We start from the raw sequence: 57,671 nt of genomic DNA, 5'->3' as shown, positions 1-57,671 counted from the left end.
GTCATGGTGAGCTCCCCAGAGTTTTGGAACGCCGTTTTGAAACGATGTTATCAGCATGGGTAAACTGCTTCCCATGGGAAGGCCGAGAACGAACGACGCCGCCGTCAGAGAACGGCTTGTCGCATGCGCGACCGAGATGTTCGCCACCCGCCCCCAGGAGTCGGTCACAGTCCGCGCGCTGGCCACCGCCGCCGGAACGTCGACGGCGGCGGTGTACACCTTGTTCCAAGGCAAGGACGGACTGATCCGCGAGGTGCGCGACCAGGCGGTCGCCGGCCTGTTCCAGGACCTGACGGCCGTTACCGGCTCGGAGGCCGCCCTGGAGGATCTGTACGCGTTGGCCGTGGCGTATCGCCATTGGGGACGCGAACACCGCCACCTGTACGCGGTGTTGTTCGGTGGCGCACAGTCCTTCGTACCGTCGACCTGGGTCGGCGACCGAGACCCGGTGCGACCGCTTGTCGCGGCGATCGACCGTGCCGTGGCGGACCGGATCCTCGCGGGCGACACCACTCTGATCGCCGTCTCGTTGTGGGTCGCCCTGCACGGGCTCGTGACCCTCGAACTGGCCGGCGGCCTCGACGGCACCGCAGCCGAGACCGCGTTCCGGTCAACGATTGATGCCGTACTGCGCGGCTGGGCAACCCCCGCCGCCTTCCCTGGCCTTCGACGCCCAGACCCGGCGCCGTGAAGCGGTTGCTCCGTGACCACACGAACACGACCGGCAGAGGGCCGAGCCGATACACACGCGCCCCGGCTGGCACAGTGTGGTTCACGGCTATCGCTGCCAGCCATATCAACGGCCGCCGACTCACCAAGTGAAACGACGTCTATAAGACTGATCTTGGGTCCGGCACCGGAGGCTGGGTGGCGGAGTGGCGACCGAGGAAGTTGACGCCGTCGTCCGGGAGCAGGGAAGCCGGATGGCCGGGCCTGGAGAACTTCAGGCCGAGCCTGCCCAGCCACTCGCTGGCGGGGCTGTGGGCGCTCCCGGCGCGGTGCGGGGGCCGGGAAGCCTGGCCGTCGCCGCGGCTGCAACCAGATTGAGGTGGGAGTTCATGTCCAGCTCGAAGCGGCCGTACGGATTCACGTGCGTCCAGAACAGCGGCGACAGCGCCCGCCGGTCCGCATCGGTCAGCTTGTCCGCCCACTTCGGATCAGCCAGGACTTCCTGCATCAGTAGCGTGTTGACGTGGACCAGTGCGGACTGGAGCAGATGCAGCGCGAGCATGCTGACCTCCTGGGACTCCTTGTCCGCACCGGCCAGGTCGCCGTCCTTGCCGTAGAAGAGGTCCTTATTCGCACTGTTCCAGTTCTCCACCACCTGCAACCCCTCGTGGATCTCCTGCCGCATCTCGACGTCGGCCAGGTAGTCGCAGACGAACGAGGTCCTCACCGCCCGGCCCAGCTCCTCGATCGCCCGGTACGTCGGGTGCTTCGGCCCTCCCCGGGTGAACCGGCGCAGGACCTGCTCGGCCTCGGCGGTACCCAAGCGCAAGGCAGTGGTGTACTTCACGATCTGGTCGTACTGCTGGGCAATCAGGTCCCAGTCGATCGTCTTGGTGGAGAGCACCGGGCCCAGGTTCGGCCACTGGTCATCCTCCCCGGCCGCGGGCCGGTACAGCTTCGCCGAGCCGATGTTCTTCAGCCTCGGCATCAGCTTGAAGTCGAGCATGTACGCGAAGGCGAACCCAACGATGGAGGCGCCGTGCGTGTCGGTGTACTGCCGGTCAACGACCATGTCGGTGCAGTGCCGCAGCACGCCCTCGATCATCGAGGCGACCTCAGATGCCGAACAGGACTTCAGCTGTGAGTAGATGCAGACGGACTTCCGCTCGACATGCCAGTAGATCATCACGCCGGGGCCCCGGTAGCGCTGGTGCCACTCGGTCATCAGGTTGCTGGACCATGCGCCGAACTTGCGGCTGTCGGAGGCGCACGCGGTGCCCGTGCCCCACCACATCTCATCGCGGACGGCGAAGGTGGCGTTCACCAGCTTGCGCAAGGCCGCGCGCATGTTGGCGCGGTTGACGAAGAGGTGCCGCACCCGCCGCAGCGTCGCCTCCGACTCGCCGTGCTTGCCCGTCACCGCGACCCGCTTGATCCCCATGTTCGTGCCTAGCCCGAACAGGACCAGCAGCAGCCGGCGCCGCAGCACATCCTTCGACAGCATCTCTCTGGTGGCGACCGAGGTGAACTCGGCGATGAAGTCCGTGTCGAACTCGGCGTATTTCAGGATGTCCAGCAGGTCGATGGTGCCCCAGCGCCGCTCGATCTCGCCCTTGATGGCCACCAGGCTCTCAGGCTCCTCCTGCTTGCCGCGTGGGGAGACCCTGATCCACGGCTCGCCGTGCTTCTTGACGATCGCCACCCCGCCGGTCGTGCCCTCCGCCAGCGCCTGCTCGAAGCGGTCCAGCGAGGTGCGGAGCTTGCCTTGCAGGGCGGCGATGAACTCCCCGGCGTCCTGCGGCTGGCCCAGCGCGGCGTAGTGCACGTCCCGGTTGTCCTCGAAGTCCGCCGGCAGGTCGTCCTCCGGGTTACGCCACCGGTTCGCCCCCACGACCCAAATCTCCCGGCGCCGCACCGCGTCCCGCAAAGCGACCAGCACGCACAGCTCGTACGGGATGCGCTCGACACGGCCCTTGTCGTCCACCACCGCCGCCCGCCAGTGCTCGGGCACCACCCCCGCGAGCGGCACGCTCTCCGCCGGATCGAAGAACGCGCCCTCCTTCAGCGGCTGGTCCAGGTAGCGCTGGAGCAGATCGATGGCGTCCATCACCGGCCGGTAGGCAGTGTTGTTGCACTTCAGCTCCAGCGCGCCCAGCAGCGGCGAGAGCATCCGGCGCCAGTGCGCCGAGTACGACGACCGCAGCACCGTGCGGACCCTCGCCTTGTAGCGGGCCTCGTTCGCCGCGGCCTCCGCCGCCAGCGCCTTCAGCGTCTTCTCCCCGCCGACCACCGGATAGATCACCCGCCGCACGGTGCCGGACGGCTCGGACAGCGCCGCCTCCGCGACCCGCAGCAGCATCCCCTCCTTGCCCCGGACCTTCTTCAGCTCGGCGTTCAGCTCCTTGTCGACCTTCCGCTCCGCCCGGGTGTTGATCTTCAGCACGAGCTGGATGAACAGGTCCACCAGCGAGTCGGTGATCTCCGTCTGCCGCACATGACACAGCGCGGCCAGCAGGGTCAGGCGCCGCGGCGGCTTCATCCGCTCCAGGTTCGCCGGGTACTCCTTCGACGCCCGCGCACGCCACGCGTCCACCAGCTTCTCCGACACGTCCGCGAACAAGTCCGCGGGCAGCTCCAGCCGCCGCACCCGCTGAAGCTTGTTCACCTCCGCCAGCAGGCTCTCCAGGCCCGGCGCCCCCGGGTCGGCCTTCAGCTCGGCGAAGTGCGAACGCCCGCCGGCCGACACCGCATCGTGGGCGTCCGCTCCCTCGCCCGTCTCGTCCTGGCTGCCGGCGACCAGGTCCTCCAGGCGCGACCGCGTCGCGTGTGAGATCCGCTCCATCCTGCTGCGGCAGAACTGGGCCTCAAAGTCCTTGACCGCCTTGCCCACCAGCCGCCCGACCCGGCCTGGGGCCGGCGGCTCGATGTGGTCGTTACGGCACCGGGCCACCACCGCTGCCGCCAGCCGATCCCGCGACAACTCCACCGGACACAGCTCAGCGGCCAGCCACTCGGCCAGCCGCTCCTGGTCCTCCTCGGTGTTCGCCCGGAACCCATACGCCTCCCGGATCTCCTTGCGGTGCCGCTTGATCCGGTCGCCCTGCCAGTCGTAGGCGTCCCACGCCTCGGCGGGGACCTTCACCTGCTGGGCCACGTACTCCACCGCCGCCGCGGGCATCTCCTTGGCGGACTCCGGGAACCGGGCCTCCACCTCGAAGAACTTGAGCAACAGCGCAAATCCCAACCGGGTCGCCCCGGACTTGTTCCGCACCTTCTTCATGTCGTCTTCGAGCAGCGTCCAGACCTCGATCAGGTCTTCCGGCTCCCAGTCGTGCCGCATGCGCCCCATCCTTCGCCGTCACTCGTTCAGCTCAACGAGGCGACCCCGGCGGGGAAACGAGGGCTATGGAAGTTACTCAGTGCTACACGCCACCTGGCGGTAGCTATACGAGAACAGGGCCGACAGCGTGATGTTGACCGCGAGGTGGTGGCCGCCGTACTGGATCGTCCACTTGCCGGTGGCTGACGGTGTGCCGAGGATGCGGATCCAGTAGTGGTCCGCGCCGAAGTCGAGGTCGATGCCGCCTTGCGCCTTCAGGACGCCGTCGCCGTAGGTGATGCCGGTGACCTGCTCGAAGCCTGTGGGACTGAGCGCGGCCCGCAGGATGTTCAGGACCGCGGTCTGCTGGGAGGACGTCAACGCGTCCATCCGCAGGCCCGCGCGCTTGTACAGGGCGTCGGGCAGGTTGGACCACTTCGACAGGTTGGCCTGGGTTCGGGTCGCCTGGACCGTCGTCTTCTGCGACGAACTCAGTGTTCCCAGGAAGGCGTTGACCGCGGTGAGTACTTGCGGGGCCGCTGCGGCGGTCACCGTGCTGTGCGTGCCGGCCGGCGCGGTTTGCGCAGTGGCCGACGGTCCGGCGGCCGCACCGGAGACGCAGGTCGTCACCACGACGGCGGCGAGTGCGCTCGCAGTGAGGTACCGGCGCCGGGTGGACCGGCGCGGGGCAGGGCTGATCTGGCGCAGTGACAACGTGAACTCCGATGTGGGGGCGACGCGGGTGCGTGGGGCAGGACCGCGTCAGATTGAGTCGTGCATGTCAACGGCGGTTGGGAGTATGTCAGAGATTTCGTCAACGATTCTGTTGCCCAAAACAATGGCCGGGAGTGGTCGGCCGCGACCGGTGCATCGGCTCCTGGTGTCCGTGGACTGTCGCCGTGCCTGATGGGTACTCCTCGACACCTCCGGCCGAGCTGTTCGGCGCGGAGCTCCCAGGTGGGCCCTGCCCGGGACGGGGTGGGGCCTGCCGCCCGCCAGGCCGACGGCAGCCGCGCCGGACGCGGTCGGCCGACCGGGAGCTGTCCGAAGTCGACAGATGAGCGAGTGTCGGCAAAATTGTCCGATAGATCGCTAGGTATATTGTTAACGATCTTGTAGCGTTCGTCACGCCTTGGCCCAGGCGGTTCGTCACGCCTTGGCCCAGGCGTCAGCGGAGTACTCGGTGCCCAATGAGGGGAGCCCCGATGCGGCGGCTCTCTGTGTCCTTTGGACGCGATGCACGGCAACTACCACGTGCCCGAGGCCATGGCCTGGATCGCCGACGTCGTTGGCAATGCCGGCACCCCGCTTGCCGTCAGCCGTCACGGATAGACCGATTGCAGCAGCGGGCCGACGCGAGGCGCCGGGGTGCGCAGAAGCCCTGGCGCTCCGGGCTGCGCGGGTTCGGCGCCCGTCGGCTGCGCACGCACTTGCCGTCGGCGCCGACCGCGCCGGCGCCCGGAACCCTCTCCCGCGTCGAAGGCCGGCCGTGGTGGAGGGGCGACGCGGTCGACGTCGGTCGGCTGGGGCGGAGTATGACCTGCAGGCGGTGCTCGGCGGCAACCGGCCTCCGCCCGCCTGCTTCGCGCCGGCGCGGTGAACCCGGACGAGGCGCGATGCGTGCCTTTTGGTGCGGCAGACCCCCCTGAGCAGAGCTGACTTCGGCTCAACGCGGCTCGGATCACCGTCAAACCCCCGTCACTTCCGCAGCCTGCGGCGTGGGTCACGATGCACGCCGTGACCCACGCATGGCTGAAGAACGCATTCCCTTCCCCGGCGGCCCAGTTGGAATGTGCCTCTCGCTGCCGGGGAGGGGGGAAGCCCGGCGGTCAGGCCGTGTTGTCAAAGGAAGCTGGTGAGCCGGGTGCACCCCGGACTTCGGCGTCGAGCAGCGTCATTCCCCGCACGGGCCACGCCTCCCGCCTGCGACGGTGCAGCCGTGTGGAGTCCATCTCGCTGCGTAAACTGTTGGCTCGTATGCCCGTCTGTGATGGCTACGCGCACACTGACGGTTCCCGTTCGACCCGAAGGACTGAGCCGTGCCCGACCGACCTGAGATCGTCTGCATCTGCGGCTCTACCCGGTTCGTGGACGAGATGAGCGCGGCGAACCGTGATCTGACCTTCGCAGGTGTCATCGTCGTCGCGCCAGGCGTCTTCCTGCGCGCCGAGGATCACGAAGCGGACGAGTTGATCACCAACGAGCAGAAGACCGCGCTGGACGCCCTCCACCTGCGCAAGATCGACCTGGCTGACCGGGTTCTGGTCGTCAACCCGGGCGGATATGTCGGCGAGTCCACGAGCAGGGAGATCGCATACGCCCACGCCACCGGCAAGCCGATCTCGTTCACCGATCCCTTCTGACCAGTAGACGCTTCGTGGTGCGCGCGGGCAACGAGTCTCGGTCAGCCTTGGAGCGTGTTGCCAGAGGGTCTTCGAATTCGTCGGGCGCAGCCTTGTGCTTGTGTCGCGTGACGTGATCTCGGATGAGACGTGGGTCGTGCTCGGGCCGTTGTTCCCGGGCGTGAGGGCCACGGGCCGCCCGCCTGTCGATCGACGCACGGTCGTCGAGGCGGCGGCGTGGCGGTTCCGCACCGGGGCGCGAAGAAGACGGCCGAGTCTCCATAGCCGAGTGCGAGGTGGAACGGTCCTGCCCGCCGGCTCGCGAGCGCGAGGTAGGCGGGGCGCCCTCGCGTGCCCAGTTCTCGGCGTAGCCCATGAGTTCTCGGCCGACGTCGGACCTGCGGTGGCCCTCGTCGACCCGTCACTTCCTCGACCCATACGACCGGACCGTTGGTACGGAAGGTCAGGTGGCAGTTGGCCAGCAGGTAGCCCACGACTTGCGACCCGACCTGACCCGACTCGGCGACAGCGACATCGGCGCCTGGCTGCAACGTATGGGCCTTGCGGTCCGAATGGCCCTGTTCACTCGCAAACCAGCCTGGGAAAGGGGAGTTGGAGCACGGTCGAGCGTGTCGACGGGCACAGGGGGCGGGCGGCGGCGACCCGGCCGGTTCGCTCCGGGCTGACGGCTGATAGAAAGTTGCAGGTCACACCGGAAAACCTCGGGGCGTCCGGTTGCCCGGTCGGTCCGGATCGTTCACCAAAGGATCGAGCATCGTGTCTTCTCGTCGAGTCGTCGTCATCGGTGGCGGGGTCATGGGCTCGTCCGCCGCGTGGCGGCTTGCTGCCCAGGGTGACCGCGTCACCCTGCTGGAGCGCTTCCCGCCCGGCCACGACCGGGGCAGCTCGCACGGCACCTCGCGGATCTTCCGGCTGGCCTACACGGACCCCTTCTACGTCGGTCTCGCCGTGCGGTCGCTGCCGCTGTGGCGGCGGCTGGAGCAGGAGACGGGACGGCAGGTGCTCACCCTCACCGGAGCCGTCGACCACGGCCCGGCCGCCACGACCGAGGCACTGTACGAGGCGCTGACCGTCGCCGGACACCCTGCCGAGCGGCTGGACCCGGAGGAGGTCGCCGAGCGCTGGCCGGGGCTGCGCGCCGACACCGGCGCGGTCTTCCACCCGGAGGCCGGACGCCTGCACGCCGACGGGGCGGTCACCGCCTTCCAGCAGGCGGCGCGGGCGCACGGCGCGGAGGTCCGGCACGGCGTCCGGGTGACCGGGCTGTCGGTGCACGGCGACGCCGAGGTCAGGGTGGTCACGGACACGGAGGAGGAACTGCGCGCCGATGCGGTCGTGGTCGCGGTCGGCGGCTGGGCGCCCGGAATGCTGGGCGGCGGTACCGCTCCGCTGGTCGGCGGCGTACCGGTGCTGCGTGTTACCCAGGAGCAGCCCGCGCACTTCCCCGCGGCGGACGCGCTCACCTGGCCCAGCTACATTCACCACCCGGGCGCCGCGCTGCCCCTGGACGGCCTCACCGCGGACGGGGTGTACGGACTCGGCAGCACCGACGGCGTCAAGGCGGGCTTCCACGGCGTCGGCCCGGTCGTCGACCCCGACCGGCGCGACCGCACCCCGGACGCCGCGATCCTGCGGGAGCTGGCGGCGTACGCCGAGCGCTGGCTCCCCGGCGTGGACCACACCGCGCCCGAGGCCGTGACCTGCCTGTACACCACCACCCCCGACCATGACTTCGTCATCGACCGGCAGGGCCCGGTCACCGTGCTGGGAGGGTTCTCCGGGCACGGCTTCAAGTTCGCGTCGGTCATCGGCGAGATGGCGGCCGCGCTGGTACGCGGAGAGCCCGGACCGAGCCGGTTCGCGCTCGGACGCCCGCGTCCCACGAGTCACTGAGCTGTCCCCGAAGAAGGGGCACCCCCCCACCAATTTTCACCAGCGTAGGGCGGTGTACCAAAGTGCCGACTATCTTGCTGATTTCATGCGGCCAGCCGCTCAAGCTACTTGGCATCGGTGCAGGTCACGACCTTGACCTGGTTCCGACTATCGAGCCTGGTCACAGTGATCTGACCAGGCCGGACAGCGAAACGCTGCTGGAGTAACCTGGTCGAGCGGTGGCTCGCTGGCTCCGCCACCTGGAGCGCCCCGGATCGCCAATGAATGCCAACTGGCGTAAACCGTCGGTCTCAACCGCCTGCCACGGGCCTGGAGCCGATGGCTGCGCAGGCTGCCTCCTTTGTGGGGTAGCCGTCCGCCGGGTAGATCACCGGCCCGCCGAGTTCCCCATGGCCGTCGGTGGCGGAGGACTCGCCGCTGTCGGGCTGGGCGTTGGGGAAATAGCAGGCCGCGAACCGGGTCGGCTTGGGAGTCTGTGGCCCTGTGCCCTGTATGGTCCGGTTCCACATCCGGTCCCAGGCCGCCGCGCAGGAACGCGCCGCGCCCTGCGGATCGAAATCCTTCATGGCTTTGAGCGGCAGCTGGCTCAGGTCCGCCTCGGGCGACAGCGTGCGAGCGCACATGACATTGCGCCCGTCCTCGCCCCATGGCCCGAATGTGGCTACGGCAGCCGTGGTGGCGCCCCCGAGGAGGACGGCCGTGACCGTACCCACCATGAACAGGTGCCGACGCCTCCCGGAACCGGCCGTGCCACGCGGCTGCTCGGTACGTCGCAGGATCTCCCGCAGGACGGCCTGGCCGTCTTCGGACGCCGCCCAGCCGTCGGTGCCGTCGCCGGTGGGGCGCAGGGCGCGGACGGCGTCGAGGTCGGACGCCTGGCTGCGCTGGGTGACGGTCTGCTTCATGCTGACTCCCGTTGGGTGAAGTGGGCCTGGGCAAGAGCGCCATGGACCGGCTGCGCATGGCCTGCACGGGGCAGCGCCGCCCGGAACCTTTTGCGTGCCCGGTGCAGGCGCACAGCGAAGGCAGTGGCCGTGCAGCCCATGACCACGGCCGCCTGCCTGGCCGTCAGTCCGTACCAGGCACTCAGCACGAGTACCTCCCGGTCCTGTTCGGAAAGCGCCGACAGCGCAGCGGCCACCTCGGCCCGCGTCCCTATCGCGTCCCCGATCTCCGCGGCCCCCGTCCGGTCGGCCATCACCGCCAAGCGCTCGGTCAGCGCACGGTACCGCTGGTCGGACCGCACACGGTTGGCGAGCAGCCGCCGGGCCGAGGCGAGCAGCCACGGCAGGGCATCGTCGGGTACGGACCCGGACTTGCGCCAGGCCAGCACGAAGGTCTCCGACAGGATGTCCTGTGCTGTCTCCCGGTCCGTACGGTGCAGCAGATACGCCAGGACCCGATCAGCATGAGCCGTATAGAGAGCCTCCAGGGCCCGGTGTCCGGCCGGGTCACCGTACTCCCCGGCGGTTGTTCGTCGTCGTCCCACAACACCTCCATGTTCCGCCCGTCAACGGCCGTCAACCGGGAGATGTACGGCCGGGCCGGATCTCTTACACCCCCTGGCGGATTCAGGCTCGGGCCATATCGGCAGGCGTGACACGGAGCACGAGTCTGCCGTGAGTACACACCCCGCGCGAGTCGCCCCTGCGCGATCGCCACCTGCTCCGGAGGAAAGGGCTCACCAGGCTCGCCCGCCACCTCACCACCCACGGTCCGGCTCTTGAGATGCCCACCGGGCCCCTGCCCCACAGGTAGGGGAAAACACCGGGAGGGCGTCCTGGTCCGGTTCCGGTTGGTTGAGGAACATGGGCGGGGCAGTGCAGGTGTGCGCGGATGTTCCTGAACCCCCGGCGGACCCGGGCTGGGGTGAGGTGTTCGGGCTTGGCCGGTTTTCCCCAGGGCCGGCGGAGTTCGGTGGCGAGGGGCCGGGCGAGGCGGAGCCGGGTGTGGGCGACGACCAGGAGCCAGGTCCAGCGGTTCGCGGCTTGGGGAGTACGGGTCTTCGGGGTGGTCCAGCCGAGTGTCTGCTTTCCGAACCTGAACGTGTGCTCCAGATCGAATCTCCTGAGGAACACCTGCCACCACAGGTCCACGTCCTCCGGAGCGGCGCCGGTCTTCGAGGACCACAGCCACACCGGCGGAGCCTGGCGGTCCTTGGGGAGGTGCTCGACCTTGAGGCGGCCAAGGTGCCCTCAACGAAGGGGAGTTCACCGTCGTGCTCCAGCCAGACCGAACGGTGAGTCAGCCGTGGGTGGACCCGATCCCACGTCTGCGGTGCCTCTCATGCACGCTTGACTTCGAACACGTCGACCTTGTCGTTCCAGTTGCCGCCACCGGGGTAGTCCATGTTCTTGAAGTTCGACCAGCCGTGCGGAGGCTCGAGATCGCGCTGCCGGTCGTGCAGCACACCTGAACGTGAGTCCCAGATCGTCGCGAATCCGTAGTTGAGCGGCCAACGGGCGACCCAGTAGTAGACCGAGCTGAGCTTGTCCCGGAATCCGTAGTCGCCGAGATTCTTCTTGCCGCTGCTGGAGAACTGCAGACGCCTGCCCTTGTAGTTCGCGTCCTGATACAGGCACCAGTAGTCGGACGCGCAGTTGTCGCGCGGGTCCGAAGCAGCCTGGAGTTTCGAGGCCTTGAGGGTGTCCTCTCGGACTTTCGCAGGCAGATCCGGATCTGCCAGGGATTCTTCGGTCGTGTCGTAGCAATGGACTTCGCCGTCGGGAAGTTCGGTGCAGATGTTGGCGCCTTCCCATGACGAGGAGAGGTCGATCTTCTGTCCCCGGTAGTCGGCGATCACCGGCTTCACCGGTTCCGTCGGCCCTTCCTCGACCGGGGCCGGGGTTGTGGTGACCGACGGTTCCGGGACGGGTTCGTCGGCGTGCGCCAACGGCCCGGTGCCGAGGAGGAGGGCACCTGCAGAGACGGTGCAGAGGAGGGCGGAAGCAAGGGATTTGGATATCAAGGGTTGTTCTCCGATGTGGTGTCGTAGCGGTGCAATATGGCCCCGTCGGGGCCATGAACAGTGAGGACGTAGCCCTGCTGGAGGTTGACGCCTGTTCCGGTCAGGAAAGACGTCAACGTCTTGTCGAATTCGTCGAATCCGCTTCCGTAGCCGGACTTCTTACGGGTCCACACGGTGAGGGTCGGCACACCGGCCCGGCTCTTCACGTACTTGAGGCCGTACACGTCCCGGTATCCGCCGGCGCTTCGGTAGCGTGCCGCCAGGTCGCGGTCGCTCCTGGCCAAAGACGCGCCGACCGTCGGCTGACTGCCCGCAGCGGCCGAGTCGCTCTTCGGTGAGGTCTCTGTGCTGCATCCCGAGAGCAGGACGGCGGCAATCAGCAGGAACGCGGGCAGGGTTCTCTTCCCGGTCTCCGCCTGCGACGGGTCAGCCATGGACAAGAGGTGAGCCCTGCAGGTCCTTGGTAATGGCCGCCTTGCCGTCGCCCTCGATGTCGTAGACGACCGTCGAATCGGCCGACCACCACACCTCACCGTCGTAAACCGTGGACGGGGCCAGGCAGTTGTTGACCGGCTCGTCGAGGAACCAGGTGTAGTTGTCGTTGACGAGTCGGGTCAGATCGCACGTCTTGGTCGTGACGACGTGGTCCTCGCTTGTCTTGGTGAGGCGCTCTTCCAGCCTTGTCGTGATCTTGAAGCTGGTGAACCGCTCGGACAGGTCGATGGCTTGATCGTCAAGGATCTGCCAGCTCGCCGTCGACTTGCCCGAAATGAGCCCGTCCTTCAGCTTGACGGTGTTCTGCACGTAGTAGGTCGTCGCGGGTTTCTGACCGGGAAAGACGACATCGAACTGGGAACGGGAGAACTGGTCCGTGGCGGATGCCGGGGCTGCCAGCAGCATGCAAGAAGCCACGGCCGCGCCGATCGATCCGACAGACGTGAGCAGGTGACGCATCAGCACTTCCTTTGTTGGTGAACAGGCAGGATCAAAAAGCCCCCGCCGCCGGGACGTGGACCGTCCAAGCAGCGGTGCTTGCCCAGGACGCGGGCCGGGATGGATGTCTTGGGGTGAGGTGGCACGAAGGACGCCGCATTCGTCGGCGGAGCAGCCGGAGCAGGGCTTTGTGCGCTTCCGGCGGTTGACCGGGCACACCGGCTCTTGCGCGCAGACCGAACGGTCCGCGCATCCTGGTCGGGTTCCGTCATGCCGCCGCGGCCCGCGGGCTCCGAAACGGGCCCGGCAGGATCGAAGTCAGGATCGACGTCGTGGCAGGAGCGGGCGCAGTCGGCCCCACAGGATTCCGGGGAAGCCCGGTGGGGCCGGGGGCTCAGAGCGCGAGTCTTCTTGTCGGTCGGGTACGGAAGTCAGGCTTGGCGGCGAGCCAGCCGTTGTGCGGCCCGGCGTCTGTCCGGCTGGAAGGGGTCGGCGGACGCCCCGGCGCCCTTGCCCGGGGTGGCGGCCCATGTACGGAGCTTGTCCGCGACCCTGGTGAGGCGGCCGTCTTCGGGCGCGGTGTCGATGTAGAACAGGGCTTCGTCAGGCCATTTGTCGTCACCGCCCCAGCGGACGACACCTTCCAGGTCGGCGAGGATGTCACGGACGATCACGAGTTGGTTGGAGAAGAAGCCGCCCCGCTGTCCGGAAGGGTAGAAGCCTGGGCGGATCTGGACTGCTGTCCCCGAGGCGAGGTTGGACTCGGCCAGCTCGTTCCGGATCGTTCCGGGGCGGCGCCAGCCGACGACGTCGTCGCGGCGCAGTGGGTCGATCTCATAGTGGAACCGCTGGACGACATGGACGAGAACGGTTTCGATGTCCCCCATACGGACCTGGACGCCGTCGAGAGGCGTACCGGACACAGGGCGGGTCCATATGTCGCCGCCATCGTCGGCGGAATTCTCCGTCTCCCAGCCGTTCAGCGACGGCCGGCCAGTGGCCGTTCCGCCCGGGACCTGAGCCTCCCCAAGCGTCGCGGCCGCATGGGCCGGCAGCACGTTCCCCGAGAAGGAGGCCAGGACAGTGGCGCCGACGACAGCGGCGGTACGGGAGAGCAGGGTGCGGCGTGATAAGTCAGCGCTCACGTGCGTAACTCCAGAGGTGGCTAGAGAGCCGAAGAGACTGCTTGGAAGATGAAGAAGGGAACGAGAACGGCCGGCATGGCCTTGAGCCACGGCCCCACGGGCCGGTCCCGGCGCAACGGGACCAGGCCGTCCGCCAACGCCAGCAGCAGCAGGACCAGCAGTCCGGACGCGGCCGCGGTCCATGTGGCCACGCCGGCCCGGTCGCAGTCGGCCCCGCACACTTCGATGATCGTGCTGGAGCGGTCGATGACCGATCCGCCCCATCGGCGTTCGGAAAGCCACCACAGGCTGTACAGGGGCACCATGGCCGGGATCCCGACGAGGAGGTTGACCAGCAGCGCCGGCCATGCGGTGCGCAGACTCTTCATCAGGCGTGTTCGCGCATCGGCGCGTAGTACTTCTCGAAGATCCGGTACAGGCCCATGCGCTTCCTCCCCTCCGTCTGGGCGTCCTCCGTGGTTCCCTGATAGCGGATCAGGACCTTTTCGGTGTCCGCCTCCGAGGAGTTGACATTCGGTCCCGCGACATCGATCAGGGAGGCGTGGTACATGTGGACGAACGGCACGGTCGCGATGGTGAACGAGTTGTTCGTCCTCAGTTTCGTCCAGATCTCGAACAGATCGGCGTCGTCGTCCGGGTTCCGCCGCGACGCCGCGGACAGCAGCCCGCGGTCGACCGCCAGGTTCCTCGCCTTGATCGCGGTGACACCGAAGATCTGTGCCAGACCGGTGGAGGAGTCCCGCATCGAGTCCGTGATCGCATCCGGCCACCAGTCGGGCAGTTTGCCGGAGTGATACTGGTACACGGCGGCGTCGGAGTAGCGGTCGTCGACCTTGAGGATCTTGCTCACGTTGTAGTGGCGCATTTCCCAGAGCACGGGGATCTGGATCAGTGCCTTGCGCATTCCGTACCGCCGGGCCAGGTCGGTGAACACGTTGTCCCAGCTGAGCACGAAGTCGATGGCTTCGGTCGTGGTCCACTTGGTGTACCAGTTCGACTCGGGTACGCCGACCGACTCCATGTAGGCCCGGATGTCCGCGCGCAGGGCGTCCCAGAAGGTGTTGTTGAACTCGACGTCGAGGCCGGAACCGCTGGACGGTGACGGATCGAAGGAGTTCTGCCCGATGTCCCTGCCATGGGCGATGTCGATGTCGACGTTGATGCTGCCGTCCCCGGAACCGACCGTCTTGGTGACGATCTGGTCGAAGGCCCAGTTGTTGGGCATGGGATAGCCGAAGTTGCCGGAGAACGCGTACGACATGTCGGAGACGAAACTCGCGTCCGCCAGCTTGAGTTCCGACACCCGCGAGCAGACGTTCCTGGGCCCGTAGACGCCGACCAGGTACTTGCCTCCGGTCGACTCGATGCCGTCGTTGATGCCCTGGAAATGCGGGATGACGTTGCTGGTGACCTCATCGTCGACGGCGTCGAAATCGACGGCGAAGTAGATACGGGTACCCGGCTTGAAGCCGTGTCGTTCGGCGTGCATCACAGCGGAAATGGCGTCGGCCGTGCCCTGTGGCGCGCCGAACGAGTCCTTGCCCCGCCCATAGGTCTGGTAGATGGGAAAGCAGCGCAGCCCGTTGTCCGCGATGGTCTTCAGCTCACCGGGCTGGATCTCCTTTTCCTTCGTGTCGCCGGTCGGAACAGCCGCCGGGTTGTAGAGGTAGCGGCCCACGTACTTGACGCCTTCCGCCTTGAGCGCCGCCGCACGCGCAGGCGTGATCTTGGTGACGCAGTCGCATGCCTCGCCCTTACGGGACTGGTCGCCGAAGGAGACCAGCAGCGAGGCCCACGTGGAGAAGTCGCCCGCTCCGGTGACCGGCAATTTCACGTACGCCTGGAACTCGCGCACCGCGTCGGCCAGGCCGGCGGTGAAACTTCCCTCGAATGCCACACCGTAACGCCTGTTGAAGATCATGGCCGCAGTGAACAAGAGGACCCAGGTGCCCCTCGCACCGACCGTGATCGTGTGCCTCTTCAGGCCTTCCTGAGTGCCGGAGCCAAAGTTCCCGTTGGCCGTACCGTCGGCCATGCCTATCTCGTACTGCACGGCGTAGATCATGGCCTTGGCCACATCTCGCGAGTAGATCCCGTCACACGGGACGATGAAGAAGTCCTGCCGGTTGACGTAGCGTCCGTTGAGCCACTGCTGAATGCTCCGGACGGAGTCGGAGCCGTTGCCGACACCGACATAGGCGTCCATGTTCAGCAGACCCTTGAACACCTTCGGCACGAGATCGCTGCCCTGGTAGGCCTGGTCCACGCCCATGCGCTGCTTGAGCAGCGAAATCGAAGAAGCGACCCGGTCACTGAACTTGCCGTCGATGCCGCCGCCGTCATAGCCCTTGCAGTACAGGGCAGACTGAACGATGCGTATGAAGTCCGCCGACGGCGCCGTGGAAGCGTTGACAACCGGATGCTTCGTCTGCAGAGCGGACAATGTTCCGGGTCCGAAGCTGTTGGACAGGGAAGCGATCCCCAACTCCCACTGCAGGGCGCGAGTGAGGGCATACATCGTATTCCAGCTGGTCTGCCCGTCCTCCTTGACGGTCATGCCGATGCGGCTGCCATAAGTCGCGTTGACGAACTTCTGCGCCTGTAACACCATCTCGTCGGCCATCGGCACCCCTCCTCTTTGGGCAGGGGAAATCAAACGAAGAGGCAAACGGCTCCCCCATGGTCCGCGCCAATACCCCCCTCTTTTCGAACGGCTGGTCAGACGCGTTCGAGGCGAGTGGGACCACTGTAGGCAGGCGATAACCCTGAGACGCAAGAGAAAACTGGCAGATCGCCCCTCTCCTATGGCGCGAAAGCGATACATCGACCGGTCGGCTGACATCATGATCCTGTTGTGGTCACGGAGAATCCCCGTGAAGAGCAAGGGTCGCCCGGGCGTCGGGCCTCGCATCAAAGTGGCCGAAAGTAGGCCCCCTTGGATCTCAGCCCCCGCTCCCGGGAGTCTGGTCGTGCCCCCACTCAAGACTCTTATCGTGTCTTGCACGACGAGGTGGCCGACGGCCACGGCGGCACAGGCTGCCGGAGTCGTGCTCGCCTCGGTGGTCGTCTCCACACTCGCAACGTTGGCTGGTCCTGCTCGGGACCCAGAGCGATTTCGGTGACCGGGTGGGAAATCCGGGCGGTCGAACTCGTCGCCCTCGATCGCCCGGCGCAGCGATTCGGCGCATGCCGCCGACCTGAGCCGTGTCGGATTGCGTGGGGCTGTCGGCGGTTCACCGGCTGTCCGCCGCTACCCGGCTGTCGGCGGATGTGTTCGCTTAGTGGTTGCCGCTGGACACACGCCTGACAGTGCCCGTGAGCGCGCTCCCGCGGCGAGGCTCCGCGGCACCTTGCCAGAGGTTTTCCCACCGTGCCGTAGACGGCGTGGAGCTGGAGGCGGATGCGCGCGTTGGTGAGGCGGTCGCCCCGTCCGCCCAGGACGACTCCGGCGTCCACCAGCGAAGTGACACCCGAGGCGTGCGCGGCCTCGGCCAGGACGTATCCCGCACCTCGATGGCGCCGACCGTCGACGTCTCAGGTTGATGGGCGAGCGTTTCCGGCAGATGAATGAGCAGGACGTAAGAGTTCCGTCAACAGTGTCCGAGCCTCCGTATGGGAGCCGTCAACGACGCTCGAATTCGGCCAGAGGGACGGTTACCTCTAATCGTCCGTTCGATCCGAACCTCTTCTAGGAGCTCACGATGGCCGACGTGGCCTTCGTCGTCACCACGATCGCGGTGTTCGCGCTGGTGGCCCTCGTCGCCAAGGGGGTGACGAAGCTGTGACCGCCGAGAACATCGTCGGCCTGATCGTGGCCGTCGCCCTGCTGGGCTATCTCGTCCTCGCCCTTGTCTTCCCGGAGAGGTTCTGAGCCTCGATATGAGTCCCGTCCTCGCCGGCGTGCTCCAGCTGCTGGCTCTGATAGCGGCGCTGGCCCTCGCCTACCGTCCCCTCGGCGACTACATGGCCCGGGTCTACTCCTCCGACAAGCACCTGCGCGTCGAGAAGTGGATCTACAAGGGCATCGGCGCCAACCCCGATGCGCAGATGCGCTGGCCCGCGTACCTGCGCGGTGTCCTCGCCTTCTCCGCCGTCAGCGTCCTCTTCCTCTACCTCCTCCAGCGCGTCCAGGGCCATCTGCCCGGATCGCTCGGCTTTACGGCGATCGACCCTGACCAGGCGTTCAACACCGCCGCGTCGTTCGTGACGAACACCAACTGGCAGTCGTACTACGGCGAGCAGGCCATGGGCCACGTCGTGCAGACCGCCGGTCTGGCCGTGCAGAACTTCGTCTCCGCGGCCGTCGGCATGGCGGTGGCGGTGGCTCTTGTCCGCGGCTTCGCCCGATCGCGGACCGGTGAGCTGGGCAACTTCTGGTCCGACCTGGTGCGTGGCACGGTCCGTATCCTGCTGCCGCTGTCGGTGGCCGCCGCGGTCGTCCTGGTGGCGTGCGGCGCTATCCAGAACTTTGCCGGCATCCACGAGGTCGGCCAGTTCTTCGGCGGTTCGCAGCAGTGGAACGGCGGGGCGGTGGCCTCGCAGGAGGCCATCAAGGAGGTCGGCACCAACGGTGGCGGCTACTTCAACGCCAACTCCGCCCACCCCTTCGAGAACCCGACCCCGTTCTCGAACCTTTTCGAGATCTTCCTGCTGCTGGTCATCCCCTTCGCGCTGACCCGGACCTTCGGCCAGATGGTCGGCAGTATCCGGCAGGGGTACGCGATCCTCGCCACGATGGTCACCATCTGGATCGGTTTCGCGGCGCTGATGATGGCGACGGAGTTCCACCACCACGGTCCCGCGTTCGACATCGCGGGCGGGGCGTTGGAGGGCAAGGAGACCCGTTTCGGTGTGGGTGCCTCGTCGATCTTCGCGGTGTCCACGACGCTGACGTCGACGGGTGCGGTGGACTCCTTCCATTCCTCGTTCACCGGGCTCGGCGGCGGCATCACGATGCTGGGCATGCAGCTGGGTGAGATCGCGCCGGGTGGTACCGGCTCCGGCCTCTACGGCATGCTGATCATGGCGGTCATCGCGGTGTTCATCGCGGGTCTGATGGTCGGGCGTACACCGGAGTACCTGGGCAAGAAGATCGGCACCCGCGAGATCAAGTTCGCGGCCTGCTACATCCTGATCACCCCGGCACTGGTGCTGATCTTCACCGCGGCGGCGATGGCCCTGCCGACCCCGGGCAACTCGATGACCAACAGCGGCGCGCACGGATTCTCCGAGATCCTCTACGCCTACACCTCGGGCGCCAACAACAACGGTTCGGCGTTCGCCGGCCTGAACGCGGACACGCAGTGGTTCAACAGCACGATCGGTCTGGTCATGCTGCTCGGCCGATTCCTGCCGATGGTGTTCGTCCTGGCGCTGGCGGGTTCGCTCGCCGAGCAGAAGCCGGTCCCGGCGACCGCGGGCACCCTGCGGACCGAGAAGCCGCTGTTCACCGGTCTGCTGGTGGGCGCGGTCCTGATCATCACCGGTCTGACCTACTTCCCGGCCCTCGCGCTGGGCCCGCTGGCCGAGGGGCTGGCGTCATGACCACTCGCATGGACAACCAAGAGGACGCTGTGTCCACGACTACTCCCACTCGGGCGCCGCACAGCGATGTGCCGACCGGCCACAAGGACGAAGGAAAGGTCGGCGCGGGTCTGTTCGACCCCAAGCAACTGCTCAAGTCGCTGCCGGACGCGTTCCGCAAGCTGGACCCGCGGGTCATGGTCAAGTCGCCCGTGATGTTCGTCGTCCTGGTCGGCTCCGTGCTGACGACGGTGTTCTCCTTCAAGGACCCGGGCGACTGGTTCGGCTGGGCGATCAGTGCCTGGCTGTGGCTCACCGTCGTCTTCGCCAACCTGGCCGAGGCGGTGGCCGAAGGGCGCGGCAAGGCGCAGGCGGACACCCTGCGCAAGGCCAAGACCGACACGGCGGCCCGGCGTCTGGTGGGTGACCGCGAGGAGCACGTGCCCGGCACCGAGCTGAAGATCGGTGACCTGGTCGTCTGCGAGGCGGGCGACATCATTCCCGGCGACGGTGATGTGGTCGAGGGCGTCGCGTCCGTCGACGAGTCGGCCATCACCGGCGAGTCCGCCCCGGTCATCCGGGAGTCCGGCGGCGACCGGTCCGCGGTCACCGGCGGCACGAAGGTCCTCTCCGACCGGATCGTCGTCAAGATCACGACGAAGCCCGGCGAGACCTTCATCGACCGGATGATCGCCCTGGTCGAGGGCGCGGCCCGGCAGAAGACGCCCAACGAGATCGCGCTGAACATCCTGCTCGCCTCGCTGACCATCGTCTTCCTGCTCGCGGTGGCCACCCTGCCGCCGTTCGCGGACTACGCCGGCACCCACCTCACGACGGTCGTGCTGGTGGCCCTGCTGGTGTGTCTGATCCCGACTACCATCGGTGCCCTGCTCTCCGCGATCGGCATCGCCGGCATGGACCGGCTCGTGCAGCGCAACGTGCTCGCCATGTCCGGCCGCGCGGTCGAGGCCGCCGGCGACGTCTCGACGCTGCTGCTGGACAAGACCGGCACCATCACGCTCGGCAACCGACAGGCGTCGGAGTTCGTCCCGGTGACGGGCACGACCGAGGCCGAGGTCGCCGACGCCGCCCAGCTTTCGTCGCTGGCCGACGAGACACCCGAGGGCCGTTCCATCGTGGTCCTGGCGAAGGAGAAGTACGGGCTGCGCGAGCGCCACCAGGGCGAACTCGCGGGCGCCGAGTGGATCACCTTCACCGCCCAGACCCGCATGTCGGGTGTGGACATCGACGGCCGGAAGATCCGCAAGGGCGCGGCCGGGTCCGTCATCACCTGGGTCAAGGAACAGGGCGGCACTGTCTCGACGGACGCCGACACCCTCGCCAACCGGATCTCCGAGGTCGGCGGCACCCCCCTGCTCGTCGCCGTCCACGACGGCAGGGGCGCCCGGATCCTGGGCGTCATCCACCTCAAGGACGTCGTCAAGGACGGCATGCGGGAGCGGTTCGTCGAGCTGCGCCGCATGGGCATCAAGACCATCATGATCACGGGCGACAACCCGCTGACCGCCAAGGCGATCGCCGAGGAGGCGGGCGTCGACGACTTCCTCGCGGAGGCCACTCCCGAGGACAAGATGGCGCTCATCAAGCGGGAACAGGCCGGCGGCAAGCTCGTCGCGATGACCGGTGACGGCACCAACGACGCCCCCGCACTGGCCCAGGCCGACGTCGGCGTGGCCATGAACACCGGAACCTCGGCCGCCAAGGAGGCCGGGAACATGGTGGACCTGGACTCCAACCCCACCAAGCTCATCGAGATCGTCGAGATCGGCAAGCAACTGCTGATCACCCGGGGCGCGTTGACGACGTTCTCCATCGCCAACGACGTCGCCAAGTACTTCGCGATCATCCCGGCGCTGTTCGCCGCCGTCTACCCGGGCCTGGACAAGCTCAACATCATGCACCTGTCCTCGCCCGACTCCGCGATCCTCTCGGCCGTCATCTTCAACGCGCTGATCATCATCGCGCTGGTGCCGCTCGCCCTGCGGGGCGTGCAGTACCGCCCGGTCAGCGCCGACAAGATGCTTCGGCGCAACCTCGGGATCTACGGACTCGGCGGCCTGGTCGCCCCGTTCATCGGCATCAAGATCATCGACCTGCTCATCTCCCTCATCCCCGGAATCGGCTGATCCCCATGAACAACTCGGTAAGCAACACGGCCCGGTTGCTCTGGGCCGGCCTGCGCGCCCTGCTCGTCCTGACCGTCGTGTGCGGTGTGCTGTATCCGCTCGCCGTCACCGGTATCGCCCAAGGGATCTTCCCCGGCAAGGCGAACGGTTCGGAGATCAAGGCGGACGGCAAGGTGGTCGGCTCCTCGCTCATCGGGCAGGCGTACAACCTGCCGCTGAAGAAGGGCCAGGAGACCCCGGAGCCGGACCTGAAGTGGTTCCAGGGCCGCCCGCAGAACGGCCTCGGCACGAACAGCGTCAACACGCAGTACAAGCTGATCCTGTCCGGTGCCACCAACCGGTCCGGTGACAACGCCGACCTGATCAAGTGGGTCAAGGACGCCAAGGCCGCTGTCATCAAGGACAACTCGGTCCCCGGCTACACGGTCAAGCCCGCGGACGTGCCCGCCGAGGCGGTCACCTCCTCCGGCTCCGGCCTCGACCCCGACATCTCCCCGGAATACGCGGACATCCAGGTCCACCGGGTCGCCGAGAAGAACCACCTGCCCGTCGCCCAGGTGCGGAAGCTGGTCGACGAGCACACCGACGGCCGGACCCTCGGCTTCATCGGTGAACCCCGCGTCAACGTCCTCGACCTCAACATCGCACTCAAGGAACTCGTGGCGAAGAGCTGATGGCCTTACGCACACCGCGCGGGAGTTGGCGGACCGGGAAGACACCCCGGCTCGTCGACTCCCGCGTTCACGAAACCGGTTCCACAGGATCCGGCTCTACGTCCACAGGGAAGGCACACACCGATGACCCGGGTACTGGTGGTGGAGGACGACCCTCAGCTCGTCCGGGCCCTCGTGATCAACCTGCGGGCCCGCAGGTACGGAGTGGACGCGGCCCCCGACGGCACCACCGCCCTGCGCATCGCCGCCGCCCGGCAGCCCGACGTGGTCCTGCTCGACCTCGGACTGCCCGACATGGACGGCACGGACGTCATCAAAGCCCTCCACGGCTGGACTCTCGTACCGATCCTGGTGCTGTCCGCGCGCCGGGCCTCCGACGAGAAGGTCGCCGCGCTCGACGCGGGCGCCGACGACTACATCACCAAACCGTTCAGCATGAACGAACTGCTGGCCCGGCTGCGCGCCGACGAATACCTGACCGAGTACCGCAGCGAACACCGGGTCTCCAAGATCTGGGGCTCCCGGGAGCGGATCGGCGTCGGACTCACCGGCGGTCCGAACGGCACCACCTCACCAGTTTTGAAGGGCTCGCCGCCCTGTCCCTGGACGCGCTGAGGTCGGGCAGGTGATCGCCGTTCACCCGGACGGCGGTGGCGCGTACGCGGTGGCGAAGAAGAATCTCGGCCCCAGGACGAGTTACCTCGCGGCGGCCAGTCTCGTCGTGGACTATGTGCTCACCGTGACTGTCAGCCTGGCGGCCGGAGCGGCCAGGCTCGCGTCCGCCTTCCCCTCGCTCGGATCGTATCCGCTCGAGCTCTGCCTGGCAGCTCGGCGACTGGCTCGACCCGGCGGCGCACCGGACTCCCTGCGGCCTGGCCGAGGTCGCGTGGGAGCGAGCCGAGGGTGGACTCCGCGTCGATGTCACCGTACCGACCGGATCGGTCGCGACAGTCGTCCTGCCGGGCCTCGAACCCAGGGAGATCGAATGCGGCCGGCATCGCTTCGTGGTGCCGCACCCGGGCCCGCAGGCGGACCGCGAATGGCACCCGTCCCCGCCCTTTCCGCTCGACGTCATGTTCGCCGAGGGGGACCGCCGACGGACAAGGTTCCTGGTCGACGTGGGGCCACGGCCGCTCGGGGAATGCGGCCACCAGAGCGGTGATCACGGCCACTGCTGCGGAGCATTGTTCTCGGAGCCGCCCTGGTCCAGGCGGAACGGTGGGTACGCGTCCGTCATCAGAGTGACGTAGGCGGTGACGCGCAGGACCCACCGGTTGAAGCCGATGATCAGGTCGAACAGGTCCTTCGGATACTTCTCGGTGAAGGCCAGGATCACGGCCGCGATGACCGTCAGCACGCCGATCAGCCCGCCGGACCACCATCCGAACTGGGCGCCGCCGAGGAAGAAGCCGATGACCACGTAGTGCGGGATGGCCAGGAGCCACCACTTGACCAGTACCAGGCCGCGGGAGAGCCGCTCGGGGTAGGCGATGTCCAGCCGTGCCGGGTAATCCGGTTCCTCGCCCAGGCTGAACGGCGGGTACCGGTCGGTGCCCAGGGCGTCGTACGAGTAGTACGAGACCCGCCAACTCCAGCGCAGCACACCCAGGTTGAAGTCGAACAGGCCCCGGGGATAGCGCTCGGTGAACAGGATGGCGAAAAACGCGATCACGGTCACTACGCTGAAGGCGATCCAGAGGAAGAACAGCACCACGTAGTGCGGAATGGCGAGGATCCACTTCACGAGCCACAGCCATCGGGACAGTGGCGAGTCGATACGCGCGTTCACCCGGACCGGGCGCTCAGGGAATCCCGCCAGGTTCGTCATGGTGATCAGCTCCTTCACCTCGGCATGGAGTCGCCGAGTGGGCTCATGACCAGCCTGGCCGCTTCCGCCCGATGCCGCGAGGGCAGTGGGAGACCGTACGGGCGCCTGCCGCACTACGCGGCCGCCGGTTCGGGGCACAGCCCCGCAGACAGGCGGCGGAGCCGAAAGGGCGCCGGTCACGCCCGGCTCACCCGGGCGGTGCACCCGGGTGAATTCCTCAGGTCCAGCATCGGGCGGTCAGCCTTGGTGAGCAAGCGGTGCGGCGAGGAGGGAGCAGAGAAGGCTGCGCGGTGCGTTGGTCACGATGATTCGCCCTGGGAGCGGAGGTCGCGGGCAGCGAGGCGCTGCCCGTCGGTGCCGGCGACGAGGAGATTCCAGGCCGTTCCGTCACCGTCGTCGCCGTCCCACCAGCGCACGAAGTCGCGGGCCAGGCCGCGCACGCCGGGCCCCTCGGCTCCAGCCGTGTACGTGGTGGTGAGCTCGACGTCGTATTCGCCGGCGTCGAGGTGGACCAGCGTGACCCCGGTGAGGTGGCGGGCGGAGTCCTCGGCCTCGTTCTTCCGTGCCCAGCTCCCGAAGCGGTGGAGCAGGTCCGCGTCCGGCTCACGCCGGGTGACGGGGCCGCTCGGCGGGTGGGGGGTGCTGTTTCCGCTGCCCTGCTTGCAGCCCAGGACCCATGCTCCCCGGTCGAGGTCCACCACCGTCGTGGGCTTCGCGGTGAGGGAGCGGCGGACGCACCCACCGTTCACCTCCCGTACCGCGGAGCCCTTGCCGCCGTCCTCGAACAGCCGCTTGCCCACGGCGAATCCCGCGTCGTACGCCTGCCGGTATCCGGGCGCGGACGCGGACGGCCGGCCGGGCCCGCCGGACGGCGCCGCCGACGGTCGGGCGGAGTCGCCCGTGAAACCGCACGCGGTCGCGGCCAGGCACGCTCCCACGACGAGACCGAGCGCGCGGGCCCGCCCGATCGAGCCGGTGGAGGGATGAGGTGTTGTCGCCATACCGGGTCAGATGTCTTTTCTGGATCACAGGTTGCCCGGCTGTGCAGGATGGCGTTATTTCGCACAAAGATTCGGCAAGAGGGCTTTTTATTGGCTAGGGTCGGCGGCTCGCACAAGATCCGGATCGCTGACCACGGTCCGGAATGACCAGATGGAGGGGGAAATGAGGCTGAGACACGGCCTTGTCACCGTGACCGCGGTGACCGCCGCAATCACCTTGTCCGGACTCACCTTGTCCGCGCCCGCGTGGGCCGATCCGACGCCCGGCAACGCGTCCGCCGGAACCACTTCGCCTACCAGTTCGTCCCCATCGCCGACGGTGACGACCGGCACGACCCCGGGGGCGTCACCGTCGAACACCACCACCGGCCCGGCCGGCCCGTCCGCCCCGTCGCCGACGGGCGTGAACGGCTCGGCGACCGAGAGCCCGTCCGGCACGCCCACGTCCACCACGCCTCCCACGAGCGGCGCCCCGGACGACGGTCCCGACCCGTTGTCCGAGCTGGAGAAGTACTGGACGCCCGAGCGCATGGCCGAGGCTGTGCCCGTACACGAGGACCAGGTCCGCGAGGCCGGCCTGTCCGCCGCGCAGCGCAAGAAGCTGCTGCGGTCGCCGTCGCACACATTCGAGGGCGTCAAGGAAGTCGGTACGTTCTACTGGGACGAGCGCCGGGACGGCGAGCTGTACCACCGCTACTGCGCGGGCACCGTGGTGCCGTCGCCCGGCAAGGACCTGGTCCTGACCGCGGCGCACTGCTTCGACAATCAGGACCAGCACATGAAGCAGGTCTTCGTGCCGAAGCACAGCAAGGACCACCCGGCCCCGTACGGGCTGTTCCCCATCAAGGTCGGGCAGATCTATGCCGACCCGCGCTATATGCGCCGCGGCGGTGACCACGACAACACCGGCCTGGACTTCGCCATCCTCAAGACAGAGCCCCGGTCGGACGGCAAGAAGCTCCAGGACGTCGTCGGCGCGATTCCCATCGGCTATGACACCGGCTTCGACCACTCCAGGACCCGGGTGATCGGCTACCCGTGGCTGGACAACGGCGACCCGCACTACCACCCGAAGCAGGACCCGCTGGACTGCACATCGCCGATGAAGAAGTTCACCACCGGAGACGAGGGCGGCTGGAAGGGGGGGACGTTCTCGCAGATCGATTGCGAGGGCTACGTGTCCGGCACGTCCGGCGGACCGTTCATCATCGGCGGCGACGATCCGAAGGTCGTCGGCGTGACCGGCGGCTGGCAGACGGGCGGCCACAGCGCCGACACCTCGTACTCCTCGTACTTCGACAGTGACCTGAAGCGGATCTACGACGCGGCGGTGGCCGGACGGCAGCCGACACCGATCGTCCTGCCGTCCGCGTCCACCTGGAAGCACGCCAAGGACATCGCCTCCGGCTACTTCGCGCTGAACGGGCCGGTCTCCGAGGACCACATGGACATGTTCGTCCTGTGGTCCGACGGTGAGCTGACCATCTACCGGGGCGCCGGCAAGGGGCTGAACTACTTCGACAAGGAGATCCGCGTCCAGGGGCCGAACAAGCTCTGGGCGGACCACGCCGCGCAGGTCGTCGCGGGCGACTTCACCGGCGACAACGGCTCCGACTTGATGGTCCGCTGGTCCGACGGCGAACTCACCCTGTATCCCTCGGTGGACGAGAGGGGCTTCCACGGCGAGAAGCGGCTGATGCCGCCGAACGACACGTGGAAGCATGCCGAGGCCCTGACCGCGGGACGCTACGGTGGCAACAAGTGGCAGGACGACCTGGTGGTCCGCTGGTCTGACGGCGAGTTGACGGTGTATCAGAACACCGGAACGAGCCTGGGCAAGGAGATCAAGGTCGTCAACCCGAACAAGCTGTGGAAGCACGCCGTGGAGATCGGTTCGGGCGACTACACCAAGAACGACACCTGGGACCTGGTGGTGCGCTGGTCCGACGGCGAAGTGACCTGCTACGACGACTTCACCGGCACCGGCGACAGCTGGGGCGAGCACCGGTGGAAGGCGCCCAACGATCTGTGGGAGCACGCCATGCTCGTCACCGGCGGCGACTTCAGCGACAACCCGTGGCCGGACGACACCGTCGTCCGCTGGTCCGACGGTGAACTGAGCCTGTACACCGAGGGCAACGCGTCGGGCATCGGCGACGAGCACCAGCTCGTCGCGCCCTGACGCCTCTTACGGCTCCCGCGGGCCCCGGAACCGCCGCGGTTCCGGGGCCCGCCCCCCATGGGCGGATCCCCGACGGGGTTCCCCGTGCATTTCCGAACCGGTGAGGGACGGACACAATCACTCGTCGACGCAGCCGAGTTGAACCGAATGGCTCTCGTCACATCCGGGAAGGCTTCTTCTCGTTGAAGAGCCAGATGCCGAAGAGCTCGGAAAGGTCCTTCCCGGACTTGTCCTCGCAGAGCGCGATGAACTGCCGGGTGTCAGCGTTGCCGTGCCGATGCCGCCGGTTCCAGGTGCGGAGAATGTCGAAGAAGGTCTCTTCGCCGACGGCCTCACGCACCTTGTGCACGACCATGGCGCCGCGTCCGTAGACGGGCGGGTCGGAGACGCGTCTTCCACTGGGGGGATCGGCCGGCGGAAAAGCCCAGATTCCCTCGCTCTCGGAGTCCGTGCCGTCGTAGAAGTCCTCGAAGATCTCGTCGGCGTTCCTGCCGCCCCGCTCTTCCTCCCAAAGCCATTCCGCGTAGGTGGCCAGTCCTTCGCTGAGCCACATGTCTTTCCATGTGCTCGGGGTGACGGAGTTGCCGAACCACTGGTGTGCCAGCTCGTGCACGAGCAGTGCCTCGTCCGGTGCCTTGCCGAAGTAGGGCTTGGTCTGCGTTTCCAGGGCGTAGCCGAGCCCTGGCAGGTGGTCGACGATGGCACCGGTCGAGGAGAACGGGTAGGGGCCGAAGCGTGCGCTTGCCCAGCGGACGATCTCGGGCACCAGGTCCGGGACCTTTGCGGCGCCTGCGGACTCGTCGGGGTCGATGGCGACGTAGAAGGGCAGGTCGTCGATCCGGCCCTTGTGGATCTCGAAGTAGCCGACAGAGATGTGGGCGAGATAGCTGGCCATGGGCTCCTCGGTGCGCCAGCGCCGGGTCACCGTTTCCCCCTTGTCCACCTCCGTGATCAGCTTGCCGTTGCTGACCACGTCGTAGGGGTCGCCGTCCTCGTCCTTGGGCACCGTGACAGTGATGTCGTAGGTGGCCTTGTCCGACGGATGATGGTTGCCAGGGAACCAGGTTGTGGAACCGGTCGGCTGACCCAGGGCCGTCGAGCCGTCATCGGTCTCGATCCACCCCTCCATGCCTCCGTCGTCGCCCACAAGGGTGCGAGGAGTGCCGTCGTAGGTGACGACAGTCTTGAAGAGTTCGCCGTTCCTCACCGTCGTTGCCGGTGTCACACTCAACTCGTCGTCCCTGCGGGTGACTTGGGCCTTCGCTCCCTGCACCGTGGCGGCGCGTACCCGCAGCCCTGACAGGTCGAGGTTGAAGCGGCTCAGGTTTTGGGTGGCTCGCGCTGTGATGACGGCGGTGCCCTTCAGACGGTTGGTCTCGGGCACGTAACTCAGCGTCAGCCCGTAGTGCACCACGTCATAGCCACCGTTGCCCAGCGCTGGGAACAGCCGGTCACCCACTCCGGCCGTACCGGGCCTCGCGATCGCGGTGGCGTTGTCCCCCGGAGCGGAGCCGGTGCAGGACGACATCATGGCCAGGAAGAGAGCTGTAGCCGGAACCCGGCCGTACGGACGGCGCGCCACGGCCGACCGAGGCCGACAGCCCTTCGGTGAACAGCGCTTCATCTCAGGTCTCCCGTCAATCGCACAATGCGAGACCTGAGAACCGATGCATCGCCTTTTGGCTGCGAGGGCTGCCACGTCCGAGCGCAGTGCGGTGTTATCGCCGTGCTTCGGTCAGATGGCGATCCCGGTGGTTCGGTTGCCTGGTACCGCACAACGTGATTCCTTGCACACGGCGTACGTAATCCATGTGTTCGATGGATACGATCCGGGCCTGCGCAGATCGCGCGCCAATGCCGGACTGCTGACCACAGTCCTCTCAACAAAGCTGCCCAGGGGGAAAGTTGAAAAGGAAACGCAGGCTGCTCACCGTCACTTTGACTGCCACCGCGTTACTGATATCCATGCCCGCGGCATCCGCACTCGCATGGGCCGATCCGACGCCCACCGCTTCCCGTCCGGCAGCCGAATCCTGGTCCACTCCCACGGCTACGGTGTCGGACTCCGCCGGCCCCTCGGCAAGCAGCGACACCGACGAGGACGCCGACGCATCGCCCGCGGCAGGTGTCTCGCGTTACACGTGTGCCAAATCCGCCTACTCGGCCGGGGGGAAGCACTACGGAAAGGCGCGCTGCACCGGGGGGCCGACAGGAGCGATGGTTCACAAGGCCATGGTGAACTGTCTGGCAAGTGACGGCCGGACGTGGGTGGCTGAAGGCCCGTTCGTGATCAGAGGCCAGACCTCTGTTGCCACGTGCGGAACGGCCAAGGTCACATACGTCGGGGTGATCAGCCGTACAAGGGGATAGCTCTCCGCTTCCGTCGTCCGGCCCCGGCGGCCGTCAGGCCGGAAGCCGGTTCAGCACCCCCGCGAAGTCCGTGCTCGGCGACAGGGTTCCGAAGGCGAGGCCTCGGTCTCCGGCCAGCCTTGACGCGCAGAAGGCGTCGGCCACCGCGGGCGGTGCGTGGCGGACGAGCAGGGAGGCCTGGAGGACGAGGGCGGCCCGTTCGGCGACCCGGCGGGCGCGCAGGGGCGCGTCCTCCGTCAGGACGAGTTCGCCCCGCAACTCCCGCCAGGCGGCGTCGAATCGCGCGTCGGCGCCGGTCGCCGCCCCGATCTCCGCGTGGAACGCCTCCAGCGAGTCGGGCTCCCGCGTGAGGGCGCGCAGCATGTCGAGGGCGCTGACGTTGCCGGAGCCCTCCCAGATGCCGTTGAGCGGGGCCTCGCGGTACAGCCGGGGCATGCCGGACGCCTCGTCGTAACCGTTGCCGCCGAGGCATTCGAGTGCCTCGGCGACCGCGGCGGGCTGGCGCTTGCACACCCAGTACTTTCCGACGGCCGTGGCCAGGCGCAGGAAGGCGCGCTCCTGGCCGTCGCCGCGCTGGGCCCGGTCCGCGGCGCCGGCCAGCCGCAGGGCGAGGGTGGTCGCGGCCTCCGACTCCAGTGCCAGATCGGCGAGGACGTTGCGCATGAGCGGCTGGTCGATCAGCTTGGCGCCGAACGCGGAGCGGTGACGGGCGTGATGGGCGGCCTGGGCGAGGGCCGCGCGGGTACCGGCGGCGGAGCCGAGCACACAGTCCAGGCGGGTCATGGTCACCATCTCGATGATGGTGCGCACGCCCTTGCCCTCGGCGCCGACGAGCCAGGCCACGGTGTCGTCGAACTCGGGCTCGCTGCTGGCGTTGGAGCGGTTGCCGAGCTTGTCCTTCAGCCGCTGGACGCGGAAGGTGTTGCGGCTGCCGTCGGGCAGCACCCGCGGCACCAGGAAGCAGGAGAGCCCGCCGGGTGCCTGCGCGAGGACGAGGAAGAGGTCGTTCATCGGGGCGCTGGTGAACCACTTGTGGCCGCGCAGCCGCCAGGTGCCGTCGCTCTGCCCGGTCGCGGTGGTCGTGTTGGCGCGTACGTCGCTGCCGCCCTGCTTCTCGGTCATGCCCATCCCGGCGAGCAGGCCGGGCTTCTCGGCCGGGGTACGCAGTCCGGGTTCGTAGACGCGGCTGGTGAGCAGGGGCTCGTAGGCCTTGGCGAGCTCGGGGGAGTGGCGCAGGGCGGGGACCACCGCGTACGTCATGGAGACGGGGCACAGATGGCCGGCCTCCAGCGTCGTGGCCAGCATGAAGCCCGCGGCCCGTGCGACATGGGCGCCGGAGCGCTGGTCGGCCCAGGCGGCACCCGCGAGACCCTCGCTCACGGAGGCGTCCATCAGCGAGTGGTACGCGGGGTGGAACTCGACCTCGTCCACGCGGTGGCCGTAGCGGTCGTGGGTGCGCAGTTCGGGCTCGTGACGGTTGGCCTGGTCCGCCCAGGTCTGTGCCTCGGCGCTGCCGACGAACCGGCCGAACCGGTGGAGGTCGTCGAGGTGCCAGGAAGCCCCCTCGCGGTTCACGCCTTCCAGCAGCACGGGGTCGGCCGCGGCGTCGTGACCTGTCAACGGCGGTGGCTGGTTGGTCACTTCGTGCGTCACGGCGGTGGGACGGCTGTGCGCCGTGGTGGTCACGGACATGGGGAACCTCCGGTGTGCGGGTCGGCTGGGACGGACGGGGAAGCGGACGGGGAAGCGGTGCGAGGGATTGCCGGCGGGGCCGTTCGGGACCGAGACCGGTGCCGGCTCCGCCCTCCGGTCGACGGACCGAGACCGGTGCCGGCTCCGCCCTCCGGTCGACGGACCGCGCCCGGTCCCGGCACCGTCCTCCGGTCGGCGGGGCCCCGGCCCTAAGGCTCGTCGGACAGGCTCCGGCCGTCGGGGGCGCCCGCGCACCGCAGAGCCATGGCGGTGAGCTCCGCGAGGAGCTCGTCGGCGGTGTGCCCGGACGGGGTGCCGAGCGGGTCCACGAGAACCTCGCCGATCGCGCCGGTGAGCGCCGCGGCGGTGATCGCGCCGTTCTGGGCGGGCAGCAGACCCGCCGCCATGCCCTGGTGCACCACCGCGGCGAACAACGCGCCGTAGCGGCGCCGGAACTCAAGGCGCTCGGCGCCCACCGCGGCCTCGGCCGGGGCGGCGAGCAGGGCGTAGGCCAGACCGCGGTTCTCCAGGGCCCTGCGCGCGAACACCTCGATCCCGCGGGCGAGCCGTTCGACGGGGTCGCCCTCGCCGTCCAGTACCGCGCCGAGCACCTCCACCTCCCGTCCGGCGGCGCGCCGGAACACCTCCACGGCGAGCGCCGCCTTGGAGGGGAAGTGCTGGTACACCGAGCCGGCCGAGATCCCCGCCGAGTCGGCGACCGCGGTCACCGAGGCCTGAGCCCAGCCCACCTCGGCGACGACCGCCGTCGCGCAGGCGATGAGGTGCTCTCGGGCGGCTTCCAGCCGGCGGACCTCGGAAGGTGTCTTGCGGTAGGGCATGAAAGAAGTGAACCACCATTCAGAGCTTCATGCCAGAGCCGGTACGGCCCGGAGAGGCGCGTCGACTAGGGTCGCGGCATGGCGGAACAGCGGGTGGAGCGTGAGCGGAGGGGGCCGGGACGGCCGCGGCAGGAACACGTCACCGCGGCGGTGCTGGACGCCGTCGTGGCACTGGTCGCGGAGAGCGGGATGGGCGCGCTCACCATGGACGCCGTCGCGGCCCGCGCCGGGGTCAGCAAGCCGGCGATGTACCGGCGCTGGCCCACCAAGCAGGACCTCGTCATCGCCGCCGTCGAATCGCGGATCGGGTCGCTGAGCGTGCCGGACATGGGCGACTTCCGCGCCGAGCTGCGTGCCGTCCTGACGGCGCGTATGGAGGCGTACCGACAGCCCGGGGTCGCCCGCCTGCTCGCCGGGGTGATCGGCACCGCCGCCGAGGCGGATGCCGAGCCCGCCGCCTACCGCGCCTACACGGCACGGGTGATGAGCGAGACGCGGCACCTGCTGGAACGCGGTGTCGCCCGTGGCGAGGTACGGCCCGACATCGACCCGGGGGACGCCGCGACCCTCGTGGCGGCCTCCCTGGTCTTCCGGATGATCGCGGAACAGCGACTGCCCGATGAGGCGCTCGTCGACTCGATGGTGGACATGATCGGCCGGGCGGTGGCCACCCGGCCTTGATGCCCGGCGGCCGCCCGGCCTCCTCGCGTGCCCGCCGGTCCACCCACCGGAGCCACCGGCGCGCACGCCACCGGCGCGCACGCCACCGGGGCGGCGTGCGGCCGGGGTCGTGCGCGCCGTCCTGTCCACGTGCGCCCACGCGCTGTCCGGCATGGCCGCACCACCGCCCGCCGCCGCGTTCCGGAACCGTGTGTCATGGGCACCACGGCACGCCGTGTCCCCGCACGCCCGCGCCGGCAACTCCCGCCCGGAGACATTCTCCCGGCCGTGTCACGGCTCGGCCCCGGCTCTCCTCCGACGCCGTACAAAGTGGGCAGACGGCTCGTCATACTGGACGAGGCCGGGGGCGGGCTCGGGGCCGAGCAGTGACGGGGGCGATCACACGCGATGGCGGAGAGCAGGCTGATCCAGGGCCGGTACCGGCTCCTCGATCCGATCGGGCGCGGCGGCATGGGCGAGGTGTGGCGGGCGCGGGACGAGTCGCTGGGCCGCCAGGTGGCCGTCAAGTGCCTGAAGCCGCTCGGCCCGCACCACGACCCGTCCTTCACCCGCGTCCTGCGTGAACGCTTCCGGCGCGAGGCCAGGGTCGCGGCGGCCCTGCAGCACCGCGGAGTGACCGTCGTCCACGACTTCGGCGAGTCCGACGGGGTGCTGTACCTGGTGATGGAACTGCTGGAGGGGCACAACCTCGGCCAGTTGCTGGAGGAGAACCGGCGGCCGCTCGCGGTCGACGAAGTCGTCGACATCGCCGACCAGGTGACCGCCGCGCTCGCCTACACCCACCAGCAGAGCATCGTGCACCGTGACCTGAAGCCGGCGAACATCATGCGGCTGACGGACGGCACCGTGAAGATCTGCGACTTCGGCATCGCCCGGCTCGGCCACGACATCGGGTTCACCTCACGGCTCACCGGCACCGGCGTCGCGATGGGCACCCCGCACTACATGTCGCCGGAACAGATCAGCGGCTCGGAGGTCGACCAGCGCAGCGACCTCTACTCCTTCGGGTGCGTGCTCTACGAGATCGCCACCGGAGCCCCGCCGTTCGACCTCGGCGACGCCTGGGCCATCCTCGTCGGCCACCGCGACACCGCGCCCGAGCCGCCCCGCAGCCACCGGGCCGACATCCCCGAGTACCTGGAGCGGATCATCCTCGACCTGCTCGCCAAACGGCCCGAGCAGCGCCCGCAGGACGCCCGCGAACTCGCCCGCCGCATCACCGCCGGGCGCAGCACGCCGATGTACGTGCCGACCATGGTCGCCCCGGCCCCGCACCCGGTCCCCGAACGGCCTTCCACGGCATCGCGGTTCCCGTCCCCGCCCGATCGAGGGCCCTCCCGCGCCCCCCGGCTGCCGTCCTGGACCCAGGGCATGACCACCGGCCACAAGGCCACCGGCGCGGGATGGCGCGGCACCCCGCCCGACGCCTCCGCCGGACTCACCGGCGAGTGGACCGCGCGCCCCTCCACCGCCGTCCCGCCCCTCCCCGGTCGCGGCGGACGACCCGCTCCCGCGACGGAGTCGGTCACCGCGCTGGCCGGGCGGCACAACGCCGGACTGAGCCTCGGACGGCTCGGCCGGTGGACCGAGGCGGGCGAGGTGCACCGCTCGGTCGCCGCCGAACGGGAGCGACTGCTCGGGCCCGACCACCCGGACACGCTCGCCAGCCGGTACGAGGTCGGCTTCACCCTCAGCCGCACCGGACACCCCGGCGAAGCGCTCGGCGAGTACGCGCATGTCGCCCAGGCCAGAGAGCGGGTGTTCGGCGTGGACCACCCCGACACCTTGGCCGCGCGACAGGAAATGGCCTATGTGCTGGGCCAGTTGGGCCGCCATGTCGAGGCGCACCAGGCCTACACGTCGGTGCTCGCCGCCCGCGAGCGCGCGATGGGCCCCGACCATCCCGACACCCTGCGCTGCCGCCACAACCTGGCCTTCAACCTCAGCAGGCTGGGACGCCTGGAGGACTCGTACCGCATGGCGGCCGAGGTCGCCGCGGCCCGGGCCCGGGTGCTCGGCCCGGACCACCCGGACACGCTCGTCACGCGCTACGAAGTCGCCTACGCACTCGGCCAGTTGGGGCGCTGGCCCGAGGCGCTGCACACCTACCAGGAGGTGGCGGCGGCTCGTGCGCGGGCGCTCGGCCCCGACCACGAGGACACTCTCGCCGCCCGTTACGAGGTCGGCATCAGCCTGGGCAGACTCGGCCGCAGCGCGCAGGCGCTGGAGCTGTACCGCTCACTCGTCGCCGACCGCACCCGCGCCCAGGGCGCCTCCCATCCCGAGACCCTGCGCGCCCGGCACGGGCTCGGTGTGAACCTCGGCCGGCTGGGCCGCTGGGAGGAGGCCCTCACCGAGTCCCGTGACGTGTGCGCCATCCGTGAGCGCGCTCTCGGGGCCGGCCACCCCGACACCCTCGTCAGCCGCCGTGAGGTCGCCGTCGGACTCGGCTGGCTCGGGCGCTGGGCCGACGCCCTCACCGAGTACCGGCGTGTCGCGTCCGCCCGCGAGCGGGTGCTCGGAGCCGACCATCCCGACACCCTCGCGAGCCGCACCGACGAGGCACACTGCCTGGAGCAGCTCGGGCGCGGACAGGAAGCGGCGGAGCTGTACCGCAGGGTGGCCGCACTGCGGCAGCGGCGGGCGGCCACGGGGCGCTGACCGCCCGATCGGGTGCGGCGGCCGTCCTCCGGAAGGGCCGCTGACCCGCGTTCCTCCACGGGAGCCAAAAAATCTTCGCCGGCGATGTCGAGAACCCGTGGCCCGCTCCGTCCCAGCAGTGAAGGCGACCACAATGGGTCGCACCAGTACGGAGGAGATCACGATGGCCAAGTACCTGCTGCTCAAGCACTACCGGGGCGCCCCGGCCGCGGTCAACGACGTGCCCATGGACCAGTGGAAGCCGGAGGAGATCACGGCCCACGTGCAGTACATGAACGACTTCGCGGCCCGGCTGGAGAAGACCGGCGAGTTCGTCGACGGCCAGGCGCTCGCCCCCGAGGGCCAGTGGGTCCGGTACGACGGCGAGGGCCGCCCGCCGGTCACCGACGGCCCGTTCGCCGAGACCAAGGACCTCATCGCCGGCTGGATGGTGATCGACGTCGACAGTCACGAGCGCGCCGTCGAGCTGGCCGGGGAACTGTCGGCCGCCCCCGGCGCGGGCGGCGAGCCGATCCACGAGTGGCTCGAGGTGCGCCCGTTCCTGACCGCCCACCACAAGGTCACGGAGTGACCCCACCCATGGACGAGGCCCTGCTCCGGGGCCTCACACCGAGTGTGCTGGCCGTCCTCGTCCGCCGCGGAGCCGACTTCGCGGCGGCCGAGGACGCCGTGCAGGACGCGCTCGTCGAAGCCGTCCGTGTCTGGCCGGACGACGAGCCGCGCGACCCCAAGGGCTGGCTGGTCACCGTGGCCTGGCGCCGGTTCCTCGACGCGACCCGGGCGGACACCGCCCGACGCCGGCGCGAGGACCTCGTCGACGAGGAGCCGGCGCCGGGCCCCGCGCCCGCGGTGGACGACACGCTCCAGCTCTACTTCCTGTGCGCCCACCCCTCGCTCACACCGTCCTCCGCGGTCGCGCTCACCCTGCGCGCCGTCGGCGGGCTCACCACCCGCCAGATCGCCCAGGCCTATCTGGTGCCCGAGGCGACCATGGCGCAGCGCATCAGCCGGGCCAAGCGCACCGTCTCCGGCGTGCGCTTCGACCGCAACGGTGACGTCGCCACCGTGCTGCGCGTCCTCTACCTGGTCTTCAACGAGGGCTACTCCGGCGATGTCGACCTCGTCGCCGAGGCCATCCGGCTCACCCGCCGGCTCGCGGCCCAGGTCGACCACCCCGAGGTGGCGGGGCTGCTCGCCCTCATGCTGCTCCACCACGCCCGGCGCGCGGCCCGGACCGCGCCCGACGGCAGTCTGGTGCCGCTGGCCGAGCAGGACCGAGGCCGGTGGGACACCCGGGTCATCGCCGAGGGCGTCGCGATCCTCCAGGCCGCCCTCGCGCGCGACCGGCTGGGCGAGTTCCAGGCCCAGGCCGCCATCGCGGCACTCCACGCCGACGCCCTCACCGCCGAGGAGACCGACTGGGTCCAGATCGTCGAGTGGTACGACGAACTCGCGCGCCTGACCGGCAGCCCCGTCGTCCGGCTCAACCGCGCGGTGGCCGTCGGGGAGGCCGACGGACCGCGCGCCGGCCTGGCCGCGCTCGCGGCCCTGGACGATTCGCTTCCCCGCCACACCGCGGTGGCCGCGTACCTCCACGAGCGCGACGGTGACCTGGTGAAGGCGGCGCGGCTGTACGCGGAGGCGGCGCGCAAGGCGCCCGACCTGGCCGAGCGGGATCATCTGACACGCCAGGCCGCCCGCCTCAACACCCTGCGGCCGCGCTGACGGACCCCGCCGTACGGGTGCCGCCGCTTGCCGCGCACCCCTGGCCGACGTAGATCATCACGTGCTACGAAGAGGCATGCCTGTACACGAGGGATATGACGCCGTGATCGTCGGCGGAGGCCACAACGGACTGGTCGCCGCCGCCTATCTGGCGCGGGCCGGGCGGTCCGTGCTGGTGCTGGAGCGCCTGGGGAACACCGGTGGCGCCGCCGTGTCCACCCGGCCGTTCGCCGGGGTCGACGCGAGGCTGTCGCGCTACTCGTACCTGGTCAGCCTGCTGCCCCGGAAGATCGTGCGGGACCTGGGCCTCGACTTCCGGGTCCGGGGCCGGACGGTCTCCTCGTACACCCCCGTCGAGCGCGACGGACGGCCCACCGGACTGCTCGTCGGCGGCGGCGAGCGGCGCACCCGCGAGGCGTTCGCCCGGCTGACGGGTTCGGACCGCGAGTACGAGGCGTGGCAGCGGTTCTACGGGATGACCGGCCGCGTCGCGAAGAACGTGTTTCCGACGCTCACCGAACCGCTGCCCACCCGCGAGGAGTTGAGGGCGCGTGTCGACGACGAGGAGGCCTGGAGGATCCTGTTCGAGGAGCCGGTCGGCACGGCCGTCGAGGAGTACTTCGCCGACGACCTCGTGCGCGGTGTCGTCCTCACCGACGCCCTCATCGGCACCTTCGCCGACGCCCACGACCCGTCGCTGCGGCAGAACCGCTGCTTCCTCTACCACGTGATCGGCGGCGGCACGGGAGCCTGGGACGTGCCCGTCGGCGGGATGGGCGCCCTCACCGACGCGATCACCGGTGCCGCGCGCGCGGCGGGTGCCGTGATCGAGACCGGCCACGAGGTGCTGCGGATCGACACGGACGGCGAGTCCGCCGAGATCACCTACCGGACGGCCGACGGCGAGGGAGTCGTCGCGGCCCGCCACGTCCTGGTGAACGCCTCCCCGCAGGAGCTCGCGCACCTCACCGGAGACGAGCCGCCCACTCCCGCCGAGGGCGCCCAGCTCAAGGTGAACATGCTGCTCAAGCGGCTGCCGAGGCTCCGCGACACCTCCGTCGACCCGCGCGAGGCGTTCTCCGGGACCTTCCACATCGCGGAGGGCTACGAGCAGCTCGCGGCCGCCCACGCACAGGCCGCGGCCGGTGAGCTGCCCGCCGCGCCGCCCTCCGAGATCTACTGCCACTCGCTCACCGATCCCAGCATCCTCGGCCGGGACCTGGTCGAGCGGGGATACCAGACCCTCACGCTCTTCGGTCTCCACACGCCGGCCCGGCTCTTCGAGCGGGACAACGACGCCGTACGCGAGGAGTTGCTGAAGTCGACGCTGGCCCAGCTCGACGCGCACCTCGCCGAGCCGCTCGCCGACTGTCTGGCCACCGACGTTGACGGACGCCCGTGCATCGAGGCGAAGACCCCGCTCGACCTGGAACGGGACCTGCGCCTGCCGGGCGGCAACATCTTCCACCGTGACCTCGCCTTCCCCTACGCCCAGGAGGGCACGGGCCGCTGGGGCGTGGAGACCCGGCACGCGAACGTGCTCCTGTGCGGGGCGGGCGCGGTACGCGGCGGCGGGGTGAGCGGGGTGCCGGGCCACAACGCCGCGAAGGCGGTGCTGGAGTCACTGGGCCGGGAAGCCTAGGCCGGAGCCGCGCCGCCCTCGCGCTTGCGCGGTGCCGGGGCGAGCGGCTGAGGGCGGTGACGCGCGGGCAGGGCGCGCCCCAGCCGGTCAGTCGGGCGCGTCCCGCCGCTCTGCCGTCAGTCCCGGGACGGTGACCAGCCCGCCGCCGTGATGCGCGCCGCGTCCGCGGGCCGGGACTCGTCGAAGGCGACGCGGTCACCGGTCTCGACCCGCAGCGCGCCGACGTACGCGCCGCGGCCGACGTACAGCCGGTCGGTCGTGTACCGCCAGCGCAGGGTGAGCGCCGCCGCGCTCGGCAGGCCGGCGCCGAGCCGGTGCCAGGCGCGCCCCGACCAGCCGGTGGCCGTGCCCGCCGGATGGTCCTGCGGGTCCTCGGGCCGCCGCCGGGTCGTGAAGGGGACCGGCTCCCAGGTCGCGCCGCCGTCGGCGGAGGACTCCAGGAACAGGACGTCCGACCGGGGTTCGGTGTCCCACCACAGCGCGCAGCGAAAGCGCGTCGGACCGGCGGTGGTGTCGAGCGCGGGCAGGGTCAGCGTCGCCGTCGACGAGCTCGACATTCCGGAGAACCACGAGGTACGCCCGTGCGCCGGACGCACCGCGACGGCTCGCGCGAGATGGTTTCCGGCGGCGACCCGGGGAGCGGATCCGGATCGCCAGGCGCGCACGGGATGAACGGAGTTGCCGAGGACGATCAGGAAGGAGTCGGTCGTCGGGTCGAGCACGAGCGAGGTGCCGGTGAAGCCGGTGTGGCCGGCGGTGCGCGGTGTCGCCATCGCGCCCATGTACCAATGCTGGTAGAGCTCGAAGCCGAGGCCGTGTTCGTCGCCCGGGAAGGCGGTGTTGAAGTCGGTGAACATCAGGTCCACCGACTCCGGCCGCAGGATGCGTGCCCTGCCGTAGGCGCCGCCGTTCAGCAGTGTCCGGCCGAGGACCGCCAGGTCCCAGGCGGAGGAGAAGACCCCGGCGTGACCGGCCACCCCGCCCAGGGAGTACGCGTTCTCGTCGTGGACCTCACCCCACACGAGTCCCCGGTCCAGTCCCGACCAGGGCGCCCGGGCGTCCTCGGTGGCGGCGATCCGCGGCTTCCAGGAGGCGGGCGGGTTGTAGCGGGTGCCGTCCATGCCGAGGGGGCCGGTGATCTCGTCGCGCAGCAGTGTGTCGAGGCTCCGGCCGGTGATCCGCTCCAGGACGAGCTGGAGCGAGATCAGGTTCAGGTCGGAGTAGAGGTAGGCGCTGCCGGGCGGGGAGACGGGCTTCTCGTCCCAGATGAGCTGGAGCTTCCCCTCGCGGGTCGGAGCCTTGTACAGCGGGATCCAGGAGCGGAACCCGGAGGTGTGGGTGAGCAGTTGACGGATGGTCACGCTCTGCTTGCCGCCGCCCGCGAACTCCGGGAGGTACGAGGCGACGGCGGCCTCCAGTTCCAGGGCGCCGCGCTCCAGTTGCTGCACCGCGAGGATCGAGGTGAACAGCTTGGACACGGAAGCGAGGTCGTAGACCGTGTCGTTCGACGCCGGGATCTGGCGGTCCGCGGGTAACTCCACGCCGGTGTCCGTCTTCTCGTCGTACGCCGCGTAGCGCACGGCCATGCCGATCGGTTCGTGCAGGGCCACGATGCCGCCCCGGCCCGCGAGCAGGACGGCACCGGCGTACCAGGGGTGTTGGGGAGAGGGCGCGAGGAACGTCTGCGCGTCCGCCACGAGTTGGCGAAGATGGCCGGCGAGCAGCCCGGCCTGCCGGGGTGTGCCGTGCCGGAGCGTCCGGTGGCCGTCCCCCGTCGAGGCCGCCGCCGGGCCCGCCGGGAAGGGGGCGAGGGTCACCGCCCCGCCCATCGCCAGTACGCCCCGGCCCCACTGACGACGGGTCAGTCCGTCGCGCGCTCTGTCCTGTGTGTCTTTCGCCGGGTCCTTCGCGCCTTCGGTCATCGGGAAGCCTCTCGCTCGCGTCGCCTGAAAATATCTTTCCGGGTCTGCTGTGCCGAGTGAAACTTTCCCGTCAGGCGCGGGCATGTCAACCCTCCCGGGAGGGCCTCCAAGATCTGACGGAGTATCAGAAAAGGTCTTCCCTCGTCCGGACGTCTGCGGCATCCTGCGCGCATGCAGACGGAGTTGAGCAAGGAACTGGGAGTCGAGCACGCCATCTTCGGCTTCACGCCGTTTCCCGCCGTCGCCGCGGCCATCAGCCGCGCGGGCGGATTCGGTGTGCTCGGCGCGGTCCGCTACACCGACCCCGCGGACCTGGAGCGCGACCTCGACTGGATCGAGGCGAACGTCGACGGCAGGCCCTACGGCCTCGACGTCGTCATGCCCGCCAAGAAGGTCGAGGGCGTCAGCGAGGCGGACGTCGAGGCGATGATCCCAGCGGGCCACCGCCAGTTCGTCGAGGACACCCTCGCCAAGTACGGCGTCCCCGAACTCGCCGAGGGCGAGGCGTCCGGCTGGCGCATCACCGGCTGGATGGAACAGGTCGCCCGCGGCCAGCTCGACGTCGCCTTCGACTACCCGATCAGACTGCTGGCCAACGCGCTGGGCTCGCCGCCCGCGGACGTGATCCGGCGGGCCCACGACCGCGGGGTCCTCGTCGCGGCCCTCGCGGGCAGCGCCCGGCACGCGCGCAAGCACGCCGAGGCCGGCATCGACATCGTCGTCGCCCAGGGCTACGAGGCGGGCGGACACACGGGGGAGATCGCCTCGATGGTGCTCACCCCCGAAGTCGTCGACGCCGTGGGCCCGTTGCCGGTCCTGGCGGCGGGCGGCATCGGCAGCGGACAGCAGGTGGCCGCCGCGCTGAGCCTCGGCGCCCAGGGAGTGTGGCTCGGATCGGTGTGGCTGACCGTGACGGAGGCCGACATGCACTCCCCGGCCGTCACCCGCAAACTGCTCGCGGCCGGTTCCGGCGACACCGTCCGCTCACGCGCCCTGACCGGCAAGCCCGCCCGCCAGCTGCGCACCGAGTGGACCGACGCCTGGGACGACCCGGACGGGCCCGGCACACTCCCCATGCCGCTCCAGGGACTCCTCGTCGCCGACGCCGTCTCCCGCATCCAGAAGTACGAGGTGGAGCCGCTGCTCGGCACCCCCGTCGGACAGATCGTCGGCCGGATGAACAGCGAACGCTCCGTCCAGGAGGTCTTCGACGACCTGACCCGTGGCTTCGAGCACGCCGTGGACCGCATCAACCGCATCGCGGGCAGGGGAGAAGAGGCATGACCACATCACCCAACGGCTTCTGGGCCCAGGCCGGCGCCGACCCCGAGCGCGTCGTCCTGATCACCCCCACCGGCGAGGAGTGGACCGCCGGGCGGCTGCACGAGGCGGCCAACGGCCTCGTCCACGGACTGCGCGCCGCCGGCCTCGAACGCGGCGACTCCTTCGCCGTCGTCCTGCCCAACGGCGTCGAGTTCCTCGTCGCCTACCTCGCCGCCTCGCAGGCGGGCCTCTACCTCGTCCCCGTCAACCACCACCTCGTCGGACCCGAGATCGCCTGGATCGTCTCCGACTCCGGGGCCAGGGTCCTCATCGCCCACGAACGGTTCGCCGACGCAGCCCGGCACGCCGCCGACGAGGCGAAGCTCGCCCCGGCACAGCGGTACGCGGTCGGTGCCATCGAGGGTTTCCGCCCGTACGCCGAACTCCTCGACGGACAGCCCGGTTCCGCGCCCGCCGACCGCACCCTCGGCTGGGTCATGAACTACACCTCGGGCACCACCGGGCGCCCCCGCGGCATCAGGCGCCCGCTGCCCGGCAAGCTCCCCGAGGAGTCGTATCTCGGCGGCTTCCTGGCCATCTTCGGCATCCGGCCGTTCGACGGCAACGTGCATCTCGTCTGCTCGCCGCTCTACCACACCGCGGTCCTCCAGTTCGCGGGCGCGTCCCTGCACATCGGCCACCGGCTGGTGCTGATGGACAAGTGGACACCCGAGGAGATGCTGCGGGTCATCGACGTCCACCGGTGCACGCACACCCATATGGTGCCGACCCAGTTCCACCGGCTGCTGGCCCTACCCGACGAGGTGAAGGCCCGCTATGACGTCACCTCCATGCGGCACGCCATCCATGGCGCCGCCCCGTGCCCCGACCATGTGAAACGGGCCATGATCGCGTGGTGGGGGGAGAGCGTCGAGGAGTACTACGCGGCCAGCGAGGGCGGCGGCGCCTTCGCGACCGCCGAGGACTGGCTGAAGAAGCCCGGCACCGTCGGCAAGGCCTGGCCCATCAGCGAACTGGCCGTCTTCGACGACGACGGCAACCGGCTGCCGCCCGGTGAACTCGGCACCGTCTACATGAAGATGAGCACCGGCGGATTCTCGTACCACAAGGACGAGACCAAGACCCGGAAGAACCGCATCGGCGACTTCTTCACCGTCGGGGACCTCGGCCTGCTCGACGAGGACGGCTATCTCTTCCTCCGCGACCGCAAGATCGACATGATCATCTCCGGCGGGGTCAACATCTACCCGGCCGAGATCGAGGCGGCGCTGCTCTCCCACCCCGCCGTCGCCGACGCGGCCGCCTTCGGCATCCCGCACGACGACTGGGGCGAGGAGGTCAAGGCCGTGGTGGAGGCCGCGCCGGGCCATGAACCAGGACCGGCGCTCGCCGCCGACATCCTCGGCCACTGCGAGCGGCAACTCGCCGGGTACAAGCGGCCCAAGAGCGTCGACTTCATCGCCGCCATGCCCCGCGACCCCAACGGAAAGCTGTACAAGCGACGCCTCCGCGACCCCTACTGGGAGGGCCGCACCAGGACGATGTGACGCGGCCGCGCGCGGTGCCCGGAGCGGATCCGGACACCGCGCGCACCGCCGTCCACCGCCCGAGGTCAGCGCCGGTCGCTCACCCGGACCACCCGCAGCCCCGGCGACGACAGGATGTCCTTCTCACAGAACCGGGACGCCACCCACCTCTCGTCCGAGAACAGCCGCGTCTGATCGCTGTAGTGCGGCGAGTTCGGGTTCGAGGACTGGGAGTACGTCAGCAGGGTGCGGGCGACCGGGCAGCGGCCGCCGTCCCAGCCGACGGCCTGGATGTACGAGGACCCCGTGGTGACCTCCGTATAACCGCCGGCCGACGGGTTCCACGGCATCTCCACCTTGTTCCACACCCCGAGCGACTCCGTGCCGCCCGGTACGGGGATGCTCCGGCCACTCCGCACGACGAACTGGCCGGAGCCCAGCCGTGCGTCGAGCGCGATTCCCGCGGCCCGCAGCTCCGTCACCGTGTCGGCCAGCGCCGTCGCGAAGCCCGGCGCGGAGGTGTCGAGCGTGTTCGGGGTGCGGACCGGATCGGCCGCCGAGAACGGGACCTTCCAGAGCTGCGCCCCCGGCACCGCGGCCGTCAGCTTCCGCCAGAAACGGTCGAAGAACAGGGCGCCCCGGCTCCCGGTGTCCATCGAACGGTCCCAGGCCCGCAGCACACCGCACGCCTCGCTCACGTCGACGGCCCTGCCGTCGGAGCCCGTCGCCGTGCCGTCCGGCAGCGCGGCACAGGCGCGTGCCGCGTCGGCCGCGACGAGATCACCCGCGGGCACCCGGTTCGCGAACTGCTGCGCCTGGAGGTCCCGCAGGGTCAGCCGCCCCCGCGCGGCCATCCGGGCCACGTCCTCGACGGCTCCGCGCGTACGCATCGAGCGTTGCGTGCCGATCGTGCCGAACACCCGCTCGTACCCGGTCAGCGGCCGGTCCGCATTGGCCAGCCAGGCACTGTCGTTGGAGTTCTCCGCGTACGGGGCGTCCTTCAGCACCGGCATCCTGGCCGGACCGAAGATGCCGGGCTGCACGGCGTCGGGATCGCTGCCGAGCGCGCAGTCGCCGCGCGACCCGTCCAGCACGGCGACCCCGGACGACGGGTACAGGGCCCGGCCCAGCGGCGTCGAGCAGCGCTGGACCAGCTCGTCGGTGATGCGCGGGAGCACCTGTGACTGGGTGAACAGCGAGTGGCCGCCGGAGTCGGCGGCGATCGTGTTCACCCACGGCAGCCCCTGGGTCCGTCTGAGTGCGTCGAGGACGCCTGTCGTGTCGCGGGCCCTGCTGAAGCCCAGCGCGGTGTCCGGGGCGCGGAGGTTGGCCGCGTTCGGGTCGTTGAGCGCGTACGCCGTCGTGGCCGTCCACGGCAGCGGCACCTGGGCGCCGAGCGTGGTGACGACGGGGCCGTACCGGGTCCACCACTGGGTGCGCGTCACCGGCGTGCCGTCCCGCACGTCGATGGTGACGCTGCGCCGCGTCATCCGCTCCGGCCTGCCGTCCACCAGATACGCCGTCGGATCGGCCGGATCGAGCGTGAGCTGATGGAGGTTGAGCGTGACGCCCGTCGCGACGGTGTGGCTCCAGGCGATCCGGGCGGTGTGACCGATGGACACCGTCGCCGTGCCGAGCAGGGCGCCGCCCTGGACGTTCAGTTCGCCGGGGATCGTCTGCTGCACCTGCCAGAAGCGGCGTCCGCCCTGCCAGGGATAGTGCGGATTGCCGAGCAGCAGACCACGGCCGTTCGCGGTCGAGGCACCGCTGAAGGCGACGGCGTTCGACCCCATGTCGGCGGTGTCGAACAGCTCACGCGCGGCGGCGGCGGTGCGCTTCACGTCGGGTTCACCGGTGCCTGCCGCCGTCGCCGATCCGGCCGTCGGCGGCGGCTGCGCGGCCGTGATGCCGTCGACCCCGCGGCCCTGGCCGCCGAGCACGGCCAGCGCGAACCCGCGCGCGGCGACGTCCACCTGGGTCACCGGGCGGACCCAGGCGGCTCCCCTGCACGCCGGATCGGTGACGCGGTTCCGCGCCAGCCACGCGTTGTAGCCGGCCGCCCAGCCCCGCATCAGGTCCCTGACATCGCGGCTGGGTCCCCGCGGGGCAGGCTCGGCGAGCAGCTTCTCGACCGTGCCGGACTCGCGCACACCGCGGTAGTAGAGGTCGCTGGAGAGGTTCGTGGACGCCGAGGAGAGCGAACCGTCCGGTGCCGCGGCGGACCCGAACCAGCGGGACCGCTCGCCGCGCAGGGTCACGAACCCGTCGGCCAGGGTGCAGACCTGGTCGGCGGCCTGGGCCCAGCCGGTGCCGAAGCCGAGGTCCGCGTAGTCCTCGGCGACGATGTGCGGAATGCCGTACTCGGTGTAGCGGATCACGGCCGACAGGCCGCCGTGCGAGGGATGTTCCTGTCCGGCGTGCCGCTCGGCGGCGGCCGCGGGCAGCGTGGTCGCGGCGGTCAACAGAGCGACGGCCGTGACGAGTAACCGTCTTCCACGGGTGCGCATGGTGCCTCCCGACATCATTGAGGGAAGGGGCGGTTGAGCGTACCAACGGGTAGTACGCCGTCGGCGGGTCCGCCCGGATCGCGCCTGGCTTCCGTCCGGCTCGCGCCCGGCTCGCGTGCGGTGACTTGACCTCCCCCTCCCGTGGACCGAGGATCACGTGACATGACGCCTGGACACGGCAGTACGGTTGACGGGGTGCTGCGGCGCAGTGCCTGGCGCACACCGGCGCGGCGCGCCGTCGACTACCGGGAGCGCTCCTGGACCTACGCGGAACTCGACGAGGCCGTCTCCCGCGCGGCGACCGTCCTCCTCGACGAGGGGCTGACCCCCGGGGACCGCGTGGGCGCCTACGGCCACAACTCGGACGCCTATCTGATCGGCTTCCTCGCCTGCGCCCGCGCGGGACTCGTCCATGTGCCCGTGAACCAGAACCTGACCGGCGACGACCTCGCCTACATCGTCGGCCAGTCGGGATGCGCCCTGGTCCTGACCGACCCCGACCTCGCCGGCCGGCTCCCGGAGGGCGTACGGACCCTGCCGCTGCGCGACGCCGACGACTCGCTCCTTCTGCGACTGGAGGCGGCACGCCCGTACGACGGTGACGAGCCCCGGGGCGACACGCTCGTGCAGCTCCTCTACACCTCGGGCACCACCGCGCTGCCCAAGGGCGCGATGATGACGCACCGCGCCCTGGTGCACGAGTACCTGAGCGCGATCACCGCCCTCGATCTGAGCGCCGGGGACCTGCCGGTGCACTCGCTGCCGCTCTACCACTCGGCGCAGATGCACGTGTTCCTGCTGCCCTACCTCGCGGTCGGCGCCTCGAACACGATCCTCGACGCGCCGGACGGCGGACAGATCTTCGACCTGATCGAGGCGGGCCGCGCGGACAGCCTGTTCGCCCCGCCCACCGTGTGGATCGGGCTGTCGAACCGTCCCGACTTCGCCGAACGCGACCTGAGCGGCCTGCGCAAGGCGTACTACGGCGCGTCGATCATGCCGGTCCCCGTCCTGGAACGGCTGCGCGAACGGCTGCCGAAGTTGGCCTTCTACAACTGCTTCGGGCAGAGCGAGATCGGTCCCCTCGCCACCGTCCTCGGGCCCGACGAGCACAAGGGCCGGATGGACTCGTGCGGCACTCCGGTGCTGTTCGTGGACGCGCGGGTCGTCGACGAGGACGGCAAGGACGTGCCGGACGGGACACCGGGCGAAGTCGTCTACCGCTCACCGCAGTTGTGCGAGGGCTACTGGGACAAGCCCGAGGAGACGGCCGAGGCGTTCCGCGACGGCTGGTTCCACTCGGGAGACCTCGCCGTGCGCGACGCCCACGGATACTTCACCGTGGTGGACCGGGTGAAGGACGTCATCAACTCCGGTGGTGTCCTGGTCGCTTCACGGCAGGTCGAGGAGGCGCTGTACACGCACGAGGGGGTCGCCGAGGTCGCCGTCGTCGGGCTGCCCGACGAGCGCTGGATCGAGGCCGTCACCGCGGTCGTCGTCCCCCGGGGCGAGGTCACCGAGGATGAACTGATCGCCCACGCACGCGAGAAGCTCCCCCACTTCAAGGCGCCCAAGCGGGTCCTGTTCGTGGACGAGCTGCCCCGCAACGCCAGCGGGAAGATCCTGAAGCGGGAACTGCGGGACCGGTTCGGCCGGGCGTAGCGGAGAGGGCCGCGGGGGTGTCAGGAGCCCCGCGGCCCTCTCCGCAGCCGGTCAGGCGCGCGGACGCAGGTCCACGATCCGCTTCAGCTTGCCCACCGACCGTTCCAGGGACTCCGGTTCGACGATCTCCACCGTGACCGAGACACCGATCCCGTCCTTGATGCCCGCGGTGATCGCCCGCGCCGCCGCCTCGCGCGCCTCGGGTGTGGCGCCGTGCCGGGCCTCCGCCCGTACGGTGAGGGCGTCGAGGCGGCCCTCGCGGGTCAGCCGGAGCTGGAAGTGCGGGGCGACCCCGGGAGTCCGCAGGACGATCTCCTCGATCTGCGTCGGGAAGAGATTGACCCCGCGCAGGATCACCATGTCGTCGCTGCGCCCGGTGATCTTCTCCATCCGGCGGAAGACCCGCGCCGTACCGGGCAGCAGCCGCGTCAGGTCCCGTGTCCGGTAACGGATCACGGGCATGGCCTCCTTGGTGAGCGAGGTGAAGACCAGCTCACCCTCCTCGCCGTCCGGCAGCACCTCACCGGTGAGGGGGTCGACGACTTCCGGGTAGAAGTGGTCCTCCCAGATGTGCAGACCGTCCTTGGTCTCCACGCACTCCTGGGCGACCCCGGGGCCGATGACCTCCGAGAGGCCGTAGATGTCCACCGCGTCGATCGCGAACCGCTCCTCGATCTCGCGGCGCATCTCCTCGGTCCACGGCTCGGCCCCGAACACGCCGACCCGCAGCGAGGTGCCGCGCGGGTCCACGCCCTGGCGCTCGAACTCGTCGAGGAGGGTCAGCATGTACGAGGGTGTCACCATGATGATCTCGGGCTTCAGGTCCTGGATGAGCTGGACCTGACGTGCCGTCATGCCGCCGGACGCGGGGATCACCGTACAGCCGAGGCGCTCCGCGCCGTAGTGGGCGCCGAGTCCGCCGGTGAACAGGCCGTAGCCGTAGGCGATATGGACCTTGTCACCGGGCCGGCCGCCCGCCGCGCGGATCGAACGGGCCACCATGTCGGCCCACATGGACAGGTCGTTCTCCGTGTAGCCGACGACCGTGGGCCGCCCGGTCGTCCCGCTCGACGCGTGGATGCGCCGGATCCGGTCCTGCGGCACGGCGAACATCCCGTACGGGTAGTTCTCCCGCAGATCCGACTTCGTCGTGAACGGGAACCGGGCCAGATCGGCGAGCGAGCGGCAGTCGTCGGGGCGCAGTCCGGCCTTGTCGAAGGACTCGCGATAGAAGGGGACGTTCTCGTACGCGTGCCGCAGCGACGCGCGCAGCCGCTCCAGCTGGAGCGCCCGCAGCTCCGTCGCGTCCAGCCGCTCGCCCGCGTCGAGCAGGCCCTTCGGGTCCGTCGAGCCCGCCATCGCGCCCTCTCCCTCGCCAACCGTGCCATAGCGGACGACCGATCATTCGGTCGCCCTGTTCCGGACAGTAATTCAGGTGTCCGCCGCCAGTGCAAGGGGTCGGCGGCGCTTTTCGTCGGAGCGGGCCGGGCGGCCGTTCAGCGCACCAGGGCGGGGCGCTTGGGGTCGAACTCCCACCCGGGAGCGAGGTGACGCATGGCGACAGCGTCGTCACGGGCGCCGAGCGCCTCCTTCAGGTACAGCTCGTGCGCCGCGAGCAGCCGGTCCATGTCCAGCCGGACGCCCAGTCCGGGCGCGTCCGGCAGCGCGATCTCGCCGTCGACGATGCGCGGCGGGGCCACCGTGAGCCGCTCCAGGCCCTCCTGCCAGATCCAGTGGGTGTCGAGGGCGTTGTACGGGCCCGGTGCGGCGGCTCCGCAGTGGGTGACCATGGCGAGCGAGATGTCGAAGTGGTTGTTCGAGTGGCAGCCCCAGGTCAGGCCCATCGCGTTGCAGAGCTGGGCCACCCGCACCGAGCCCCGCATGGTCCAGAAATGCGGGTCGGCGAGCGGGATCGAGACCGACTGGAGCGCCAGGGCGTGGGTGAGCTGCCGCCAGTCCGTGGCGATCATGTTGGTCGCCGTCGGCAGCCCCGTCGCCCGGCGGAACTCGGCCAGGATCTCCCGCCCCGAGTAGCCGTCCTCGGCGCCGCAGGGGTCCTCGGCGTAGGCGAGCGTGCCGACCAGCGGTCCGCACAGCTCGACCGCCTCACGCAGCGACCAGGCGCCGTTGGGGTCGAGGGTGACGCGCGCCTCGGGGAAGCGGTCCTTGAGCGCGCGCACGGCCCGGACCTCCTCGGCGCCTTCCAGGACGCCGCCCTTGAGCTTGAAGTCCCGGAACCCGTACAGCTCGTGGGCGGCCTCGGCCTGCCGGACGATCGCGCCGGGTGTCAGCGCCTCCTCGTGCCGCAGGCGGTACCAGTCCACGTCCGAGCCGCTCTCGCGTACGTACGGCAGATCCGTGCGGTCCGGGTCGCCGACGAAGAAGAGGTAGCCCAGCACCCGCACCCGGTCACGCTGCTGCCCGTCACCCAGCAGGGCGGCGACCGGCACGTCGAGGTGCTGGCCGAGCAGGTCGAGAAGGGCCGACTCGACGGCCGTGACGGCGTGGACGGTCGTGCGCAGGTCGAAGGTCTGGGTGCCGCGGCCGCCCGCGTCCCGGTCGCCGAAACGGTCCCCGATCTCGCGCAGGACACGCTGGTGGTCGCCCACCTTCGCCCCGAGGACCAGGGACCCGGCGTCGCGCAGTGTCCGGGTGATCTTCTCCCCGCCCGGCACCTCGCCGAGCCCGGTCCGCCCCTCGGAGTCCTTGAGGACCACGACATTGCGGGTGAAATAGGGACCGTGGGCGCCCGACAGGTTCAGTTCCATGCAGTCCCGTCCGGCGACGGGGTAGACGGAGAACTCGGTGATCGTCGGTTGCTGACTCTTCATCACATTCCTTGCGTACGAGGGTGACCGGTGCCGGGAATCCCAGGATGACGGCGACGGGCAGGGCCGGGGGCCGGCCCGCCCCGAGCCCCGCGGGGCCGTTCCCCCGCGTGCCTCAGGCGGGCCGCCGCACCGCTCCGACGAGGGCCAGTCCCGTGTCGAGGATCCGCTCCAGAGCGGCCAGATCGGCCGGGGCGGGATCGGTGAGCGGCGCGCGCACCGGACCGACGGGCAGACCCCGCAGCCGGGCGGCGGCCTTGACCAGCGACACGGCGTAGCCGGGCACCGTGTCGCGCAGCTCGACGAGTGGGACGTAGAAGTCGCGCAGCAGCTTGTTCACGGTCGCCTCGTCGCCGGTGCGCAGGGCGGTGAAGAAGGCGCCGGCGATCTCGGGCGCGAACGCGTGGACGGCCGACGAGTAGGCGGGAACGCCGACGGCGGCGTACGCGCGGGCCTGGATCTCGGCGGTGGCGGCCCCGTTGAAGAACAGGAAGCCGTCGGGCGCGGCGAGCGTGAGGCGCTGGAGCCGGTCGAGGTCGCTGTGCCCGTCCTTGAGCCCGATGACGCCCGGGACCGCCGCGACGGCCCGCAGCCCCTCGGGGGTGAAGGCGACCGGGCCGCGCTGGTAGGTGATGAGCGGCAGCCGGGTGCCGGCGGCGATCCGGCGCAGCTGCTCGACCAGGCCGGACTCGGGGGCCTCGACGAGATAGTGCGGCAGCACGAGGAGGGCGTCCGCGCCGGCCTCCTCGGCGATCCGGGCGAACCGCAGCGCCTGCGCCCATCCGTAGCCGGTGCCCGCGACCACGGGCATGCGGCCGTCCGCGATCTCGACCGTGGCGGTGACCACGGCGCGGTACTCGTCCTCGTCCAGCGCGCTGAACTCGCCGGTTCCGCAGGCGGGGAACACCGCGCCGGGGGCCGTGGCGAGCCGGCCGGCGAGGTAGGCCCGGTAGGACTCCGGGTCGAGGTCGCCGTCCGCGGTGAAGCTCGTGAGCGGGAAGGACAGGACCCCGCTCGCCATGCCGTCCCGCAACCGTTGGACCACGCCGCCCGGATCCGTGCTGAACCCTGCCATGAGTCTCATCCCTGTATGCAGATGCTGTCTACGTATGAGAACTCAGGTTAGATTCGTGAACCCTCGGGGTCAATGGGGCGGGTGCCGCGGATCCGGTGCCGGGCAGGCGCGGAGGGTGTCCGCGCAACGCGGCGGGCCCGCGGCCGGGGAGGCCGCGGGCCCGCTGTGTTCGGGTCGGACGTTCGGAGCGGGCCGGGGATCTCCGCAGGAGCGGGAAGGACCCGGCCGGGCTCGGGGCCGTCAGTGCGACGTCGTCGCGGCCCCGGCGCCCGGGTTCGGGCCGTACGCCGTCATGAAGCGGTCGTGGAACTTGTTCATGCCCCATTCCGGCGCGTCGGCCGCGGGCTTGAGTCCGTCCGTCCAGCCCCAGTCGGAGACGCGGTCCAGCACCTTCGGGTCGCGGGCGACGATGGTGACGGGCACGTCCTTGCTGGTGCTGCCCCCCGTGACCGTCGGCACGGGCTGGTGGTCGCCGAGGAAGACGAGGACGGTGTTGTCGTCGCCGTAGCGCTGCATCCACTGGGTCAGGCTGTCCAGGGAGTACTGGATGGCCTTGCGGTACTCGGTCCGCACCCGCTTCGAGCTCTTCCAGACCTCCGTGGGGTTCGTGCCCTCTTTCTTGATCTTGTAGAAGACCTTGCCGTCCCCGAGGTCCTTCCAGTCGATCGTGTGGGCGATCGGCGACCAGGGGTTGTGGCTGGAGGCGAGGATGATCTCCGCCATGATCGGGTCGCGGTTCTTCTTGCCGTGCTCCAGCTTCTGGAAGGACTCCAGGCTGAACTGGTCCGGCACCGGCGTCCAGCTGAAGTACGGGCCCTGGTAGCCGAGGTGCGTCGAGTCGTAGATGTGGTCGAGGCCGAAGTACTTGCCCTCGGGCCAGGCCAGGCGCACGCCCGGGACGATGCCGACCGTGCGCCAGGCGCCGGTCTTCTGGAAGTAGCTCGTGAGGGTCGCGCGCTTGCTGGTGGTCAGGGACCGGTACCGCTGCTGGTTCTTGACCCAGGTGCCGGACAGGAACGTCGAGTGGGCCAGCCAGCTTCCGGCACCCGTCACCGGCGACTTGAGCCAGCCGCTGCGCGCCGAGAAGCCCGCCGCCTTGAGCCTCGCGTCGCCCTCCTGGAGCGTCGCGTCGACCTCCGGTCCCATCGCCGGATCGTCGATGGCCACCCGGCCGTAGCTCTCGATGAACGTGAACATCACGTCCTTGCCGCGCAGCCCGGTCAGCAACTGGTCGGACGGGGTCTTGGCGAAGGCGTCGACGGCCATCTGCTTCTTGTAGACGTCGGCGTCACCGAGTCCGTCGCGGACGTACTGCACACGGTTGGAGAGGTACTGGGCGTAGCCCTTGGTGGCGATCGTGACGCCGCCGGTCTGTGCGCCCATGGTGAAGCAGACGACCCACGCCACGCCGAGGACGAGCGTGGCGCGTACGGCCCCGGTGCGGTGCCGGGCCAGGACGTTCGCCAGCCGCGTCATCGCGAGCACGCTCAGGGCGAGCACGGCGATGACCAGGACGATCACCCCGACCACGGCCAGCACCTCGCCCGAGCGCCCGAAGGAGTCCTTGACCCAGTCCGCCCCGTCGCTCAGCAGGACCCAGTCGAAGACCAGGTCGAACGGCCGGGCCAGGGTCTGGCGGAAGCCCATGTCGAGGCACTTCAGGATGCCGGACAGCCCGAGGAGCACCCCGAGGAATCCGGCCGTGATCCGCCGCGCCCTCGCCGGCAGGACGAGCAGGACGGCCGACAGGAAGACCGCCTCGACCGGAAGGCGGAAGAACGCCCGGACGCTCATCCAGTCGAGGCGGTTGGGCAGGATGAGGATGGTGACCACCAGCGCACCGGCCAGGACGGTCGTGCCCACCCGCACGGCCCGCGCGGCCCGCGGGTGGCGCCGGCGCCAGCCGAACCATCCGGGACGGTCGGCGGAAGCGGCGTCCGCGGCGGGTTCGGCTTCGTCCGGGGACGCGGGGTCGACAGGATGCCCGTCGGCGGCTTCGGGGGTGGCTTCGTCGGCTGCCGGCTGCGGGCCGGCGGGATCCGCGTCGGGCGTCTGCGGGCCGGTGGGGTGCTCGTCGGCGGGCTGTACGTCGGCGGCCGTGTCGGCAGTGGCCGGCCGCGGTCCTGCGGGTTGCGCGTCGCCGGACTGCTCACCGGTGAGTTCGTCGGCGGCGCGCTGCCGGAGGGTGGGCTCGTCGGCGGCCGCGGCGGGGCGCGGGATGGCCGGCTCGTCGTCGGCCGCGGGGTGCGGGCCGGTCGGTTCGCCGTCGGCGGGGTGGGGGACGGCGGGCCCGACTCCGGTCGCGCCGCGCGCTTCGTCGCCCGCTGCCTCCTCGGCCCGCTCGCCCGCCTCCGAACTCGCGGGGGCCCCGGTCCGGACGTCCGTCCCGGACTCGTCGCGGGTTCCGTCTGTCGCCGTCGCGTCGGGGTCCGGACCCGCGTCGGCATCCGGCAGTTGACGAGGAGGCGTGTGGTGCGACACCCGAAGGTCCTTCCGTGCGTAACCCGGTGCTGGCGCGACGGAGGCTTTTCCGTCACCCCCCATACGGCCGGCCGTCACCTCCGGTTCAACGGCGGAGGCCGACCGCGCACAGAGTACGTCGACAGGATCACCCGGATGTCACCACCGGCCGCTACCGGTCCGCCGTCACCGCCACCTCCCGCGCCCACCGGTAGTCGGCCTTGCCGCTCGGTGAACGCTGGATGGAGTTCGTGATCACCAACTGGCGCGGGACCTTGTAGCCGGCCAGACGGGCGCGGCAGTGGGTCTGGATGTCGTCGAGCGAGGGCCGCGGCGCGCCCTCGCGGAGCTGGACGACCGCCGCCACGTGACTGCCCCACTTCGGGTCCGGCACTCCGGCGACCAGGGCGTCGTACACGTCCGGGTGCGATTTCAAGGCCTGTTCGACCTCCTCGGGATACACCTTCTCGCCGCCGGTGTTGATGCACTGGGAGCCGCGGCCGAGGACGATGACGATGCCCTCCTCGTCGACCGTGGCCATGTCGCCGAGGAGCACCCAGCGTTCGTCGCCCTTGCGGAAGAACGTCTCGGCGGTCTTCTTCGGGTCGTTGTAGTAGCCGAGAGGCACATGGCCGCGCTGCGCGACCCGTCCCGGCTCACCGGCCGCGACCGGCTCGTACGTCACCGGGTCCACCACCTGCGTACGGGCGTTGACGCGGATGCGGAAGCCGCGCTCGGGTCCGGAGTCGGCCGTCGCGGTGCCGTTGAAGCCGGACTCCGAGGAGCCGAAGTTGTTCAGCAGCATCACGTTCGGGACGAGCGCCTGGAACTGTTCGCGGACGGTGTCGGACATGATCGCGCCGGACGAGGAGACGCTGAACAGGGCGGAGCAGTCGGTGCCCTTCAGGGGGCCGTTCAGCGCGTCGATCAGGGGCCGCAGCATCGCGTCGCCGACCAGCGACACGCTGGTCACCTTCTCCTTCCCGATCGTGCGCAGGACGTCCTCGGGAGCGAACTTGCGGTGGAGAACCACCCGTTGCCCGAAGTTGAAGGCGATGAACGCGGTGAGCGTGGACGTGCCGTGCATGAGCGGGGGAGTGGGGAAGAAGGTGATTCCGGCACCGCCGGCCGCGACGCGCTCGGCGAGCTCCTGCGGCTTCGTCACCGGATCGCCGGTCGGCGCACCACCGCCGAGCCCGGCGAAGAAGAGGTCCTCCTGCCGCCACATGACGCCCTTGGGCATCCCCGTCGTGCCGCCGGTGTAGATGATGAACTGGTCGTCCGCGGAACGCGGGGGGAATCCGCGCAGGGGTGAACCGGCGGCCTCGGCGTCCCCGAAGTCCACGGCGTCCACCGCGCCTCCGTCGCCCGCCGCCGCTCCGGGGGCGGCGGCCCCCACGCGGACGAGATGCCGCAGCCGCGGTGCCCGTGGCCGTGCCGCCGCCACCCGGTCGGTGAACTCCGCGTCGAAGACCAGCGCCACCAGGTCCGCGTCCTGATAGAGGTAGGCCAACTCCTCCTCTACATAGCGGTAGTTGACGTTGACCGGGACGATGCGTGCCTTGAGGCAGGCCAGCACCGTCTGGAGGTACTCGACGCCGTTGTACAGGTGCAGGCCGAGGTGCTCGCCGGGGCGGATCCCGCTGTCGATCAGATGGTGCGCGATACGGTTCGCGGCCGCGTCCAACTGCGTGTACGTCAGGCGGCGTTCCGCGCCCGTGCCGGGGTGGTCGAGGTAGACGAGCGCCTCGCGGTCCGGGACCACGTCGACGACCGACTCGAACAGGTCGGCAAGGTTGTACTCCACCGCTCCTCCTGACCGTGCACGTCCGTGGCCGAGTGCCGCCAGGGCGGTGCCCGCCCCGGACCCGACGGTCATCAGAGCAAAGCCCGACCCAAGTGGGAAGGGCCCCGGCACAAGAAATCTGACTGTCTGTCAGAAAACCCTTGTACTGGATGGACGGCTCCTGCAACCTGTTCTCGCATCCGAGACGGGAGGACGCCCATGGGTGGGACCGAACACCTCACCGTGCAACGCGAAGGCGCCACACTGGTGCTCACGCTCAACAGGCCCGAGGCCAGGAACGCGCTCTCGCTGCCGATGCTGGTCGGTCTGTACGACGGCTGGGTCGAGGCCGACGAGGACGACGCCATCCGCTCGATCGTGCTCACCGGCGCCGGCGGTGCCTTCTGCGCCGGGATGGATCTCAAGGCCCTGGCCGGCCGGGGCATGGAGGGCGAGCAGTACCGGGACCGGCTCAAGGCCGACCCCGATCTGCACTGGAAGGCCATGCTGCGCCACCACCGCCCGCGAAAGCCGGTGATCGCCGCCGTCGAGGGGTACTGCGTCGCGGGCGGCACCGAGATCCTTCAGGGCACCGACATCCGCGTCGCGGGCGCTTCCGCGACCTTCGGGCTCTTCGAGGTCAGGCGCGGCCTCTTCCCGATCGGCGGCTCGACGGTGCGGCTGCAACGCCAGATCCCGCGCACCCACGCCCTCGAAATGCTCCTCACGGGACGCCCGTACACCGCCCAGGAGGCCGCGGGCATCGGACTGATCGGCCATGTGGTGCCCGACGGGACGGCGCTGGACAAGGCGCTCGCCGTCGCCGAGCAGATCAACGCCTGCGGTCCGCTCGCCGTCGAGGCCGTCAAGGCGTCCGTGTACGAGACCGCCGAGCTGACCGAGACCGACGGGCTCGCCGCCGAACTGCGGCGCGGCTGGCCGGTGTTCGACACGGCCGACGCCAAGGAAGGCTCCCGGGCCTTCGCCGAGAAGCGCCCGCCCGTCTACCGGCGGGCCTGACCCGCACGCCCGGCCCCGGACGCGACCTGTCCGCCCCGCGGACACGGCACGGCCGGCCGTTGGAAGGAGAGATCCGGGATGCCCGAAGTCCTCAAAGCCCCCCTCGTCGTCGAGTTCCCCTTCACCCGCTCGCTCGGCCCCGTGCAGAGCGCCTTCCTCACGGGCCTGCGCGAACAGGTCGTCCTCGGCGTGCGGACCGCCGACGGACGCACCCTCGTTCCGCCCGTCGAGTACGACCCCGTCACCGCCGAGGAGATACACGACCTCGTCGAGGTCGCCCCCACCGGCACCGTCACCACCTGGGCCTGGAACCACGAACCCCGCCGCGGCCAGCCGCTCACCACCCCCTTCGCCTGGGTCCTGGTCAGGCTCGACGGCGCCGACACCGGCCTGCTGCACGCCCTCGACGCCCCCGGCCCCGAGGCCGTGCGCACCGGGATGCGCGTCCGCGTCCGCTGGGCCCGCGAACGCTCCGGCGCGATCACCGACATCGCCTGCTTCGAGCCCCACGACGGCGCCGCGGACGAACCCGCCGGCGAACCCGCGGGCCACGACGGCCGGTTCGCGGACATGGTCACCGGAATAGTCGCCCCCGCGCGGCTCGACTACGTCTACTCGCCGGGCCGTGCCCAGACCGCCTACATCGCGGGCCTCGCCGAACGGCGGACCCTCGGCGAACGCTGCCCCTCCTGCCACAAGGTCTACGTCCCGCCCAAGGGGGCCTGCCCCACCTGCGGGGTGGCCACCTCCGAACAGGTCGAGGTCGGCCCGCGCGGCACCGTCACCACGTACTGCATCGTCAACATCAAGGCGAAGAACCTCGACATCGAAGTCCCTTACGTCTACGCGCACATCGCCCTCGACGGCGCCGGCCTCGCGCTGCACGGCCGGATCGGCGGCATCCCCTATGACGAGGTCCGGATGGGCCTGCGCGTGGAGCCCGTGTGGTCCGAGGGCGGCCGCCATCCCGACCACTACCGGCCCACCGGGGAACCGGACGCGGACTACGAGACGTACAAGGAGATGCTGTAGATGCGGACCGCCAGGGACATCGCCGTCGTCGCCTTCGCGCAGAGCGACCACCGGCGCACCACCGACGAGGTCTCCGAGGTGGAGATGCTCCTCCCGGTCCTGCACGAGGTACTCGACCGGACGGGCCTGCGGGCCGGTGACATCGACTTCACCTGCTCCGGTTCCACCGACTATCTCGCGGGTCGCGCCTTCTCCTTCACCATGGCGCTCGACGGCGTGGGCGCGTGGCCGCCGATCTCCGAGTCGCACGTCGAGATGGACGGAGCCTGGGCGCTGTACGAGGCGTGGACCAAACTGCTGACCGGCGACGCCGA

The 57,671-nt window shown here is 69.9% G+C and carries 44 protein-coding genes and 2 pseudogenes (2 of these 46 only partly in view); 21 read left to right on the top strand and 25 right to left on the bottom strand.

Annotated features, from left to right (window positions below):
• Window positions 1–5: the 5' end (the start) of an alpha/beta fold hydrolase gene (locus OG485_RS05625; RefSeq protein ID WP_328664897.1), read on the bottom strand. It extends 1,330 nt beyond the left edge of the window; 5 of the gene's 1,335 nt are visible here — the first part of the coding sequence; it begins with the start codon at window positions 3–5; the stop codon falls past the left edge of the window.
• Window positions 6–73: 68 nt separating this feature from the next.
• On the opposite strand from OG485_RS05625, the gene OG485_RS05620 reads away from it, so the two are divergent.
• The gene (locus OG485_RS05620) at window positions 74–691 is read left to right on the top strand and encodes a TetR/AcrR family transcriptional regulator (RefSeq protein ID WP_328664896.1); all 618 of its coding nucleotides are present in this window, start codon (window positions 74–76) and stop codon (window positions 689–691) included.
• 252 nt (window positions 692–943) lie between these two features.
• On the opposite strand, the gene OG485_RS05615 is transcribed toward OG485_RS05620, so the two are convergent.
• Entirely contained in the window at window positions 944–4,009 is a 3,066-nt protein-coding gene (locus OG485_RS05615; RefSeq protein ID WP_328664895.1) for a Tn3 family transposase, read from the bottom strand.
• Between the two features lie 72 nt (window positions 4,010–4,081).
• On the bottom strand, window positions 4,082–4,702 hold the full coding sequence (locus OG485_RS05610) for a DUF3500 domain-containing protein (RefSeq protein ID WP_328664894.1): 621 nt from the start codon (window positions 4,700–4,702) through the stop codon (window positions 4,082–4,084).
• Window positions 4,703–6,027: 1,325 nt separating this feature from the next.
• Here OG485_RS05610 and OG485_RS05605 point away from each other — a divergent pair.
• Both OG485_RS05605 and OG485_RS05600 read left to right on the top strand, forming a co-directional pair.
• Window positions 6,028–6,351 (top strand): hypothetical protein, encoded by a 324-nt coding sequence (locus tag OG485_RS05605; RefSeq protein ID WP_328664893.1) that lies wholly within the window; start codon window positions 6,028–6,030, stop codon window positions 6,349–6,351.
• Between the two features lie 756 nt (window positions 6,352–7,107).
• Window positions 7,108–8,244 carry an FAD-dependent oxidoreductase gene (locus tag OG485_RS05600; RefSeq protein ID WP_328664892.1) on the top strand — a complete coding sequence of 379 codons (1,137 nt, stop codon included), beginning with the start codon at window positions 7,108–7,110 and terminating at the stop codon, window positions 8,242–8,244.
• Between the two features lie 290 nt (window positions 8,245–8,534).
• On the opposite strand, the gene OG485_RS05595 is transcribed toward OG485_RS05600, so the two are convergent.
• The 9 genes and pseudogenes from OG485_RS05595 to OG485_RS05555 form a co-directional block, all read right to left on the bottom strand.
• Window positions 8,535–9,149: a hypothetical protein gene (locus OG485_RS05595; protein WP_328664891.1), complete on the bottom strand. Its 615-nt coding sequence runs from the start codon at window positions 9,147–9,149 to the stop codon at window positions 8,535–8,537.
• A complete protein-coding gene (locus OG485_RS05590) occupies window positions 9,146–9,733 on the bottom strand; it encodes an RNA polymerase sigma factor (protein WP_328664890.1) in 588 nt (195 codons plus the stop codon). The genes OG485_RS05595 and OG485_RS05590 overlap by 4 nt, the downstream gene beginning before the upstream one ends.
• A 277-nt stretch (window positions 9,734–10,010) precedes the next feature.
• A pseudogene (locus OG485_RS05585) lies at window positions 10,011–10,519 on the bottom strand (NF041680 family putative transposase); the annotation flags it as partial.
• 9 nt (window positions 10,520–10,528) lie between these two features.
• The gene (locus OG485_RS05580; protein WP_328664889.1) at window positions 10,529–11,137 is read right to left on the bottom strand and encodes a peptidase inhibitor family I36 protein; all 609 of its coding nucleotides are present in this window, start codon (window positions 11,135–11,137) and stop codon (window positions 10,529–10,531) included.
• A gap of 71 nt (window positions 11,138–11,208) precedes the next feature.
• Window positions 11,209–11,646, bottom strand: a complete 438-nt coding sequence (locus OG485_RS05575; RefSeq protein ID WP_328664888.1) for a hypothetical protein — start codon at window positions 11,644–11,646, stop codon at window positions 11,209–11,211.
• A complete protein-coding gene (locus tag OG485_RS05570) occupies window positions 11,639–12,166 on the bottom strand; it encodes a hypothetical protein (RefSeq protein WP_328664887.1) in 528 nt (175 codons plus the stop codon). The genes OG485_RS05575 and OG485_RS05570 overlap by 8 nt, the downstream gene beginning before the upstream one ends.
• 410 nt (window positions 12,167–12,576) lie before the next feature.
• Window positions 12,577–13,290: a hypothetical protein gene (locus OG485_RS05565; RefSeq protein WP_328664886.1), complete on the bottom strand. Its 714-nt coding sequence runs from the start codon at window positions 13,288–13,290 to the stop codon at window positions 12,577–12,579.
• 20 nt (window positions 13,291–13,310) lie between these two features.
• Window positions 13,311–13,658, bottom strand: a complete 348-nt coding sequence (locus OG485_RS05560; RefSeq protein WP_328664885.1) for a hypothetical protein — start codon at window positions 13,656–13,658, stop codon at window positions 13,311–13,313.
• Window positions 13,658–15,913 carry a glycoside hydrolase domain-containing protein gene (locus OG485_RS05555; RefSeq protein WP_328664884.1) on the bottom strand — a complete coding sequence of 752 codons (2,256 nt, stop codon included), beginning with the start codon at window positions 15,911–15,913 and terminating at the stop codon, window positions 13,658–13,660. The genes OG485_RS05560 and OG485_RS05555 overlap by 1 nt, the downstream gene beginning before the upstream one ends.
• A gap of 1,158 nt (window positions 15,914–17,071) precedes the next feature.
• On the opposite strand from OG485_RS05555, the gene kdpF reads away from it, so the two are divergent.
• The 6 genes and pseudogenes from kdpF (at window position 17,072) to OG485_RS05520 (ending at window position 22,884) form a co-directional block, all read left to right on the top strand.
• Complete coding sequence (kdpF, locus tag OG485_RS05550) at window positions 17,072–17,161, top strand: K(+)-transporting ATPase subunit F (protein WP_055544543.1); 90 nt, start codon at window positions 17,072–17,074, stop codon at window positions 17,159–17,161.
• An 8-nt stretch (window positions 17,162–17,169) separates the two neighbouring features.
• Window positions 17,170–18,834 carry a potassium-transporting ATPase subunit KdpA gene (gene kdpA, locus OG485_RS05545; RefSeq protein ID WP_328664883.1) on the top strand — a complete coding sequence of 555 codons (1,665 nt, stop codon included), beginning with the start codon at window positions 17,170–17,172 and terminating at the stop codon, window positions 18,832–18,834.
• A complete protein-coding gene (kdpB, locus tag OG485_RS05540; protein WP_328664882.1) occupies window positions 18,831–20,960 on the top strand; it encodes a potassium-transporting ATPase subunit KdpB in 2,130 nt (709 codons plus the stop codon). Before kdpA ends, kdpB begins: the two co-directional genes overlap by 4 nt.
• Window positions 20,961–20,965: 5 nt before the next feature.
• On the top strand, window positions 20,966–21,634 hold the full coding sequence (locus OG485_RS05535; protein ID WP_328455855.1) for a potassium-transporting ATPase subunit C: 669 nt from the start codon (window positions 20,966–20,968) through the stop codon (window positions 21,632–21,634).
• A 123-nt stretch (window positions 21,635–21,757) separates the two neighbouring features.
• Window positions 21,758–22,099, top strand: a pseudogene (locus tag OG485_RS05530) (response regulator); the annotation flags it as partial.
• A 278-nt stretch (window positions 22,100–22,377) separates the two neighbouring features.
• Window positions 22,378–22,884 carry an alpha-L-rhamnosidase C-terminal domain-containing protein gene (locus OG485_RS05520; protein WP_328674243.1) on the top strand — a complete coding sequence of 169 codons (507 nt, stop codon included), beginning with the start codon at window positions 22,378–22,380 and terminating at the stop codon, window positions 22,882–22,884.
• Here the strand turns inward: OG485_RS05520 and OG485_RS05515 are convergent.
• The 3 genes from OG485_RS05515 to OG485_RS05505 all read right to left on the bottom strand — a co-directional run bounded on the left by OG485_RS05515 (window position 22,797) and on the right by OG485_RS05505 (window position 24,913).
• Window positions 22,797–23,462, bottom strand: coding sequence for a DUF4389 domain-containing protein (locus tag OG485_RS05515; RefSeq protein ID WP_328664881.1), 666 nt, complete (start codon window positions 23,460–23,462; stop codon window positions 22,797–22,799). The two genes, OG485_RS05520 and OG485_RS05515, sit on opposite strands and share 88 nt — an antisense overlap.
• A 299-nt stretch (window positions 23,463–23,761) precedes the next feature.
• Window positions 23,762–24,463 (bottom strand): hypothetical protein, encoded by a 702-nt coding sequence (locus OG485_RS05510; protein ID WP_328664880.1) that lies wholly within the window; start codon window positions 24,461–24,463, stop codon window positions 23,762–23,764.
• Window positions 24,464–24,550: 87 nt separating this feature from the next.
• On the bottom strand, window positions 24,551–24,913 hold the full coding sequence (locus tag OG485_RS05505; RefSeq protein ID WP_328664879.1) for a hypothetical protein: 363 nt from the start codon (window positions 24,911–24,913) through the stop codon (window positions 24,551–24,553).
• 43 nt (window positions 24,914–24,956) lie between these two features.
• On the opposite strand from OG485_RS05505, the gene OG485_RS05500 reads away from it, so the two are divergent.
• Window positions 24,957–26,645, top strand: coding sequence for a trypsin-like serine peptidase (locus tag OG485_RS05500; protein WP_328664878.1), 1,689 nt, complete (start codon window positions 24,957–24,959; stop codon window positions 26,643–26,645).
• A gap of 157 nt (window positions 26,646–26,802) precedes the next feature.
• Here OG485_RS05500 and OG485_RS05495 read toward each other — a convergent pair whose 3' ends face one another.
• The 3 genes from OG485_RS05495 to OG485_RS05485 form a co-directional block, all read right to left on the bottom strand.
• Window positions 26,803–28,176 carry a M1 family metallopeptidase gene (locus OG485_RS05495; RefSeq protein ID WP_328664877.1) on the bottom strand — a complete coding sequence of 458 codons (1,374 nt, stop codon included), beginning with the start codon at window positions 28,174–28,176 and terminating at the stop codon, window positions 26,803–26,805.
• 872 nt (window positions 28,177–29,048) lie between these two features.
• A complete protein-coding gene (locus OG485_RS05490) occupies window positions 29,049–30,707 on the bottom strand; it encodes an isovaleryl-CoA dehydrogenase (RefSeq protein WP_328664876.1) in 1,659 nt (552 codons plus the stop codon).
• 209 nt (window positions 30,708–30,916) lie between these two features.
• The gene (locus OG485_RS05485) at window positions 30,917–31,546 is read right to left on the bottom strand and encodes a TetR/AcrR family transcriptional regulator (protein ID WP_328664875.1); all 630 of its coding nucleotides are present in this window, start codon (window positions 31,544–31,546) and stop codon (window positions 30,917–30,919) included.
• A 78-nt stretch (window positions 31,547–31,624) separates the two neighbouring features.
• Here OG485_RS05485 and OG485_RS05480 point away from each other — a divergent pair, with 78 nt between their 5' ends.
• The 5 genes from OG485_RS05480 (at window position 31,625) to OG485_RS05460 (ending at window position 38,255) form a co-directional block, all read left to right on the top strand.
• Complete coding sequence (locus OG485_RS05480; RefSeq protein WP_328664874.1) at window positions 31,625–32,227, top strand: TetR/AcrR family transcriptional regulator; 603 nt, start codon at window positions 31,625–31,627, stop codon at window positions 32,225–32,227.
• Window positions 32,228–32,614: 387 nt separating this feature from the next.
• A complete protein-coding gene (locus OG485_RS05475) occupies window positions 32,615–34,888 on the top strand; it encodes a serine/threonine-protein kinase (protein WP_328664873.1) in 2,274 nt (757 codons plus the stop codon).
• 163 nt (window positions 34,889–35,051) lie between these two features.
• Window positions 35,052–35,459, top strand: coding sequence for a YciI family protein (locus OG485_RS05470; RefSeq protein WP_328674242.1), 408 nt, complete (start codon window positions 35,052–35,054; stop codon window positions 35,457–35,459).
• Window positions 35,460–35,467: 8 nt separating this feature from the next.
• On the top strand, window positions 35,468–36,613 hold the full coding sequence (locus tag OG485_RS05465) for an RNA polymerase sigma factor (RefSeq protein ID WP_328674241.1): 1,146 nt from the start codon (window positions 35,468–35,470) through the stop codon (window positions 36,611–36,613).
• Window positions 36,614–36,689: 76 nt separating this feature from the next.
• On the top strand, window positions 36,690–38,255 hold the full coding sequence (locus tag OG485_RS05460) for a phytoene desaturase family protein (protein WP_328664872.1): 1,566 nt from the start codon (window positions 36,690–36,692) through the stop codon (window positions 38,253–38,255).
• Window positions 38,256–38,371: 116 nt separating this feature from the next.
• On the opposite strand, the gene OG485_RS05455 is transcribed toward OG485_RS05460, so the two are convergent.
• Window positions 38,372–40,177, bottom strand: a complete 1,806-nt coding sequence (locus OG485_RS05455) for a serine hydrolase domain-containing protein (RefSeq protein WP_328664871.1) — start codon at window positions 40,175–40,177, stop codon at window positions 38,372–38,374.
• A 171-nt stretch (window positions 40,178–40,348) separates the two neighbouring features.
• On the opposite strand from OG485_RS05455, the gene OG485_RS05450 reads away from it, so the two are divergent.
• Together OG485_RS05450 and OG485_RS05445 are read left to right on the top strand one after the other, a co-directional pair.
• Entirely contained in the window at window positions 40,349–41,461 is a 1,113-nt protein-coding gene (locus OG485_RS05450; RefSeq protein ID WP_328664870.1) for an NAD(P)H-dependent flavin oxidoreductase, read from the top strand.
• Complete coding sequence (locus tag OG485_RS05445) at window positions 41,458–43,008, top strand: acyl-CoA synthetase (RefSeq protein WP_328664869.1); 1,551 nt, start codon at window positions 41,458–41,460, stop codon at window positions 43,006–43,008. Before OG485_RS05450 ends, OG485_RS05445 begins: the two co-directional genes overlap by 4 nt.
• A gap of 65 nt (window positions 43,009–43,073) precedes the next feature.
• Here the strand turns inward: OG485_RS05445 and OG485_RS05440 are convergent, their stop codons facing one another.
• Window positions 43,074–45,494, bottom strand: a complete 2,421-nt coding sequence (locus OG485_RS05440) for a penicillin acylase family protein (protein ID WP_328664868.1) — start codon at window positions 45,492–45,494, stop codon at window positions 43,074–43,076.
• Window positions 45,495–45,656: 162 nt separating this feature from the next.
• Between OG485_RS05440 and OG485_RS05435 the strand changes: the two genes are divergently transcribed.
• Window positions 45,657–47,156, top strand: a complete 1,500-nt coding sequence (locus OG485_RS05435) for an acyl-CoA synthetase (RefSeq protein ID WP_328664867.1) — start codon at window positions 45,657–45,659, stop codon at window positions 47,154–47,156.
• 51 nt (window positions 47,157–47,207) lie between these two features.
• Here the strand turns inward: OG485_RS05435 and paaK are convergent, their stop codons facing one another.
• From paaK to OG485_RS05410, 5 genes are all read right to left on the bottom strand, one after another.
• Window positions 47,208–48,515 (bottom strand): phenylacetate--CoA ligase PaaK, encoded by a 1,308-nt coding sequence (gene paaK / locus OG485_RS05430; RefSeq protein ID WP_328664866.1) that lies wholly within the window; start codon window positions 48,513–48,515, stop codon window positions 47,208–47,210.
• A gap of 137 nt (window positions 48,516–48,652) precedes the next feature.
• On the bottom strand, window positions 48,653–49,987 hold the full coding sequence (locus tag OG485_RS05425; RefSeq protein WP_328664865.1) for an enolase C-terminal domain-like protein: 1,335 nt from the start codon (window positions 49,985–49,987) through the stop codon (window positions 48,653–48,655).
• 112 nt (window positions 49,988–50,099) lie between these two features.
• The gene (locus OG485_RS05420) at window positions 50,100–51,059 is read right to left on the bottom strand and encodes a 5-dehydro-4-deoxyglucarate dehydratase (RefSeq protein ID WP_328664864.1); all 960 of its coding nucleotides are present in this window, start codon (window positions 51,057–51,059) and stop codon (window positions 50,100–50,102) included.
• A 240-nt stretch (window positions 51,060–51,299) separates the two neighbouring features.
• Complete coding sequence (locus OG485_RS05415) at window positions 51,300–53,540, bottom strand: sulfatase (protein ID WP_328664863.1); 2,241 nt, start codon at window positions 53,538–53,540, stop codon at window positions 51,300–51,302.
• 151 nt (window positions 53,541–53,691) lie between these two features.
• Complete coding sequence (locus tag OG485_RS05410) at window positions 53,692–55,326, bottom strand: acyl-CoA synthetase (RefSeq protein ID WP_328664862.1); 1,635 nt, start codon at window positions 55,324–55,326, stop codon at window positions 53,692–53,694.
• 198 nt (window positions 55,327–55,524) lie between these two features.
• On the opposite strand from OG485_RS05410, the gene OG485_RS05405 reads away from it, so the two are divergent.
• The 3 genes from OG485_RS05405 to OG485_RS05395 all read left to right on the top strand — a co-directional run.
• The gene (locus OG485_RS05405; RefSeq protein ID WP_328664861.1) at window positions 55,525–56,325 is read left to right on the top strand and encodes a crotonase/enoyl-CoA hydratase family protein; all 801 of its coding nucleotides are present in this window, start codon (window positions 55,525–55,527) and stop codon (window positions 56,323–56,325) included.
• Window positions 56,326–56,403: 78 nt separating this feature from the next.
• Window positions 56,404–57,357 carry a Zn-ribbon domain-containing OB-fold protein gene (locus tag OG485_RS05400; protein ID WP_328664860.1) on the top strand — a complete coding sequence of 318 codons (954 nt, stop codon included), beginning with the start codon at window positions 56,404–56,406 and terminating at the stop codon, window positions 57,355–57,357.
• Window positions 57,358–57,671, top strand: partial view of a thiolase domain-containing protein gene (locus OG485_RS05395; RefSeq protein ID WP_328664859.1) — the 5' portion only. It continues 742 nt past the right edge of the window; the window shows 314 of its 1,056 coding nt (coding positions 1–314); its start codon is at window positions 57,358–57,360; its stop codon lies beyond the right edge, outside the window.

This window comes from Streptomyces sp. NBC_00328, assembly GCF_036139655.1.
In the GTDB taxonomy this organism is placed as follows: Bacteria; Actinomycetota; Actinomycetes; order Streptomycetales; family Streptomycetaceae; genus Streptomyces.
The sequence above is the reverse complement of the archived record's forward strand: the minus strand, read 5'-3'. Positions and strand labels throughout refer to the sequence as shown.

Bases quoted from the DNA above. Each gene is read 5' to 3' on its own strand.
- OG485_RS05620 (WP_328664896.1), top strand. From the start codon at position 74: ATGGGAAGGCCGAGAACGAACGACGCCGCCGTCAGAGAACGGCTTGTC.
- OG485_RS05615 (WP_328664895.1), bottom strand. From the start codon at position 4,009: ATGCGGCACGACTGGGAGCCGGAAGACCTGATCGAGGTCTGGACGCTG.
- OG485_RS05595 (WP_328664891.1), bottom strand. From the start codon at position 9,149: ATGAAGCAGACCGTCACCCAGCGCAGCCAGGCGTCCGACCTCGACGCC.
- OG485_RS05575 (WP_328664888.1), bottom strand. From the start codon at position 11,646: ATGGCTGACCCGTCGCAGGCGGAGACCGGGAAGAGAACCCTGCCCGCG.
- OG485_RS05570 (WP_328664887.1), bottom strand. From the start codon at position 12,166: ATGCGTCACCTGCTCACGTCTGTCGGATCGATCGGCGCGGCCGTGGCT.
- OG485_RS05560 (WP_328664885.1), bottom strand. From the start codon at position 13,658: ATGAAGAGTCTGCGCACCGCATGGCCGGCGCTGCTGGTCAACCTCCTC.
- OG485_RS05555 (WP_328664884.1), bottom strand. From the start codon at position 15,913: ATGGCCGACGAGATGGTGTTACAGGCGCAGAAGTTCGTCAACGCGACT.
- kdpA (WP_328664883.1), top strand. From the start codon at position 17,170: ATGAGTCCCGTCCTCGCCGGCGTGCTCCAGCTGCTGGCTCTGATAGCG.
- kdpB (WP_328664882.1), top strand. From the start codon at position 18,831: ATGACCACTCGCATGGACAACCAAGAGGACGCTGTGTCCACGACTACT.
- OG485_RS05535 (WP_328455855.1), top strand. From the start codon at position 20,966: ATGAACAACTCGGTAAGCAACACGGCCCGGTTGCTCTGGGCCGGCCTG.
- OG485_RS05515 (WP_328664881.1), bottom strand. From the start codon at position 23,462: ATGACGAACCTGGCGGGATTCCCTGAGCGCCCGGTCCGGGTGAACGCG.
- OG485_RS05510 (WP_328664880.1), bottom strand. From the start codon at position 24,463: ATGGCGACAACACCTCATCCCTCCACCGGCTCGATCGGGCGGGCCCGC.
- OG485_RS05495 (WP_328664877.1), bottom strand. From the start codon at position 28,176: ATGATGTCGTCCTGCACCGGCTCCGCTCCGGGGGACAACGCCACCGCG.
- OG485_RS05490 (WP_328664876.1), bottom strand. From the start codon at position 30,707: ATGTCCGTGACCACCACGGCGCACAGCCGTCCCACCGCCGTGACGCAC.
- OG485_RS05485 (WP_328664875.1), bottom strand. From the start codon at position 31,546: ATGCCCTACCGCAAGACACCTTCCGAGGTCCGCCGGCTGGAAGCCGCC.
- OG485_RS05480 (WP_328664874.1), top strand. From the start codon at position 31,625: ATGGCGGAACAGCGGGTGGAGCGTGAGCGGAGGGGGCCGGGACGGCCG.
- OG485_RS05475 (WP_328664873.1), top strand. From the start codon at position 32,615: ATGGCGGAGAGCAGGCTGATCCAGGGCCGGTACCGGCTCCTCGATCCG.
- OG485_RS05470 (WP_328674242.1), top strand. From the start codon at position 35,052: ATGGCCAAGTACCTGCTGCTCAAGCACTACCGGGGCGCCCCGGCCGCG.
- OG485_RS05465 (WP_328674241.1), top strand. From the start codon at position 35,468: ATGGACGAGGCCCTGCTCCGGGGCCTCACACCGAGTGTGCTGGCCGTC.
- OG485_RS05460 (WP_328664872.1), top strand. From the start codon at position 36,690: ATGCCTGTACACGAGGGATATGACGCCGTGATCGTCGGCGGAGGCCAC.
- OG485_RS05455 (WP_328664871.1), bottom strand. From the start codon at position 40,177: ATGACCGAAGGCGCGAAGGACCCGGCGAAAGACACACAGGACAGAGCG.
- OG485_RS05450 (WP_328664870.1), top strand. From the start codon at position 40,349: ATGCAGACGGAGTTGAGCAAGGAACTGGGAGTCGAGCACGCCATCTTC.
- OG485_RS05445 (WP_328664869.1), top strand. From the start codon at position 41,458: ATGACCACATCACCCAACGGCTTCTGGGCCCAGGCCGGCGCCGACCCC.
- OG485_RS05440 (WP_328664868.1), bottom strand. From the start codon at position 45,494: ATGCGCACCCGTGGAAGACGGTTACTCGTCACGGCCGTCGCTCTGTTG.
- OG485_RS05435 (WP_328664867.1), top strand. From the start codon at position 45,657: ATGACGCCTGGACACGGCAGTACGGTTGACGGGGTGCTGCGGCGCAGT.
- paaK (WP_328664866.1), bottom strand. From the start codon at position 48,515: ATGGCGGGCTCGACGGACCCGAAGGGCCTGCTCGACGCGGGCGAGCGG.
- OG485_RS05425 (WP_328664865.1), bottom strand. From the start codon at position 49,987: ATGAAGAGTCAGCAACCGACGATCACCGAGTTCTCCGTCTACCCCGTC.
- OG485_RS05420 (WP_328664864.1), bottom strand. From the start codon at position 51,059: ATGGCAGGGTTCAGCACGGATCCGGGCGGCGTGGTCCAACGGTTGCGG.
- OG485_RS05405 (WP_328664861.1), top strand. From the start codon at position 55,525: ATGGGTGGGACCGAACACCTCACCGTGCAACGCGAAGGCGCCACACTG.
- OG485_RS05400 (WP_328664860.1), top strand. From the start codon at position 56,404: ATGCCCGAAGTCCTCAAAGCCCCCCTCGTCGTCGAGTTCCCCTTCACC.